Annotated in this window: 43 protein-coding genes; 28 read left to right on the forward strand and 15 right to left on the reverse strand. The window is 64.8% G+C overall.

Annotation, left to right across the window (positions count from 1 at the left end):
* Positions 1-37: 37 nt before the first annotated feature.
* From U0L91_RS10095 to acpP, 6 genes are all read right to left on the reverse strand, one after another.
* Entirely contained in the window at positions 38-1,027 is a 990-nt protein-coding gene (locus U0L91_RS10095; RefSeq protein ID WP_330046617.1) for an aldo/keto reductase, read from the reverse strand.
* 22 nt (positions 1,028-1,049) lie between these two features.
* On the reverse strand, positions 1,050-2,597 hold the full coding sequence (locus U0L91_RS10100) for an extracellular solute-binding protein (RefSeq protein WP_330046619.1): 1,548 nt from the start codon (positions 2,595-2,597) through the stop codon (positions 1,050-1,052).
* On the reverse strand, positions 2,597-3,481 hold the full coding sequence (locus tag U0L91_RS10105; protein WP_330046621.1) for an aldose 1-epimerase family protein: 885 nt from the start codon (positions 3,479-3,481) through the stop codon (positions 2,597-2,599). The genes U0L91_RS10100 and U0L91_RS10105 overlap by 1 nt, the downstream gene beginning before the upstream one ends.
* 72 nt (positions 3,482-3,553) lie before the next feature.
* On the reverse strand, positions 3,554-4,630 hold the full coding sequence (locus U0L91_RS10110) for a hypothetical protein (RefSeq protein WP_330046623.1): 1,077 nt from the start codon (positions 4,628-4,630) through the stop codon (positions 3,554-3,556).
* A gap of 66 nt (positions 4,631-4,696) precedes the next feature.
* Entirely contained in the window at positions 4,697-6,136 is a 1,440-nt protein-coding gene (gene proS / locus U0L91_RS10115; RefSeq protein WP_330046625.1) for a proline--tRNA ligase, read from the reverse strand.
* 33 nt (positions 6,137-6,169) lie between these two features.
* Positions 6,170-6,406 (reverse strand): acyl carrier protein, encoded by a 237-nt coding sequence (gene acpP, locus U0L91_RS10120; RefSeq protein WP_330046627.1) that lies wholly within the window; start codon positions 6,404-6,406, stop codon positions 6,170-6,172.
* A 169-nt stretch (positions 6,407-6,575) separates the two neighbouring features.
* Here acpP and dapF point away from each other — a divergent pair, with 169 nt between their 5' ends.
* From dapF to U0L91_RS10135, 3 genes are all read left to right on the forward strand, one after another.
* Positions 6,576-7,430: a diaminopimelate epimerase gene (gene dapF, locus U0L91_RS10125; RefSeq protein ID WP_330046628.1), complete on the forward strand. Its 855-nt coding sequence runs from the start codon at positions 6,576-6,578 to the stop codon at positions 7,428-7,430.
* 75 nt (positions 7,431-7,505) lie between these two features.
* Entirely contained in the window at positions 7,506-8,705 is a 1,200-nt protein-coding gene (locus U0L91_RS10130; protein WP_330046629.1) for an LL-diaminopimelate aminotransferase, read from the forward strand.
* 15 nt (positions 8,706-8,720) lie between these two features.
* Complete coding sequence (locus U0L91_RS10135; protein ID WP_330046631.1) at positions 8,721-9,131, forward strand: pyridoxamine 5'-phosphate oxidase family protein; 411 nt, start codon at positions 8,721-8,723, stop codon at positions 9,129-9,131.
* Between the two features lie 62 nt (positions 9,132-9,193).
* Here the strand turns inward: U0L91_RS10135 and U0L91_RS10140 are convergent, their stop codons facing one another.
* Positions 9,194-9,877, reverse strand: coding sequence for a 5'-methylthioadenosine/adenosylhomocysteine nucleosidase (locus U0L91_RS10140; protein ID WP_330046633.1), 684 nt, complete (start codon positions 9,875-9,877; stop codon positions 9,194-9,196).
* A 13-nt stretch (positions 9,878-9,890) separates the two neighbouring features.
* Positions 9,891-11,021, reverse strand: coding sequence for a redox-regulated ATPase YchF (ychF, locus tag U0L91_RS10145; RefSeq protein ID WP_330046635.1), 1,131 nt, complete (start codon positions 11,019-11,021; stop codon positions 9,891-9,893).
* Positions 11,022-11,215: 194 nt separating this feature from the next.
* On the opposite strand from ychF, the gene U0L91_RS10150 reads away from it, so the two are divergent.
* Entirely contained in the window at positions 11,216-11,905 is a 690-nt protein-coding gene (locus tag U0L91_RS10150) for a response regulator transcription factor (RefSeq protein ID WP_330046637.1), read from the forward strand.
* The gene (locus U0L91_RS10155; protein WP_330046638.1) at positions 11,902-13,395 is read left to right on the forward strand and encodes a HAMP domain-containing sensor histidine kinase; all 1,494 of its coding nucleotides are present in this window, start codon (positions 11,902-11,904) and stop codon (positions 13,393-13,395) included. The genes U0L91_RS10150 and U0L91_RS10155 overlap by 4 nt, the downstream gene beginning before the upstream one ends.
* A gap of 74 nt (positions 13,396-13,469) precedes the next feature.
* Here U0L91_RS10155 and U0L91_RS10160 read toward each other — a convergent pair whose 3' ends face one another.
* On the reverse strand, positions 13,470-14,318 hold the full coding sequence (locus U0L91_RS10160) for a MurR/RpiR family transcriptional regulator (protein WP_330046639.1): 849 nt from the start codon (positions 14,316-14,318) through the stop codon (positions 13,470-13,472).
* Complete coding sequence (locus tag U0L91_RS10165) at positions 14,315-14,971, reverse strand: GDSL-type esterase/lipase family protein (RefSeq protein WP_330046641.1); 657 nt, start codon at positions 14,969-14,971, stop codon at positions 14,315-14,317. Before U0L91_RS10165 ends, U0L91_RS10160 begins: the two co-directional genes overlap by 4 nt.
* A gap of 557 nt (positions 14,972-15,528) precedes the next feature.
* Between U0L91_RS10165 and U0L91_RS10170 the strand changes: the two genes are divergently transcribed.
* The 7 genes from U0L91_RS10170 to U0L91_RS10200 all read left to right on the forward strand — a co-directional run bounded on the left by U0L91_RS10170 (position 15,529) and on the right by U0L91_RS10200 (position 21,987).
* Complete coding sequence (locus tag U0L91_RS10170; RefSeq protein ID WP_330046643.1) at positions 15,529-16,893, forward strand: extracellular solute-binding protein; 1,365 nt, start codon at positions 15,529-15,531, stop codon at positions 16,891-16,893.
* A 99-nt stretch (positions 16,894-16,992) separates the two neighbouring features.
* Positions 16,993-17,901, forward strand: coding sequence for a carbohydrate ABC transporter permease (locus U0L91_RS10175; RefSeq protein ID WP_330046645.1), 909 nt, complete (start codon positions 16,993-16,995; stop codon positions 17,899-17,901).
* A gap of 12 nt (positions 17,902-17,913) precedes the next feature.
* Positions 17,914-18,846 (forward strand): carbohydrate ABC transporter permease, encoded by a 933-nt coding sequence (locus U0L91_RS10180; protein ID WP_330046647.1) that lies wholly within the window; start codon positions 17,914-17,916, stop codon positions 18,844-18,846.
* A gap of 32 nt (positions 18,847-18,878) precedes the next feature.
* Positions 18,879-19,817, forward strand: coding sequence for a dihydrodipicolinate synthase family protein (locus tag U0L91_RS10185; RefSeq protein WP_330046649.1), 939 nt, complete (start codon positions 18,879-18,881; stop codon positions 19,815-19,817).
* 70 nt (positions 19,818-19,887) lie between these two features.
* Positions 19,888-20,340: a NanQ anomerase/TabA/YiaL family protein gene (locus tag U0L91_RS10190; protein ID WP_330046651.1), complete on the forward strand. Its 453-nt coding sequence runs from the start codon at positions 19,888-19,890 to the stop codon at positions 20,338-20,340.
* A gap of 25 nt (positions 20,341-20,365) precedes the next feature.
* Positions 20,366-21,067 (forward strand): N-acetylmannosamine-6-phosphate 2-epimerase, encoded by a 702-nt coding sequence (locus U0L91_RS10195; protein ID WP_330046653.1) that lies wholly within the window; start codon positions 20,366-20,368, stop codon positions 21,065-21,067.
* Positions 21,064-21,987 carry an ROK family protein gene (locus U0L91_RS10200; RefSeq protein ID WP_330046655.1) on the forward strand — a complete coding sequence of 308 codons (924 nt, stop codon included), beginning with the start codon at positions 21,064-21,066 and terminating at the stop codon, positions 21,985-21,987. The genes U0L91_RS10195 and U0L91_RS10200 overlap by 4 nt, the downstream gene beginning before the upstream one ends.
* 71 nt (positions 21,988-22,058) lie before the next feature.
* Here the strand turns inward: U0L91_RS10200 and U0L91_RS10205 are convergent, their stop codons facing one another.
* Positions 22,059-22,901, reverse strand: coding sequence for an HAD family hydrolase (locus tag U0L91_RS10205; RefSeq protein WP_330046657.1), 843 nt, complete (start codon positions 22,899-22,901; stop codon positions 22,059-22,061).
* A 116-nt stretch (positions 22,902-23,017) separates the two neighbouring features.
* Positions 23,018-23,734: an NAD-dependent protein deacylase gene (locus tag U0L91_RS10210; RefSeq protein WP_330046659.1), complete on the reverse strand. Its 717-nt coding sequence runs from the start codon at positions 23,732-23,734 to the stop codon at positions 23,018-23,020.
* A 96-nt stretch (positions 23,735-23,830) separates the two neighbouring features.
* Between U0L91_RS10210 and U0L91_RS10215 the strand changes: the two genes are divergently transcribed.
* The 11 genes from U0L91_RS10215 (at position 23,831) to U0L91_RS10265 (ending at position 34,485) form a co-directional block, all read left to right on the forward strand.
* Positions 23,831-24,718 carry an NAD(P)H-hydrate dehydratase gene (locus U0L91_RS10215; protein WP_330046661.1) on the forward strand — a complete coding sequence of 296 codons (888 nt, stop codon included), beginning with the start codon at positions 23,831-23,833 and terminating at the stop codon, positions 24,716-24,718.
* 90 nt (positions 24,719-24,808) lie between these two features.
* Positions 24,809-25,408: an ECF transporter S component gene (locus U0L91_RS10220; protein WP_330046662.1), complete on the forward strand. Its 600-nt coding sequence runs from the start codon at positions 24,809-24,811 to the stop codon at positions 25,406-25,408.
* 150 nt (positions 25,409-25,558) lie between these two features.
* Positions 25,559-27,139, forward strand: a complete 1,581-nt coding sequence (gene hisG / locus U0L91_RS10225; RefSeq protein WP_330046664.1) for an ATP phosphoribosyltransferase — start codon at positions 25,559-25,561, stop codon at positions 27,137-27,139.
* Positions 27,136-28,419 (forward strand): histidinol dehydrogenase, encoded by a 1,284-nt coding sequence (gene hisD / locus U0L91_RS10230; RefSeq protein WP_330046666.1) that lies wholly within the window; start codon positions 27,136-27,138, stop codon positions 28,417-28,419. Before hisG ends, hisD begins: the two co-directional genes overlap by 4 nt.
* Before the next feature lie 15 nt (positions 28,420-28,434).
* Complete coding sequence (locus U0L91_RS10235; protein ID WP_330046668.1) at positions 28,435-29,508, forward strand: pyridoxal phosphate-dependent aminotransferase; 1,074 nt, start codon at positions 28,435-28,437, stop codon at positions 29,506-29,508.
* A 14-nt stretch (positions 29,509-29,522) separates the two neighbouring features.
* On the forward strand, positions 29,523-30,134 hold the full coding sequence (gene hisH / locus U0L91_RS10240; RefSeq protein WP_330046670.1) for an imidazole glycerol phosphate synthase subunit HisH: 612 nt from the start codon (positions 29,523-29,525) through the stop codon (positions 30,132-30,134).
* A 13-nt stretch (positions 30,135-30,147) separates the two neighbouring features.
* Entirely contained in the window at positions 30,148-30,882 is a 735-nt protein-coding gene (gene hisA / locus U0L91_RS10245; RefSeq protein WP_330046673.1) for a 1-(5-phosphoribosyl)-5-[(5-phosphoribosylamino)methylideneamino]imidazole-4-carboxamide isomerase, read from the forward strand.
* Entirely contained in the window at positions 30,879-31,637 is a 759-nt protein-coding gene (gene hisF, locus U0L91_RS10250) for an imidazole glycerol phosphate synthase subunit HisF (RefSeq protein ID WP_330046675.1), read from the forward strand. The genes hisA and hisF overlap by 4 nt, the downstream gene beginning before the upstream one ends.
* A 69-nt stretch (positions 31,638-31,706) precedes the next feature.
* Positions 31,707-32,363: a bifunctional phosphoribosyl-AMP cyclohydrolase/phosphoribosyl-ATP diphosphatase HisIE gene (gene hisIE / locus U0L91_RS10255; protein ID WP_330046676.1), complete on the forward strand. Its 657-nt coding sequence runs from the start codon at positions 31,707-31,709 to the stop codon at positions 32,361-32,363.
* Complete coding sequence (locus tag U0L91_RS10260) at positions 32,363-33,190, forward strand: PHP domain-containing protein (RefSeq protein WP_330046677.1); 828 nt, start codon at positions 32,363-32,365, stop codon at positions 33,188-33,190. The genes hisIE and U0L91_RS10260 overlap by 1 nt, the downstream gene beginning before the upstream one ends.
* Before the next feature lie 107 nt (positions 33,191-33,297).
* Positions 33,298-34,485: a DEAD/DEAH box helicase gene (locus tag U0L91_RS10265; RefSeq protein WP_330046679.1), complete on the forward strand. Its 1,188-nt coding sequence runs from the start codon at positions 33,298-33,300 to the stop codon at positions 34,483-34,485.
* Between the two features lie 69 nt (positions 34,486-34,554).
* Here the strand turns inward: U0L91_RS10265 and cysK are convergent, their stop codons facing one another.
* Complete coding sequence (gene cysK, locus U0L91_RS10270; protein WP_330046680.1) at positions 34,555-35,487, reverse strand: cysteine synthase A; 933 nt, start codon at positions 35,485-35,487, stop codon at positions 34,555-34,557.
* 210 nt (positions 35,488-35,697) lie between these two features.
* On the opposite strand from cysK, the gene U0L91_RS10275 reads away from it, so the two are divergent.
* Complete coding sequence (locus tag U0L91_RS10275; RefSeq protein ID WP_330046682.1) at positions 35,698-36,129, forward strand: RrF2 family transcriptional regulator; 432 nt, start codon at positions 35,698-35,700, stop codon at positions 36,127-36,129.
* Positions 36,130-36,175: 46 nt separating this feature from the next.
* Here U0L91_RS10275 and cls read toward each other — a convergent pair whose 3' ends face one another.
* Positions 36,176-37,726, reverse strand: coding sequence for a cardiolipin synthase (gene cls / locus U0L91_RS10280; protein WP_330046683.1), 1,551 nt, complete (start codon positions 37,724-37,726; stop codon positions 36,176-36,178).
* A 112-nt stretch (positions 37,727-37,838) separates the two neighbouring features.
* Here cls and U0L91_RS10285 point away from each other — a divergent pair, with 112 nt between their 5' ends.
* From U0L91_RS10285 to U0L91_RS10295, 3 genes are read left to right on the forward strand one after another with little or no spacing between them, the layout of a single operon-like run.
* Entirely contained in the window at positions 37,839-40,430 is a 2,592-nt protein-coding gene (locus U0L91_RS10285; protein WP_330046685.1) for a peptidoglycan-binding protein, read from the forward strand.
* A 20-nt stretch (positions 40,431-40,450) separates the two neighbouring features.
* Positions 40,451-41,143, forward strand: coding sequence for a peptidoglycan-binding domain-containing protein (locus tag U0L91_RS10290; protein WP_330046687.1), 693 nt, complete (start codon positions 40,451-40,453; stop codon positions 41,141-41,143).
* A 55-nt stretch (positions 41,144-41,198) separates the two neighbouring features.
* Positions 41,199-41,774 carry a nitroreductase family protein gene (locus U0L91_RS10295; protein ID WP_330046689.1) on the forward strand — a complete coding sequence of 192 codons (576 nt, stop codon included), beginning with the start codon at positions 41,199-41,201 and terminating at the stop codon, positions 41,772-41,774.
* Between the two features lie 48 nt (positions 41,775-41,822).
* On the opposite strand, the gene U0L91_RS10300 is transcribed toward U0L91_RS10295, so the two are convergent.
* The gene (locus tag U0L91_RS10300) at positions 41,823-42,227 is read right to left on the reverse strand and encodes a methylglyoxal synthase (RefSeq protein ID WP_330046691.1); all 405 of its coding nucleotides are present in this window, start codon (positions 42,225-42,227) and stop codon (positions 41,823-41,825) included.
* 222 nt (positions 42,228-42,449) lie between these two features.
* Here U0L91_RS10300 and U0L91_RS10305 point away from each other — a divergent pair, with 222 nt between their 5' ends.
* Positions 42,450-43,037 carry an RICIN domain-containing protein gene (locus tag U0L91_RS10305; protein WP_330046693.1) on the forward strand — a complete coding sequence of 196 codons (588 nt, stop codon included), beginning with the start codon at positions 42,450-42,452 and terminating at the stop codon, positions 43,035-43,037.
* Positions 43,038-43,463 lie beyond the last annotated feature (426 nt).

Raw genomic sequence — 43,463 nt, forward strand, 5'->3', positions numbered from 1 at the left:
CACCGGATTCCGGTGCGGCCGACGGCTTTGTTTGTTGTTACAGGCTGTAACGGTCGATGATGGCCAGCTCCTCGTCGGTCAGGGCGGGGCTGTTCAGGACCTTCAGATCATCCAGGATCTGGGCCGGGCGGCTTGCGCCCACCAGCACGCTGGTCACCGCGCCGTCCTTGAGCACCCACCGCAGCGCCATCGTGGCCAGGCTCTCGCCGCGCTGGGCGGCCAGGTCGTTCAGACCGCGGATCTGCGCCAGACGCTCCGGCGTCAGGTTGTCGGCGTGCAGGAAACGGCCGTCGGTGCGGATGCGGCTGTCCTCCGGGATGCCGTTGAGGTAGCGGTTGGTCAGCAGACCCTGGCACAGCGGGCTGAAGGCGATGATGCCCTTGTGCAGCCGGGTCGCGGTCTCCTTCAGGCCGTTCTTCTCGATCGTGCGGTCAAAGATGGAGTACCGGTTCTGGTTGATCACAAAGGGAACCCGCTCTTCCCGCAGCAGGGCCGTGGCCTTCTCAAGCGTCGGGCCGTCGTAGTTGGACAGGCCGACATACAGCGCCTTGCCGCTGCGCACGGCCTGGGCCAGCGCGCCCATCGTCTCTTCCAGCGGGGTGTCGGGGTCCATCCGGTGATGGTAGAAGATGTCCACATACTCCAGACCCAGCCGCTGCAAACTCTGGTCCAGGCTGGCCAGCAGGTATTTCCGGCTGCCCAGGTCGCCGTAGGGGCCGGGCCACATTCCGTAGCCCGCCTTGGTCGAGATGATCAGCTCATCGCGGTAGGCGCTCAGCTCCTCGCGCAGGATGCGGCCCAGGTTGCGCTCGGCCGCGCCCGGCTCGGGACCGTAGTTGTTGGCCAGATCAAAATGGGTGATGCCGTTGTCAAAGGCGGTCAGCACCATCTGCTTCATCGTCTCATAGCAGCCGGTGTCGCCGAAGTTGTGCCAGAATCCCAGCGAGACGGTCGGCAGTTTCAGACCGCTCTGCCCGCAGCGGCGGTATTCCATCGTGTCATAACGTGTGGCAGTGGCTTGATGCATGGTAGTCTCCTTCCCCGGCGGCTCAGTCCGCCGTGTAGACAGCCCCCGCGTCCAGCAGGGACTGCTTCTGTTGTAAAATCTCCTCATATCCCGAATCCAGATACTGCGTGCAGTAGGATTGGTATACCTCGTCAAACCGGTCGGGCGGGCAGGTGGTGCAGTCAATGAAGGCCTGCTGCCACAGCTCAAACAGTTCCCGCCAGTGATCGGCCCGGGCCGGAACCGCCCGGGTAAACAGCGGCACCGTCACCCGGAACGCCGCCTGGTCCTGCTCGTAGCCGTAATGGCGCTGCATCAGGTCCAGCCAGCCGTTGGGCACCAGGGCCGACAGCAGCGCATCCGTCCCGGCGCCGGTGCCGCACAGGACATCCTCCCGCACCAGGCACCAGTATTCCCGGTTCTGGTTGGGGGACAGCTCGTAGCTGCCGCTGTAATTGCTGTCCTGCCAGATCACCCCGTCCCGGTCCACCGTGTAGCTGCGGTCCTGCACGCCGTGCTGCAGCCAGGTCAGGTTCTCGGGCTGGCTCATCCATTCCAGCAGCCCGTAGACCGCCCGCCGCTCGGCGTCGGTGCTCTCGGCGCTGATGCCCATGACCAGCCCGAACGGCTCCGCCTCGCAGGAGGCGGGCAGACAGTCCGCCCCCGCCAGCACCGGCAGCACATCCACCTGGGCGTCCGGTTCCCGCGCAAAGAGCAGCCGGAACACCGACGTGCAGGAGGACAGGTCCAGCGTGCAGGTCCCGCACTCGCCGTTCACAAACGCTTCAATGGCATCGGCGTCCGTCGTGCAGGTAAAGAAGCTCTCGTCCAGCAGCCCGGCGTTGTACTTGTCGTTCAGGTCGCGCAGATACCGCTTTGTCGGCTCCCAGGTCAGCGGCGCAATGCTCTTGTCCAGGTAGAGCGCGATCTCCTCCTCGGAGGTGTCCCCGGTCAGCCAGGGACACATAAAGGTGAAGCCCCGCATCGGCATGCTGCCGCCCAGCGTGCCCAGCCCGGCATCCCGCCAGGCCTCGGCCGCCCGGATCAGCCCGTCATTGTCGGTGGGCAGGTCGGTGCCGGTCTCCTCGCACCAGTCCCGGCGGATCAGCGTCACCCGGCGGCTGCACAGACTGTCGTCCCGCGCAAACAGAAAGACCGTCTGCCCGTCGGCGGAGCCGTAGCGCTCCAGCAGGTCCTGCACGCCGGCATAGTAGGTCGGCGCGTACCGGGCCAGTTCCTCGTAGTCCAGCGGCTGCAGCGCACCCTCGTCCCACAGGCTCAGCGCCTGGTTCAGGTCATAGGTGAACAGCAGGTCCGGCGCCGCGTGGTTGGCGGTCCGGTCCAGAAAATCCGCAAAGTCGGTGTCCTGGCCCACCGCCGTGTACTCCACCCGCACATCGTTGGGCAGACCGTATTTGCGGCCGATCCACCGGGTGTAGTAGTTGTTGGTCAGCGACCAGTCGGGGTCGCCCCGGTTGTACACCGGGATCTGGATGGTCGTATCATCCTCCGCCGCGGCCGGGGCACACCCCGCCGTCAGGAGCATCGCTCCCAGCAGCAGGCCCGCCGCCATCCGTCTGAACAGCCCCATCAGCGGTCAAAGGTGGTGCACAGCGTGGTGGACCAGCTCTCGCCGGGGCCCAGGCTGGCCGCACAGGGACGGTCCTCCCACACCAGGGACCCGTTCTCCTCGCCGGGCAGGCTCTGCCACGGCTCGATGCAGAGAAAACGGTAGGGCTTGTGCAGGGCGGACCAGATCAGCACATAGGGGTACCCCTCGATGCCGCACCGCACGGCCCGGCCGGTGTCCTTCTCGACAATGGCGAGCGTCTTGCTGCGCAGGTTGACCATGCAGTGGCTGTCATGGTCGAACAGCGAATCCGTCACCGGGATGCTCCGGGTGTTGCGCGCCAGATAGTGGAAGTCCGTCCCGTTGAGCAGCCCGTTGGGCAGGCAGCTCACGCAGAGGGGACTCTCCAGCTCGTCAAAGCGGAACTCATAGTCCGTGAAGGTGTGGGCGTCGTCAAAGGGAATCGCAAAGGCCGGGTGATACCCGATGCCGAACCGCAGCACCGGCTCGGAAGGGTTCTCGACGGTCAGGGTGTGGCGGACCGTCCGGCCTTCCAGCCGGAACTCCGAGCGCAGCACAAAGTCGTAGGGCCAGCGGGCGCGGGTGGCCTCGTCGGCGCGCAGCTCAAAGGTCAGCGACCGGTCGGTCTGCGCGGTCAGCGTGTGCTCCATGTCGCGGGCAAAGCCGTGCTGGCCGCCGGCGTACTCCTTGCCCTTGGCGATCATCCGCCCGCCGGTCAGCTTGCCGGTGTAGGGGAACAGGATCGGCGCATGGCGGCCCCAGACGGCCGGATCGCCGCACCACAGCATCTCGGCCCCGTCGGCCAGGCTGCGCACGCTCACCGCCTCGGCGCCGTGGGTGTCCACGGTCAGGCGGAGCGACTCGTTCTCGATATGGTACTGCATACAATCACATCCTTTTCTTCTGTATCTGTCAACAGTATGCCGCGGCGGCATACCGTGCAATCGGCACAGTGCTCAGGCGCCTGCCCGCGGCAGGAACAGCACGGCGAAGAGGTAAACCAGGTAAAGGCCCAGGCAGACGGCGCCCTGCCACCGGCAGAGCCGCCGCCCCAGCAGCGGCGGAAGCAGCAGCACGCAGGTCATGACCAGGCAGAAGGGCAGATCATACAGCCGGAACTGGGCGCCCACCGGCAGCCGCCGGCGGTACATCAGGCTGGACACCGGCAGCACGAAGGTCACGCTGAGAATCGCGCTGTTCAGCGTCTGGATGGGCAGCGCCTGGGGCGGATAGATGCGGCACCGCTCGGCGAAGTTCTTCCACACCGACCCCAGCGGGTGGTGCAGCACCTCGGCGAACATCGGCAGATTGAGTCCCAGACTGATCAGCGTCGCGGCCCACAGCGCCTGGATGGTACCGGTCAGGTTGGCCAGCGCGACGGCGCTGGTCAGCAGCGCCCCGGCCCCGGCGCCCAGCAGCCCCAGGCCCAGCACCGTGCCGCCCAGGTTGCGCAGACTGTTGGCCACGCTCATCGCCGGAAAGGCCGCCGTCCGGGCCACGCCCTCGGTGTCGGTCTGCGGCAGGCCGGGGGCGGGGGAGTCAATCTCGACCAGCTCCACCCCCTCGCCGAAGGCGAAGGCGTGCCGGTAGACGATGCTCTGCATCACGAACACCACGAACAGCGCCATCAGAATCCCGGTGCCGGTGTAGCTCAGCGTGCCCTCCCGCACCGAGAAGAGAATGACGCAGCAGGCCACGGCGAGCAGCAGACATTTGCGGCAGAATTCGCCGCGGTCCACCACCACGTCGCGGCGCAGAAAACACCACGCCAGCACCAGACCCAGCGAGGTCACGGCCCCGGCCAGCGCGGTGCCGACGGCCAGCGCGGTCACCTCCAGCCCCGAGGCCAGGAACGCCAGCATCAGCTGGGGCAGCGCGGCCGACAAGGTGACCACCGTGCCGCTGACCATCCACATCGGCAGGCCGCACAGCGCACAGCACCAGGTGGCGCAGCGCGAAGCGAGCCGGCTGCCGATCCCGGTCAGGATCAGCCCCAGCGCATACAGCCCCAACGTCATTCCGGCAAACAGCATAGTTCCTTCCTAAAACAAAAGGCAGCGCCTCCCTTTTTCAGGACGGCACTGCCTTGTCACATCCGCTCAGTAGGCGATGCCCCAGACCACCATCTTCTTGGCGGGCTTGCCGCACACCGGGCAGACATCCGAAAGATGCTCCTGGGCAAACGGCATGCAGCGGCTGGAAAGCCCGACCTGTTCCTTCATGGCTTCCTCACAGGCCTGGTCACCGCACCACATCGTCTTGATAAAACCGGTATTTTCCGCAACGAGCTTGCGCACCTCGTCCATCGTGGTGGCACTCCAGGTACGGCTCTCGCGGTTGCGCAGCGCGCGGTCATACAGCGCCGCGGCCAGCGCCTCCAGGGCGGCCGGAATCGCGGTGCTCAGATCTTCAAACTTGACAAACTGCTTCTCGCGGTTGTCGCGGCGGACCAGCACACACTGGCCGTTCTCGACATCGCGGGGACCCACTTCCAGACGGATGGGCACGCCCTTCATCTCCCACTGGGCAAACTTCCAGCCGGGCTGCTTGTCGGACTCATCCAGCTTGACGCGGGCATACTTTCCGATCTCGGCGGCCAGCTCGCGGGCCTTCTCCAGCACGCCGGGCTTGTGGGCGGCCACCGGGACGATGACCACCTGGATGGGCGCAATGGCCGGGGGCAGAATCAGACCGTCGTCGTCGCCGTGGGTCATGATGATGGCGCCGATCAGACGGGTCGTGCAGCCCCAGGAGGTCTGGAACGGATACTGCAGCGTGTTGTCGCGCCCCGTGAAGGTCACGTCGTAGGCACGGCTGAACTTGTCGCCGAAGTAGTGGCTGGTGCCGCTCTGCAGCGCCTTGCCGTCCTTCATCATGGCCTCGATCGTGTAGGTGGCCTCGGCGCCGGCAAACTTCTCCTTGTCGGTCTTGCGGCCCTTGATGACCGGGATGCACAGATCATGCTCGCAGAAATCCGCGTAGCAGTTCAGCTGCTGCTCGGTCTCGGCCTCGGCCTCGGCGGCGGTCTCATGGATCGTGTGGCCTTCCTGCCACCAGAATTCGCGGGTGCGCAGGAACGGGCGGGTCGTCTTTTCCCAGCGGACGACGCTGCACCACTGGTTGTACAGCATCGGCAGGTCACGGTAGGAATGCAGCACACGGGCAAAGTGATCGCAGAACATCGTCTCGCTGGTGGGACGCACCGCCAGACGCTCCTCCAGCGGTTCGGAACCGCCGGTGGTGACCCAGGCGACCTCGGGGGCAAAGCCGTTGACCAGCTCGCCCTCCTTCTTGAGCAGGCTCTCGGGGATCAGCATGGGCATGGCCACATTCTCGTGACCGGTGGCCTTGAAGCGGTGATCCAGGTCCTGCTGGATGTTCTCCCAGATGGCGTAGCCGTAGGGACGCAGCACCGTAAAGCCCTTGACGCTGGAATACTCCACCAGCTCCGCCTTGGTGCAGATGTCGGTATACCACTGCGCAAAATCCACTTCCTGCGCCGTGATGGCCTCCACCATTTTTTTCTTGTCTTTCGCCATGGTTTTCCCTCACACTTTCTCTTTCAGCTGCGCTTACAGGCGCTCTTCCACATAGGAGACCACGTCGCCCACCGTGTGGAAGTTTTCGATCTCCTCATCAGGAATCTCCACCCCGAACTCGTCCGAAAGGGTGGTGATCATGTCGATCACGTCCAGGCTGTCGGCACCGAAATCGTTGATGATGTCACTTTCGGGGCTGATTTTCTCGGGCTCCACGTCCAGCTGGTCCGCCAGATAATCGCGGATGCGTTCAAAAACTTCGGATTCCATAGATCGTTCTCCTTGTATCTGCATATTAGAATAAAGTCATCAGTATTTTTATAGCCTATCTGCCCAGCCTTGTCAAGGGCGGAGCAACTTTTTTTGGCCCAGCGCTTGTACGGCCGGGCCAAAAGCGCTATGATAACATCATACTACCTGTCTGAAGGAGGCACCTGCCATGGAACTGCAATTCACCAAAATGCACGGATGCGGCAACGATTATCTGTACCTGGACTGCCGCGAAAGCGGCCTTCCGGCGCAGATCGCCGAGTGGAGCCGCCGGCTGTCCCGCCGGCATTTTTCCGTGGGCGCGGACGGCATCATCTGCATCTGCCCGCCGACGCTCGCCGACGCCGACGCCACGATGCGGATGTTCAATGCCGACGGCAGCGAAGGGCGGATGTGCGGCAACGGCGTGCGCTGTGTGGCGCAGTATCTCTACACCCACGGGGTCCCGCGCGACGAGATCCGCATCGACACCCGGATGGCGGGCCGCAAGACGCTGCGCCGGATGGGCGAGGGCATCTGGCAGGCCGAGATGGGCCGCTTCTCCGCCCAGGCAGACACGCTGCCCGCCGTGGGGCTGGGCGCCGGGCCGCTGATCCGGGTGCCGCTCGTGGCGGCGGGCCGTTCGTGGGAGGTCTCGGGCATCAGTATGGGCAACCCGCACTGCGTCGTGCCCTGGCCGGACGCCGAGACGCTGCCCACCGGGGCCGCGCTGGCGGCGATCGGACCGGAATTTGAGCATCACCCGGCCTTCCCCGAGGGCGTCAACACCGAGTTTGTCTGGCAGGAAGGCCCCACCAGCCTGGTCATGCGGGTCTGGGAGCGCGGCAGCGGCGAGACCCTCGCCTGCGGCACCGGGGCCTGTGCGGCGGCCGCCGCGATGGTGCTGCGGGGCACGGCGCCGCGCGGCACCCCGATCGACGTGCAGCTGCTGGGCGGCACCCTCTCGATCACGGTCGGCGAGGATGACGAGGTCCTCATGACCGGCCCCGCCGAGACCGCCTTCACCGGCACCGTGACGGTGTGAGTGTTGAATCCGGCCGGCGTTTGTGATAAACTGTATAAGATCAGAATGAAGTGAACCAGAGGGGGAAAACCGCCAATGAAACTGAACAAACACTATGCCGAACTCAGCGAGAGCTACCTGTTCAGCACCATCGCGCACAAGGTCTCGGCCTACCAGGCCGCGCACCCCGACCGCGACGTGATCCGTCTGGGCATCGGCGACGTGACGCTGCCGCTGGCCGCCTCGGTCACCGAGGCGATGAAGAAGGCCGTCGAGGAGCAGGGCCGCAAGGAGACCTTCCACGGCTACATTCCCAGCGAGCAGGGCTATGAGTTCCTGCGCAGCGCCATCCGCGGCTACTACGCCGACCGCGGCGAGCGCAGCGTCGATCTCGATATGAGCGAAATCTTCATCTCGGACGGCGCCAAGAGCGACCTGGGCAACCTGCTGGACCTGTTCGATGTGGACAACACCGTGCTGGTGCCCGATCCGGTCTATCCGGTCTATGTGGATGACAACGTCATGGCGGGCCGCAAGATCCTGTATATGGCCGCCAACGCCGACAACAACTTCCTGCCGATGCCGGATGACAGCGTCCATGCCGACATCGTCTATCTGTGCAGCCCCAACAACCCGACCGGCGCGGCCTACACGGCCGGCCAGCTGGCCGAGTGGGTGCGCTGGGCCAAGGCCAACAACGCGCTGATCCTCTACGATGCCGCCTACGAGTGCTTCATCTCGGAGCCCGGCCCGGCCCGCTCCATCTATGAGGTGGAGGGCGCCAAGGAGTGCGCCGTCGAGGTGTGCAGCTTCTCCAAGATTGCGGGCTTCACCGGCACCCGCTGCGGCTACACCATCGTGCCCCAGGCCATCGTCAGCGACGGCCAGAGCCTGAACAAGATGTGGCTGCGCCGCCAGACCACCAAATTCAACGGCGTTGCCTACGTTGTGCAGCGCGGCGCCGAGGCCGTCTTTACCAAGGAAGGCATGCAGGAAATCCAGCACAACCTGGACTACTACCGCCGCAACGCCGCCGTCATCGGCGCGGCGCTGGACAAGGCGGGCGTCTGGTACTGCGGCGGCAAGAACAGCCCCTACATCTGGATGCGCTGCCCCAACGGCATGGGCAGCTGGGAATTCTTTGACTGGCTGCTCGAGACCGCCAACGTCGTCGGCACCCCCGGCGAGGGCTTCGGCCCCTGCGGCGCCGGGTATTTCCGCCTGACCGCGTTCGGCGATGCGGACAAGACCCGCGAGGCCGCCGACCGCATTGTGGCGGCTCTGAAAACGCTGTGACAAGGAGGAATCGTTATGCAGCCCAGTGAAGAGATCATGCAGTTTCTGAAGGACAATCCCATTTTCTACCTGGCCACGGTGGACGGGTATCTGCCGCGGGTGCGGCCTATCGGCTTTGCGATGTGGTACAAGGACCACCTGTGCCTGGGCATCGGCAAGCACAAGGCCGCCTACAAGCAGCTGCTCGACAACACCAACCTGGAAATCTGCGCCTGCAATGACAAGGGCGAGTGGATGCGCATTCAGGGCACCGCCAACTTTGACAACACCCCCGAAGCCCGCGACGCCGCCTTTAAGGTCATGCCGCAGCTCGCCGACCTCTACAACGAGGAGACCGGCAACAAGCTGGGCATCGTCTACCTCGACCATATCTCGGCCAAGCTGTTCTCGATGTCCGGCACCGTCAAGGACATCCTCAACTACTGAGATCCTGACAAAACAAAGGGGCCCCGCAGCCATCCCGGCTGCGGGGCCCCTTTTGTATGCAGTTACAGCGACTCAATCATCGCGGTGACAATCGCGGTGGCCGTGCGGACATACTCCGCAATGCTGAACTTCTTGACCACCAGCACCTCATAGCCGCTCTCGTCGGCATTGTCGCTCATCGTGCGCAGAATCACGCAGGGCACGCCGTTGCGGGCCGCGATCTGGCTGACCGCCGCGCCCTCCATCTCCACGCAGTCGGGGGCGCAGGCCTGCTCGATCTGCCGCTTGGTCGCGGCATCGCCGATGAACAGGTCGCCCGTCGCAATCTTGCCGGCAATGGCCTTGACACCGCAGCGGCTGCAGGCGTCCAGCGCCGCGCGGACCAGCGCCGGGTCCCCGTGGAACTCGGTCTGGAAGGGAGCACTCTGGGCAATCATGTCGTTCTGGGCGTCGTGGTAGACCACCGTCTCGCCCACACAGACATCCCCGATGCCGATCTTGCCGGTCATGTTGCCTGCAATGCCCGAGAAGATGATCCGCTCGGCGCCGTAGCGGGTGATGAGCACCTGCACGGTGGAGGCGGCGTTGGCCTTGCCCATGCCGCCGCAGCAGACGACGACCTCGCGGCCGTTGAGCATCCCGCGGTGATACTCCACCCCGGCGTAGGTCTCCCGGGTCACATCGGACAGCCGTGCACAGAGCTGGTCCACTTCATCGGGCATCGCGCCCATAATACCGATCTTCATCCGTTTTTCCTCCTCAGACGTTGAACAGGAACTCGATCACGTCGCCGTCCTGCACGACATATTCCTTGCCCTCGGTGCGCTGCAGGCCCTTGGCCTTGACGGCCGCATAGTCAAAATTGTTGTCGGCCAGCACATCGTAGCCGATGACCTGGGCGCGTATGAAGCCGCGCTCAAAGTCCGAATGGATCTTGCCGGCGGCCTGGGGCGCCTTGGTGCCGCGCTTGATGGTCCAGGCGCGGCATTCCTTCTTGCCGTCCGTCAGGAAGCTGATGAGGCCCAGCAGCTCGTAGCTGGCCTTGATCAGCTTGTCGAGGCCGGTGGATTCAATGCCCATCTCGTTGAGGAAGGCCAGCTTCTCCTCGGGCGTGGATTCCGCAATGTCCTCCTCGGTCTTGGCGCAGATCGGGATGGCCTGGGCGTTCTCCTCGGCCGCGCGGGCTGCCACCAGCGGATAGTAGGGGTTGGCGTCCAGCCCGCCCAGCAGATCGTCCTCGCCGACGTTGCAGGCGTAGATGACCGGCTTGGCCGACAGCAGCCCCAGCTCGCGGCGGACGGCACGCTGGGCGTCGTCCGACTCGTCAAAGGCAAAGGTGCGGGCCGGCTTGCCGCTCTCCAGATGGGCGGCCAGATCGGCCAGCCAGGCGGCCTCGGCGGCTGCGTTCTTGTTGCCGGTCTTGGCGGCCTTCTGCTGACGGCCCAGACGGTTGTTCACGACATCCAGATCAGCCAGGATCAGTTCCAGGTCGATGGCGTCGATGTCCCGCAGCGGGTCCACGCTCTCCGGCTTGTTGACATCCTCCACAACGTGGATGATGTTGTCATCGTCAAAGCAGCGCACCACATGGACGATGGCATCACATTCCCGGATGTGGCCCAGGAACTTGTTGCCAAGGCCCGCGCCCTGGCTGGCGCCCTTCACAAGACCCGCAATGTCGACAAACTCCACGATGGCGGGCGTCTTTTTGTCGGTCTGCCAGACCTCGGCCAGCTTGTCCAGCCGCGGATCGGGCACCGGCACAATGCCGGAGTTGGGCTCGATGGTGCAGAACGGATAGTTGGCGGCCTGGGCATTCTGGGTGCTGGTCAGCGCATTGAACAAAGTGGACTTGCCCACGTTGGGCAGTCCCACGATCCCTAATTTCATAGTTGATTTCGCTCCTTTGGCGTACTGTTCTGTCCCATTATACACGTCTGCGCGCAAACAAGCAAGAACAATTCGGCCCGGCGCGGGCTGCCCGGCGGGTGCAAATTTTCCTGACGGCGGGCCCGGATGTTCTTTATTTTTCAACATTTATCCCTTATAATAAAACACATCAGCCGATAAGGGAGGAAATCAAGATGGCGAATGAAAAAATTCTCGTCGTGGACGACGATAAAAATATCTGCGAACTGCTGCGCCTGTACCTCGTCAAGGAGGGCTTCGCGGTCACGCTGGCCTATGACGGCAACACCGCGCTCAGCGAATTTGAAAAACTGCACCCCGACATGGTGCTGCTGGATGTCATGATGCCCGGCATGGACGGCTGGGAGGTCTGCCGCAAGATCCGCCAGAACAACCAGACCCCCATCATCATGCTGACCGCCAAGGGCGAAACCTACGACAAGGTGCTGGGCCTGGAACTCGGCGCCGACGACTACATCGTCAAACCCTTCGACGCCAAGGAGGTCACGGCCCGCATCAAGGCGGTGCTGCGCCGCTGCGGCACCAAGGACGAGGACAACAAGGGCGTCTATGACTTTGACAACCTGCATCTTGACATGAACCGCTACGAGCTCAAGGTCAAGGGCAAGGTGGTGGACGCGCCGCCCAAGGAGCTGGAACTGCTGGCCTGCCTGGCCGGGCATCCCAACCGCGTCTACACCCGCGACCAGCTGCTCGACGAGGTCTGGGGCTTTGAATACTACGGCGACTCCCGCACGATTGATGTCCATGTCAAGCGCCTGCGCGAGAAGCTGGAAGGCGCCTCCGACCAGTGGAACCTCAAGACGGTCTGGGGCGTGGGCTATAAGTTCGAGGTCAAGGAATGAGCGCCCCCGTCCGCAAATGCCGCTGCCGCCGGACCATCGGCGGGGAGTTCTTCCAGACCATCGCCTCGGTGCTGCTGGTGGGTCTGGCGCTGATGTGCGGCATCCAGACCGCGATGTCCACCGCCTACTTTGTGCGGGAGCGGCAGGTCTCGCTGACCGCCGTGCTGGACGGCGCCACCGCGATGAGCGAGCGGTTTGCGGCGCAGGGGTCCATCGTGACGCTGCCGCTGCCCGACGAGCAGGCGGCCGAGAACACCCGCAGCGGGTTTGAACTGTTCAACACCTCCTCGGGGGCGGTGATCTTTGTCGCCGACCTGGACGGCAATGTGCTGCTCCACACGAGCAGCGACGCCTTTGAGGGCGGCAAGGTCCCCGAGAAGCTCCGCCGCGAGATGGACGCCGGCGAGGATGTCTTCATCCAGGGCAAGATGGACGGCATCTTCCGCAGCGGATTCTACATAGCGGGCCGCCGCCTCGAGATGGACGGCAACGCCGGATACCTCTTTGCCGCCACCCCGATGAACGCGCTGGCGTCCTATGTGGGGGATATGCTCAGCATGTTCCTCGTGTCGGCGGTGGCCATCCTGATCGTCTGCAGCGTGCTCTGCATGCTGCTGGCCCGGCGGATCACCGTCCCGATCGAGCAGATCAGCCGGGCGGCCCGCCAGCTGGGCAGCGGCGATTTCACGGCCCGGGCGCCGGTCAACGGCTGTGAGGAGCTGGCCGATTTTGCGACCACCTTCAACAACATGGCCGGCCGGCTGCAGAACATCGACAATTCCCGCGGCCAGTTCATGGGCAACATCGCCCACGAGCTGCGCACCCCGATGACCAGCATCAAGGGCTTCATTGACGGTATGCTGGACGGCACCATCCCCGAGAGCGAGTACAAACGCTATCTGGGCATCGTCTCGCAGGAGACCGGCCGCCTGGCCCGCCTCGTGCAGAACATGCTGGACATCACCAAGCTGGAATCCGGCGAGGTCAAGGGCCACCCGAAGGTCTACGACATCTGGGCCACCCTGACCGATGTGGTGCTCTCCGACGAGCGGCGCATCGAGGACGGCAAGATTGACATTCAGGGCATGGACCCGGTCCGCACGATGGTCTACGCTGACCCGGATTTTGTGCACCAGGTCGTGTACAACATCGTGGACAACGCCATCAAGTTCACCCCGCCGGACGGCGTCATCCATTTCGATGTCCACCGCGAAGGCCCGATGGTCGTCGTGGCCATCGAGAATACCGGCGACGGCATCTCCCCCGAGGCGCTGCCCTTTGTCTTTGAGCGGTTCTACAAGGAGGACCGTTCCCGCGGCCTCAACACGCGGGGCAGCGGGCTCGGCCTGCATATCTGCAAGGTGCTCATCACCCTCTCGGGCGGCCAGATCAAGGCCGAGAGCGAGGAGGGCAAGTGGTGCCGCTTCACCTTCACGCTGCCTGCCGCCGAAAACGGCAAGCAGCCCCAGAACGCCAAATCCGCCGTCTGAGTGCGGCGGGCTTTCCCGACAAAAAACCGGTACCGGTGCAGAGCGCACCGGTACCGGCTTTTTTTGTCTGTGATTCAGAGCAGTTTGGGGGCCAGCGCCCGGCTGGTCCGGTCGCGGGCAATGGCGGTCAGCTCCTGGTTGTCCAGCGTGTAGCGCAGCACCAGCACCTCCGCCACATACAGAAAGGCAATCTTGACGGTGATGCTGCCCGAGTCCAGCGGGTTCTCCCGGGCACCGCAGAGCAGCACCACGTCGGCCAGCCCCGCGCCGGGGGCGTCGGCATAGTGGGTCAGCAGAATGACCTTGGCGCCGTTGTTCTTGACCAGCCGCAGCGTCTCCATCAGGTCGCGGGTCGCGCCGGAATAGGAGATGAAGAGCACCACATCCTCCGGCCCCATCAGACTTGCCGTGATGGCCTGCATGTGGCTGTCGCCCGCCAGGTGGAATTTTGTCGAAATGTTGGCAAACCGCGCCCAGATGTCCTGGGCCAGGTACATGCTGCCGCCCTGGCCCATGCAGAACACCTGCCGGGCCCGCTGCAGCAGCGTGGCCGCCTGGTCCAGCGCCGCGGGGTCCAGCGCGCTGCGCGTGCCGTTGATCGCCTCAATCGAGGCGGCCGCCGCATGGCCGGCCAGCGTGGCCGTGTCGGTGCCGGGTTCCAGCTTGTAGCTGGCGGCGGGACTCTGGGTGGCGTTGGCCTGGGCCAGCGCGATCTTCATCTCGTTGTAGCCGTCAAACCCCAGGCTGCGGCAGAACCGGAAGATCGTCGCCTCCGCCACCTGACATTCCCGCGCCAGCGAGGAGATGGACAGATACTGCGCATCCTCGGCGTGGCGGGTCAGGTACTCCGCCACAATCCGGCCGCTTTTGGTCAGACTGTCGTGCTTTTCGCTGAGGATCTGCCAAAAATTCTGTGCGTTCATCGGATCAACTCCTTGACCAGGGCATCCGCCAGCGCCGCGTGCGCCTCTCTGGTCAGATGCATGCCATCCAGCGGGTGGACCTCCACACCCGGGACCCGGCCCGCATCAAAGAATCGCAGACCGGCTTCCCGCGCCATCGGCTCCAGCGCGTCCGCCAGTCCGGCCGCGCGCACGTCGCAGCCGGGCCCCATCTGTTCGGCGAACATCCGTTGGGCGTATTCGGGACGGATCGGCGCGGGGCAGACCAGCAGCACGTCGGGCTGCGTCCGCCAGGCGTCCTGCGTCTGGCAGGCCTTGCGCGCCAGACGCACCAGGCCGCGGGCAATCAGATAGGACCCGCAGCCAAACCGCGCCTTGCTGTCATTGGTGCCCAGCATAATCAAAACGGTATCCAGCGGCGCATGGCTGAGCATCAGCGGCGCAATCAGATCCAGCCCGCACAGCCCCTCGTTCATCGGGTCGTCAAAGACGGCCGTGCGGCCGGGCAGTCCTTCCTCAATCACGGTCCAGCCGTCGCCCAGCGCGGCCTGCATCCGGCAGGCAAACCGCTCGTCGTCGCCGTAGCGGCCGTCCGTCTCGGGGTTGTACCCGTAAGTATTGGAATCCCCGAACACCAGCACCCGCCGTTTGGGGAAATTCGCAAATTTCTGCATCTGCCATACCATCCCGTTTCTCTGTGTTCTGAAATGAAAAACATTTTTTCTGGCCCGGCCGGACGGCCCGCGGCCCCGGAAGAGTTTTTCATATTTTTAGTATAAAAGAAACGCCAGCCCTTGACAAGATGACGCATTCCCTAGAATCCGGGGTCTGTTTTTGTGCAATCTACCGGGCAATCCGCCCCGGAAACGGAAAAACCTGTCATCCCCACCGTCGCGCCGCTCCGGGTCTCCGCCGCCCGATACTGCATGAAAATTACGAAAAACCGAATAAAAATCCGGACGCCCCGCCGCCTGCCCGGATCGGAAAATGAAAAGAACGGAAAAGATGTTTCAGATTCTGAAAGTCCCGCAGCGGGCGCCGCACGGCCGCAATTTTTCGCAATATTTCAACAACTTTTCACTATGGTGCAAGGATTTTGTACAGAATAGCCATAGACTCCCGGAAATTCTTGGTGAAAGTACCGCTAGACAAAATGAAGATGCGATCGGGAGGGACGTGCGAGGCCCTCCCACCTTGTCCGAAGATACACGACCATCAAAGGAGAAACAACATGAAAAAGCAACTCTCTCTGCTTCTTGCGGCCGGCATGGCTGCGGGCCTGCTCGCCGGATGCGGCGGCACGGATTCCTCCAGCGCGGCCTCCGGCGGCACCTCTTCCTCCGAAGCCGCCTCCGCAACGGCGGAGACCACGGCCGGTGCCGCGGGAAGCGATCTGACCGCAGACATCACCCTGTGGACCTATCCGATCGGCAACTGGGGCAACGATGAGGCCGTGCAGGAACTGCTTGCCGACTTCAATGCCGCCTACCCGAACATCAGCGTCTCGGTGGAATATCTGGACTACACCAACGGCGACGACCAGGTCAACACCGCCATCGAGGGCGGCGCCGCCCCCGACCTGGTCATGGAAGGCCCCGAGCGTCTGGTGGCCAACTGGGGCGCCAAGGGCCTGATGGTGGACCTGAGCGACCTGTGGACCGAGGAGCAGAAGGCCGACATCAACCCCAGCGTCGAGGCCGCCTGCAAGGACACCTCCGGCGCCTACTATGAATATCCGCTGTGCATGACCGCCCACTGCATGGCCATCAACAAGACCGTCTTTGAGAAGGCCGACGCCCTGCAGTATCTGGATCTGGAAAACCACACCTGGACCACCGACAACTTCCTCAAGGCCGTGGCCGCCGTCAAGGCGTCCGGCCAGGATACCGTCGGCGCCGTCTTCTGCGGCGGCCAGGGCGGTGACCAGGGCACCCGCGCGCTGGTCAACAACCTCTACGGCGGCACCTTCACCGACGAAGCCCACACCAAGTACACCGTGGACTCGCCCGAGAACATCAAGGCCCTCGAGACGCTCAAGAGCACCGACGGCATCGTGTTTGACCCGGGCATCGTCGGCGCCGACGAGATCACGATGTTCCGCAACGGCACCTTTGCGATGGCGTTCTGCTGGAACATCGGCGAGCAGACCAAGCACGAGACCAACGAGGCCGGCTTCACCAACAACGGTGACGAGATCGCCTTCATGGCCTTCCCGACGGATTCCGGCGATCCCAAACTGTGCGGCGGCATCTGGGGCTTCGGCGTCTTTGACAACGGCGACGAAAACCGCATTGCCGCGTCCAAGGCCTTCATCGACTTCATGTGCAACTCCGACGAGACCGCCAAGGCCGTCAAGGCGTCCACCTACTTCTCGGTCAAGACCTCTCTGAGCGACCTGTACGCCGATGACGCCGTCATGAGCGAGTACCAGAAGCTCATGCCCTACCTGGGCGACTACTACCAGGTCGTGCCCGGCTGGGCCGAAGCCCGTACCGCCTGGTGGAACATGCTGCAGCAGATCAACTCCGGTGCCGATGTCGCCACCGCTGTGACGGAATTCTGCACCACCGCCAACGCTGCGGCCGGGGCTGCCTGATCCTGTCCGATCCGAACCGTAAATAGTTGAGAGGGTGCGCCCTCCCTGATGGCTGAAACCGAGGGAGAGCGCACCTTTTTATCAGAAAGGGTGAGCCTTTTGACCGCAACCAAAGTGAAAGAGCCAAGGCGCAGCCGGGCGCTGGTCCGTCAGGAAACCACCTCCGCCTACCTGTTCCTGCTGCCCAGCCTGGTGTTCTTTGTGGGGTTCGTGATCTACCCCATGTTCATGTGCCTGTACACCAGCTTCTTTGACTCCACCATGAACAAGGCCGATGTCTTCATCGGGCTGAAAAACTACCAGGAACTGTTCACCGACCCCATCTTCCTCGGCGCGCTGAAGAATACCTTCATCATCGTCGTGGTCTCGGTCCCTGTGACCTGTGCGTTCTCGCTGTGGGTGTCCTCGGCCATCGTCAACATGCCCGGCTGGCTGACCAGCCTGTTCCGCTGCGTGTTCTATCTGCCGGTCGTCACCGGATCGGTGGCCGTCACCGTGGTGTGGAAGTGGATGTTCAACAACTACTACGGCATCTTCAACTACCTGGGCACCCGCACCGGCCTGCTGGAAAAGAACATCAACTGGCTCGGCGATGAGCGCTTTGCGCTGGGCTGCATCATCCTGATCCTGCTCACCACCTCGGTGGGCCAGCCCATCGTGCTGTATGTCTCGGCGCTCGGCAACGTGGACCAGAGCCTCGTCGAAGCCGCCGAGGTGGACGGTGCCACCAAGCTGCAGAGCTTCTGGAAAATCAAATGGCCGGCCATCATGCCCACGACGCTGTACATCCTGGTCATCACGACGATCAACTCCTTCCAGTGCTTCGCGCTGATCCAGCTGCTCACCTCGGGCGGCCCCAACCACAGCACCGACACCATCATGTACTACATTTATTACAGCGCCTTCAAGCTGTACCGCTACGGATACGGCGACGCCATGGGCGTTGTGCTGGCCCTGATCATCGCCGCGCTCTCGGCGCTGCAGTTCAAGGTCGCGCAGTCGGAGTAAGGAGGTTTTCCCATGAGACACAAGAAACTGAAGAGCAAGACCCCTTACGACATCGTGACCCTCATCGTCATCGCCGTCGTCGCGCTGCTGTTCGCCTTCCCGCTGTACTGGATCGTCACCGGCTCCTTCAAGACCGGCGCGGCCATCAACGCCACCACCCCCGAATGGTGGCCCAGCCAGTGGGTGCTGGAAAACTACCAGAAGCTGTTCAGCCGCCAGAAAGCCCCGCTCTGGGAACTGAATCTGCCGTTCAGCTCGCTGTTCACCGCAAACGGCAAATCCCTCGTCTTCAGCAGCGGCCCCGTCGTGCCGGGCGCGATCCGCTGGCTGGTCAACACGGTGTTCATGGCCGTGGCCGCCATGATCCTGACCTGCATCACCTCCGCCATGGCCGGCTATGCCCTGGCCAAAAAGCGGTTCGTCGGCCGCAAGCTGCTGTTCACCCTGATCGTCTGTGCGATGGCCCTGCCCAAGCAGGTCATCCTGGTCCCGCTGCTGCGGGAGATGTCCGGCCTGCACCTGTACAACACGCTGTGGGCGGCAATCTTCCCGATTGTGGGCTGGCCCTTCGGCGTCTTTCTGATGAAGCAGTTCAGTGAGGGCATCCCCACCGAGATGATCGAGGCGGCCCGCATTGACGGCGCCAGCGAGGCCCGCACCTTCCTGCGCATCATTGTGCCGATGGTCAAGCCCGGCATCGGCGCCCTGGCCATCTTCACCTTCATCAATTCCTGGAACGACTACTTCATGCAGTTGATCATGCTGTCCAGCACCAACACGCTGACCATCTCGCTGGGCATCGCCAAACTCCAGGCCGAGAACTCCACCGACTTCGGCCTGATCATGGCGGGCGCGGCCCTGGCGGCCATCCCCATCATCGTCGTCTTCCTGATCTTCCAGAAATACTTCACCAAAGGCATCGCGATGGGCGCCGTCAAGGGATAAAACATGCAATTTGAAAAAGGAGTGTCCTTATCATGAAAGATATCACCAGATACCGGGGCGTCATCCCGGCGTTCTACGCCTGCTACGACAAGGCCGGCGGCATCAGCACGGACGGCGTCCGGGCGCTGACCAGGCACCTAATCGCCAAGGGCGTCAAGGGCGTCTATGTCGGCGGGTCCTCCGGCGAGTGCATCTACCAGCACGTCGATGAGCGCAAGGCCGTGCTGGAAGCCGTCATGGAGGAAGCCCGCGGCCGCATCACCGTCATTGCCCATGTGGCCTGCAACAACACGGCGGACTCCGCCGAGCTGGCCGCCCACGCCGAGGCCTGCGGCGTCGATGCCATCGCGGCCATCCCGCCGATCTACTTCCATCTGCCCGAGTACGCCATCGCCGACTACTGGAATACGATGAGCGCGGCGGCGCCCCACACCGATTTCGTGATCTACAACATTCCCCAGCTGGCCGGCACCGCGCTGACGATGAGCCTGCTGCAGACGATGCTGCAGAACCCCAACGTCGCGGCGGTCAAGAACTCCTCGATGCCCACCCAGGACATCCAGATGTTCAAGGATGCCGGCGTGGCGGCGCGCGGCGAGGACGGCTTTGCGGTCTTCAACGGCCCCGACGAGCAGTTTGTCACCGGCCTGATGATGGGCGCGGACGGCGGCATCGGCGGCACCTACGCCGTCATGCCGGAACTGTTCCTCAAGATGTACGAGCTGGTCGCCCGGGGCGACAACGCCGGGGCCCGCACCCTGCAGTACCAGGCGGACCGCATCATCTACAAGATGTGCGAAGCCAGGGGCAACCTCTACGCGGTCCAGAAGGAGATCCTGCGCCGGATGTACGGCCTGGACCTGGGCGGCGTGCGCGCCCCGCTGCCCAACCTCTGCCCGGAGGATGAGGCGGTCGTGGAGCAGGCCCGCCAGATGATTGAGGCAGCGGTCGCCGGCGCGGCATCGCTGTAACACCGGCCGGCGTCCCCGGCACCCGCAGCGGGGACAGGGGAGCGCCGGCCCTTTTTGGGAGGATTTTGCCATGATCACCGATACGCTGGCTCATCTGGGCCGTCTGCGCGGGCTGCATCCCAACCTGGACACCGCGATCGACTGGCTGGAACACCACGACCTCGCCGCCCTGTCCCCCGGGCGCTGCCCGGTGGAAGGGGAGAAGGTCTTTATCAACGTGATGGACGCCGACCTGCGGGATGCCGCGGGCGCCGCCTTTGAGTACCATCGCCGCTACGCCGACCTGCAGATCGACCTGACCGGCAGCGAGCACTGGGGCTGGGCCGCCGACGGCACGCTGCAGGGCAGCTTTGACGCGGCGGGGGACTGCGGCTTTGCCGTCGGCCCCGAACAGGCCGGCGGTGCGCTGGGCGACGGACGGTTTGCGCTGTTCTTCCCCGGCGAGCTGCATAAGCCCAGCTGCCGGACCCCCGGCTGCGACCGGGTGCGCAAGGCCGTCGTCAAGATCGAGATGCTTCCCTGACCCGCCGCGAAAGGAGTGCACAGCAATGACCAACGAAGCAATTTTTGACCAGATCCGGCACGGCCTCATTGTGTCCTGCCAGGCGCTGGAGAACGAACCCCTCTACACCAAGGAGGGCGGCATCATGCCGCTGATGGCCAAGGCCGCCGCGATGAGCGGCGCCGTGGGCATCCGTGCCAACACCGTGCGGGACATCACCCAGATCAAGGCGGTGGTGAATCTGCCGGTCATCGGCATCATCAAGAAGGACTACCCCGGCACGCCGATGTACATCACGGTCACGATGCGCGAGGTGGACGAGCTGGTGGCCTGCGGCGTGGACATCCTGGCCGTGCAGGGCACCTCGGCCCTGCGCCCCGACGGTGAGACCTCGCCGGACTTCATCCGACGCATCAAGGCCCGCTACCCCGGCCAGCTCGTGATGGCGGACATCGCCACCGACGAGGAGGCCATGGCCTGTGCGCAGGCGGGCGCCGATTTTGTGGGCACCACGATGCGCGGCTACACCCCCGAGACCCAGGGCATTGACGAGACGGACTTTGACTTCATCGCCCGCCTGGCCGCCCACTGCCCGGCCAAAGTCATCGCCGAGGGGCATATCCACTACCCCGAGCAGGCCCGCCGCGCCCTGCAGGCCGGCGCCTTTGCCCTGGTCGTGGGCGGTGCAATCACCCGCCCCGCCGAAATCACCGCCCGGTTCACGGCAGCGATTGGAGATTTGAAATGAAAAGCTATTTTGGCATCGACATCGGCGGCACGGCGGTCAAGCTGGGCCTGGTGGACGAGACCGGCACGGTCTTTGCCCGGGACGAGCGCAGCGTCAGCTTTGACGGCTACCGGACCCCCATCCTGGACACCGTCACGGCGGCGGCGCGGGATTTCCTGGACCGCTGGCACACCGAGGCCGGAAGCCTGTCCGGCATCGGCGTCTCCGCCACCGGCCAGATCGACAGCGTCCGCGGGCTGGTGGCCGGCACCTGCGGCAGCCTGCCCGGCTGGGTCGGCGCGCCGATCCGCGAGACGCTGGAACATGCCTTCTCGTTGCCCGTCACGGTGGCCAACGACGCCAACTGCATGTGCCTGGGCGAGGTCTGGGCCGGCGGGGCGCGCGGCTACACCGACGTGATCGGCGTCACGCTGGGCACCGGCGTGGGCGGCGGCGTGCTGACCGGCGGCCACCTGCTCGAGGGGGCCCGCGGCCTCGGCGGGGAGCTCGGGCATTTCCGGCTCCACGCGCTGGACGGCGCGCCCTGCACCTGCGGGGCCCGGGGCTGCTGGGAACAGACGGCCTCCACCACCGCGCTGGTGCGCCGGGCCAGGGAACTGGACCCCGCGCTGACCGACGGCCGGGCCGTCTTTGCGGCGGCCGCCGCGGGCCGGCCGGAGGTGCTGGACCTGCTTGCCGCCTGGCGTACCGAGATCGCCGAGGGGCTGGCCGGGCTGGTCCATATCTTCAACCCCCAGCTCATCCTGATCGGCGGCGGCGTCAGCGCCCAGCAGGAGCTGCTCATCGAGCCGCTGGCCCGGCAGGTCCGGGACTCGGTCATGCCGGCCTTCGCCAAGGGGCTGGAACTGCGGTCGGCCGCTCTGCAGAACGACGCCGGCCTTGTGGGCGCCGTCTACTATTTCCGCGCGCACCGCGAATAAGGACAAAAGGACCGTGCGGTCCGCCCCATCGGGGGCAGGGACCGCACGGTCCTTGTTTGATTCTTGCGGGATCAGCCGTGCAGCACGCTGCGCAGCTGGGCCAGCAGCGTGGCCTGATAATCGGGATTGAAGGTGCCGTGCAGCAGCTTGGGCAGTGCCTCCTCCTGCAGACGGCGCCAGCTCTCGGCCTCACGGCCGGGCAGGATGGGCACAAAGGAAACCCCGTTGGCCGCGGCGGCCTGGGCGTCGCCCATCGCGTCGCCGACCATCAGCACCTTGCGGCTCTCATAGCCGCAGGCCAGCATCGAGGCAATGGAGTTGGCCTTGCTGCCCACCTCCTGGCCGAAAATCACATCGGCGTGTTTGGCCAGACCGTAGCGGGTCCACTCGCTCTCGATGGCGCTCTCGTTGGCAGCCGAGACCACCGCCACATCGGCGATGGCGTGGAGCTGCCGCAGACTGTCCTCCACCCCCGGGAACGGCCGGAAGGTCGGTTCCAGCGTCTGGATGCGGCGGTTGCAGGCGTTGTTCCACTCCTGCAGCTTGCGCAGCGCCAGACTGCCCGAGCGCAGCACCTCCTGCTGCAGACTGGCCGTGGACAGTTCGGAAGCCGTCGAGACCCAGGCCGAGATCTCCTCGCTGCCCGGGACATCAATGCCGCGGTTTTTCAGCCGGTCAAAGATCAGCACGACGCTTTCAAACCGGGAGATGCCCCGGGTGATGCTGTTCAGGTTGATCTCTTCCCACGCGGCCGAAAGAAAGGCGGCGTGGCTTTCCAGCCCGAACACCCGGATCAGCTCCGGGCAGAACACCGTGCAGTGCTTGATGCGCACCGTGTCCATCACACATCCGTCGGAATCCAGACAGACCAGAAAATCCCGCTTGCGGGAAAAATCACTCAAAGCACTCGACATCACTTAGACCCCCTCCCGGAAACGTCGCTTTGCGTTTCCGTTTCCCTTATCATACCAGAAACTACCAAAAAAGCGCAAGGGGTTTTGTGAAAAATCCATAAAAGCCATGTAAATTTTTATGCCATCGCTTCCCCGATCGGGCCGTGGATCACCAGCGTTGCCATCGAGTCGGCGGGGGTGGGGTCCTTGTTGATGACGACCAGATCATCCCCCCGGAAATACCGGATCAGCCCCGCGGCCGGATAGACGGCCAGGCTGGTGCCGCCCACGATCAGCATGTCGGCGCCGCGGATGGCCCGGACGGCGCCCTCCAGCGTGGCCTCGTCCAGCCCCTCCTCGTAGAGCACGACATCCGGCTTGACGATGCCGCCGCACGCGGTGCAGCGGGGCACCCCGTCCCCGACGCCGGCGGCGTCCTCGATGAACTGGACCGGGTAGGACTTGCCGCACCGGGTGCAGTGGTTGCGCAGCGTCGAGCCGTGCAGCTCGTACACCCGGCGGCTGCCGGCGGCCTGGTGCAGCCCGTCGATGTTCTGGGTCACCACGGCGGTCAGCTTGCCCTGCTGTTCCAGCGCGGCCAGACGCCGGTGCGCGGCGTTGGGCTGCGCGCCGTGAACGATCAGCTTGCTGCGGTAAAAGTCAAAGAATTCCGCCGTGTGGGTCTCGTAAAAGGTGTGAGACAGCATGACCTCGGGCGGGTACTTGAATTTCTGATGGTACAGTCCGTCCACCGAACGGAAATCCGGAATGCCGCTCTCCGTCGAAACGCCCGCGCCGCCAAAAAAGACGATGCGGCTGTACCGGTCCACCAGTTTCTGCAATCGTTGTTCCATGACAGATGCCCCTTTCGTTTTCACGCCGGATCCGGTATAATAAAAACATACCTTTACTATACCGCGTTTTCCTGCAAAAATAAAGGGGGGTTCTCCATGCGTAAAATTACCCGCAGAGAAGTTCTGCTCCACCTGCCCCGCCGTCCGCGGGACGCCAACAAGGGCAGTTTCGGCAGTGTGGCGGCGGTGGCGGGCAGCCTGGCCTACCGCGGCGCCGCGGCACTCTGTGTCGAGGGGGCGCTGCGCTGCGGCGCGGGGCTGGTCTATCTGGCCAGCGTCGAGCCGGTCATCCAGATCGCCCTGACCCGCACGCCGGAATGCTGCGCGCTGCCCTGCCGCACCGACCCGGACGGCGGCATCCTGGCGGCGGACGCCGCGGCGGTGCGCCAGCGCTTTGCCGACCGCCCCGCCGTGCTGCTGGCCGGCCCCGGCCTGGGCAGCAGCGCCGGGCGGGTCCTCAACGCACTGCTGGGGGTGGGGGCTCCCTGGAAGGCCGCCGTGCTGGACGCCGACGCCCTCAACGCGCTGGCGGCAGGGGAACTGGGCAGCTTCCCGCTGCTGCCCGCCGCCACCGTCATCACGCCCCATCCCGGCGAGGCCGCCCGCCTGCTGGGCAGCACCGTCGAGCGGGTGCAGGCCGACCGCGAATCCGCCGCCATCGCCCTGGCCGAGCGGTACGGCTGCGTCGCGGTGCTCAAGGGCGCCGGGACGGTCATCGCCTCGGCGGAATCCGGGCGCGAAACGCTGCTCAACACGACGGGCAACGCCGGCCTGGCCCGGGGCGGCAGCGGCGATGTCCTGACCGGTATGCTGGCCGCCATGCTGGCGCAGGGCCTGTCCCCGATGGATGCGGCGGTCTGCGCGGTCTGGCTCCACGGCGCCGCCGCCGACCTGTGCGCCGAGCGCACCAGCCCGATGACCATGCTGCCCCACGATCTTCTGACCGATCTTGCCCAGCTTGTGCGGGATTTCCCTTGCATTTGAGACGCAGCGGGGGTATACTGTTGGGTGCGGAATTGTTCCGCAAATAGCGCTGTACCTTGAAGAGAGGACGGCAGCAGGAGGAAATTGAATATGAAAACATCCAAGGCAAAGACCCGGTATCTGACGGAGCTGGCGCTTCTGGTGGCGCTGGTGCTTGTCATGTCCTACACCCCGCTGGGGTATCTCCCGGTGGGGCCGCTGCAGCTCAGCCTGCTCTCCATCCCGGTGGCCATCGGCGCGATGACCATCGGTCCGGTGGCGGGCGGCGTCCTGGGCGCCGTGTTCGGGCTGACCAGCTTTTTCAGCGCCCTGCGCGGCGGCTCGCTGATGGGGGAGGCCATGATCGCGGCCAGTCTGTTCGGCACCTTCGTGACCTGCGTTGTGGCCCGCATCCTGATGGGCCTGTGCACCGGCTGGATCTTCCGGCTCGTCTGCCGCGTGCTGCCCCGCAGCCGCAAACTCTGCTGCGCCGTGGGCGGCCTGAGCGCCCCGGTGCTCAACACGGTCTTTTTCATGGGTTCGCTGGTCCTGTTCTTCTACCAGACGGATTACATCCAGAGCATGGCGCCGGCCAATCCGTTCGTCCTCATTGTCGGCATGGTCGGCATCCAGGGCGTCATCGAGGCCGTCCTGGGCTGTGCCGTCTCGACCGTCGTGACGGTGCCGCTGCTCAAATACCTCGGCAAATAACTGCGTTTCTTCCCGCACACCGGCCCGTGTGCGGGATTTTTTTTCGGGATTTCGGGCGGATGTCTTTACATCTTTAGTGTCTAAAAGTATAATGTTCTTATCTGTTCCCCGCGCCGACGGGGCAAGACCGTATCTGTAAAGGGGTGCGTTATGCAACTGGAGCTTTCCGATTTTTCCGCCGTGGAGCGCAGCACGCTGCGTCTGCGGGTTTTGTACGAGAAGGCGGGCTACCGCAAGTTCCGCTGTTCCCGGTTTGAGGAGTATTCGCTGTATCAGCAGAACGAGCGGTTTCTCGCGGATGCGCAGGTCATCACCTTCACCGACCTGGACGGCCATCTGCGGGCGATCCGCCCCGATGTGACGCTGTCCATTGCCAAGAACGCGCAGCCGGCGCCCGGCGAGTGCAAGAAATATTACTACACCGAGCAGATCTGCCGTCCCAGCCGGGAGAGCCACACCTTTGCCGAGATCAGCCAGATGGGCCTGGAGTGCATCGGTGCGGTGGGCCCGGCCGAGCAGGCCGAGGTGCTGCGGCTGGCGCTGCAGAGCCTGGCGGTGCTGGAGGTCCCGGTCGTGCTGGAACTGAGCCATATGGGTTTTGTGACGGCGCTGCTGGATGCCGTCGGGGTGGACCCCGCGGTGCGGCCCCGGCTGCTTGAACTGCTGCGGGACAAAAACGCCCACGAACTGTGTGCCGAGGCCCGGCGGGCCGGCCTGAGTGCCGAGGCCGTGCGGGAGCTGGGCGCGATCCTGACGCTCCACGGTCCGCTGGCCGCCACTTTGCAGGCGGCGCGGACCCACTGCTGCTGTGCCGGCCAGCGCGCCGCCCTCGATGAGCTGGAAGCGCTGTGCGGCGCGCTGGGCCCGGAAGGGGAGGGCATCCAGCTGGACCTGAGCCTGGCCGGCGATATGGAATACTACAACGGCCTGGTGTTCAGCGGCTATGTGGACGGCGTGCCCCGCGCCGTCCTCAAGGGCGGCCGGTACGACCTGCTGGCCCGCCGCTTCACCCCCGGCGCCTGCGCCCTGGGCTTTGCGATGTACCTCGATGAGCTGGAACGCCTCAACGCCCCGATGACCGACGCCGCCCCCGCCGACAGCCGCACCTGGATCAACATTGCGCTGCCCAAGGGCCGCCTGGGCGACAAGGCCTACGGCCTGCTGGCCGCGGCGGGCTACGGCGCCGACGAGGACTACAACGCCACCCGCAAACTGGTGGTGGAAAACGCCCGGGCCGGTGTGCGGTATTTCCTGGTCAAGCCGAGTGACGTGGCCATCTATGTGGAGCATGGCGCCGCCGACCTCGGCATCGCCGGCAAGGACATCCTCGAGGAGTCCGGCGCCGACGTCTACGAGCTGCTGGACACCGGCATGGGCCGCTGCCGGATGTGCGTCGCGGGTCCCAAGGGCTTTGCCGACGACGAGAGCCGCGCCCTGCGGGTGGCGACCAAGTTCGTCAACATTGCCCGCGCCCACTACGAGAGCCGCGGCCGCGATATTGACATCATCAAGCTCAACGGTTCCATCGAGCTGGCGCCCATCCTCGGCCTGTCCGACGTGATTGTGGATATTGTCGAGACCGGCACCACGCTGCGGGAGAACAATCTGGAAGTCATCGAGGAGTTCATGCCCATCTCGGCACGGCTCATTGCCAACAAGGCCAGCTACCGGTTCAAGTACCGGCAGATGACCGCTCTGATTGATAAAATGAAGGAGGCGCTTGCAAAATGATCCGCATTTATGAGTTTGACGCGCTGCGTCCCGAGGAGATTCTCAACCGCGACATCCGCGCCGAGGCCGATGTGGAGGCCGTGGTGGACGGCATCATTGCCGATGTGCGCGCCCGCGGCGACGATGCCCTGCGGGACTATGCCCTCAAGTTTGACCATGCGCATCTGGACAGCATCCAGGTCAGCCAGGCCGAGATCGACGAGGCCTTTGCCGCCACCGATCCGGACTTCCTGCAGACGCTGCGGATGGCGGCCGACAATATCCGCCGCTTCCATGAGCGCCAGGTCCACAAGAATTTTGTCATCAACGACGAGCCCGGCATCGTGCTGGGCCAGAAATACACCCCCATCGAGAAGGCCGGCGTCTATGTGCCGGGCGGCACGGCGGCCTATCCGAGCACCGTGCTGATGGATGTGATCCCCGCCAAGGTCGCCGGCGTGCGGGAGATCGTCATGACCACCCCGGCCGGCCCGGACGGCAAGGTCAACCCCTCCATCCTGGCGGCGGCGGTCATTGCCGGCATTGACCGCATCTTCAAGACGGGCGGCGCCCAGGCCATTGCGGCGCTGGCCTACGGCACCCAGACCGTGCCGGCCGTCGACAAGATCGTCGGCCCCGGCAACATCTATGTGGCCACGGCCAAGCGCAAGGTGTTCGGCAAGGTGGGCATCGACATGATCGCCGGCCCGTCGGAAATCCTCGTGCTGGCGGACGGCGCCAGCAACCCCGCCTGGGTGGCGGCCGACCTGCTCAGCCAGGCCGAGCATGACCGCCTGGCCAGCCCGGTGCTGGTCACGGACAGCCGCGCCCTGGCCGAGGCCGTCCGCGATGAGCTGGAAAAGCAGATCCCGCTGCTGCCCCGCGCCGCCATCGCCCGCGAGAGCGTCGATACCAACGGCAAGATCATCGTGACGGACGACATGGCCCGCGCCGTCGAGGCCGCCAACATCATCGCACCGGAGCACCTGGAAATCTGCGTGGACGATCCCTTCTCGCTGCTCAACAGCATCCGCAACGCCGGCAGCATCTTCCTGGGCCGCAACGTGCCCGAAGCGCTCGGCGACTACTTTGCCGGCCCCAACCACACGCTGCCCACCTCGGGCACGGCGCGGTTCTCCAGCCCGCTGGGTGTGGACGACTTTGTCAAGAAGTCCAGCTTCCTGTACTATACCCGCGACGCCCTGGGCCAGGTCCAGGGACGCATCGCCGACTTTGCCGAGCACGAGGGTCTGCACGCCCACGCCCGCAGCGTGACGGTGCGCTTTGACGACGAGACCTGAGGGAGGGCAGACGCGATGAGCCGATTCTTCACCCCCACGCTGGCCTCGCTGGAACCCTACACCCCCGGCGAACAGCCCAAACTTCCCAACCTCGTCAAGCTCAACGCCAACGAGAACCCCTATCCGCCCGCGCCCGGCGTCGCCGAGGCCGTGGCGGCGGTCATCCCGGGGCTGCGCCTCTACTCTGACCTGACGGCCCGCACCCTCTGCGAGGCCATCGCCGCCCACTGGGGCGTCGCGCCGGAGTGCATCCTCTGCGGCAACGGCAGCGACGAGAACCTGCTGCTGGCCCTGCGTGCCTTCTGTGACGAGACGCACCCCGCCGCCTTTGCGGATATTACATACAGCTTTTACGCCGTGCTGTGCGACCTGATGCACATTCCCACCCACATCCTGCCGCTGCGCCAGGACTTCACCATCGACCTGACGGCCTACCATGGCCTGGGCGAGACCATCGTCATCGCCAACCCCAACGCCCCGACCAGCCTGCTGGCCCCGGTCCAAGGCATCGAGGAAGTGCTGCGCACCAACCCCGACAACGTGGTCATTGTGGACGAGACCTATGTCGAGTTCGCCCCGGACGGCTCCTCCTGCGTGAGCCTGCTCGACCGGTACGACAACCTCGTCATCACCCACACCTTCTCCAAGACCCACAACCTGGCGGGGGCGCGGCTGGGCTACTGCATCGCGTCGCCGGCGCTCATCGCCGACATGAACCGCGTCAAGTTCAGCTACAGCCCCTACAACGTCAATGCGATGACCCAGGCCGCCGGCACCGCCGCCATCCGGGACGAAGCGTACTTCCGCGATGTGCGCGGCCGGCTGCTCGCCACCCGGGACGACACGACCCGCCGCCTGCGGGAGCGCGGCTTCACGGTGGAGGATTCCGCCACCAACTTCCTCTTTGTGACCACCGACCGGATGCCCTGCCGCGACATCTTCACCCGCCTGCGGGAGCGCGGCATCCTGATCCGCTACTTTGACGCGCCGCGGCTGTCCGACCATCTGCGCATCACGATCGGCACGCCGGACCAGATGGAGCGCTTCTTCGCGGCGCTGGACGAGATCCTCGGCCATCCCGCACAGTAAGGGAGGTAACCACCATGATTGCGATTCTGGATTACGGGGTAGGCAACCTGTTCAGCCTCTCCTCCAGTCTGAAAAGCCTGGGTTTGCAGACCGTCGTCACCCGTGACGCCGACGAGCTGCGCGCCGCCGACCGGCTGATCCTGCCCGGCGTGGGCGCCTTTGCCGACGCCATGGACCGGCTGCGCGCCACCGGCCTGGTGCCGGTGCTCCGCGAGGAGGCCGGCCGCAAACCGCTGCTGGGCATCTGCCTGGGCATGCAGCTGCTCTTTGAAAAAAGCCTCGAATACGGCGAGCACGAGGGCCTGGGCCTCATCCCCGGCACGGTCCGCCCGCTGGCCGACGACCTGACCGACCCCACCCTCAAGGTGCCGCACATCGGCTGGAACCGGCTGGATCTGCTGCGGCCCGAGGACCCGCTGTTCCGCTACACCAAGCCCGGCGAGTATGTCTACTACGTCCACAGCTACTACGCCTGCGGCTGTGCCGACTACACGCTGGCCACCAGCGATTACAGCATCCCGGTCACCGGTGCGGTGCGCAACGGGCTGGTGTACGGCACCCAGTTCCACCCCGAAAAATCCGGCGATACCGGTCTGCGGATGCTGCGGGCCTTCGCCGAGCTGTAAAGGAGGTCATCCCATGAATCTGTTCCCTGCCATCGACCTGCGCGGCGGCCGGGCTGTCCGGCTGACCCAGGGCGACTATGACCGGATGACCGTCTACAACGACGACCCGGTGGCCCAGGCCCGCGCCTTCCGGGCGGCGGGCGCGCGGTACCTCCATGTGGTGGATCTGGACGGCGCGCGGGAGGACTCCACCGCCAACCTCGACACCATCGCCGCCATCGCGGCCGGTACCGATATGTACATCGAGGTGGGCGGCGGCATCCGGGACGAAGCGCGCATCCGGCGCTACCTGGACCTCGGGGTGGACCGCTGCATCCTCGGCACCGTGGCCGTGCGGGACTTCGCGTTTGCGGCCCGGATGGCCCGCACCTACGGCGACCGCATCGCCGTCGGCGTCGATATGCGGGACGGCCGGGTGGCCGTCAACGGCTGGCTGGAAGTCACCCCCGAACCCGGCGTGGCATTCTGCCGCCGCTGCGCCGAGGCCGGCGTGCGGGCCGTCATCGCCACCGATATTTCCCGGGACGGCACGCTGCAGGGCACCAACCTGGCACTCTACCGCGAACTGCTGACCATCCCGGATCTGCAGATCACGGCATCGGGCGGCATTGCGGCCCTGTCCGAGCTGGAAGCCCTGCGCGAGATGGGCTGCCATGCCGCCATTCTCGGCAAAAGTCTCTACACCGGCGCCATCGACCTGGCCGAGGCCGTGGCCCGGTTCCAGGACGGGGAGGAGGTCCACGCATGATTACCAAACGCATCATTCCCTGCCTCGACGTCAAGAACGGCCGGGTGGTCAAGGGCGTCAATTTCCGGGGCCTGCAGGATATGGCCGACCCCGTCGAGATGGCCCGGCTGTACAACCGTGCCGGCGCCGATGAGCTGGTGTTTTACGACATCACGGCCAGCGTCGAGGGCCGCGCCATCTTCACCGATATCCTGCGCCGTGTGGCCCAGGAGGTCTTTATCCCGCTCACGGTGGGCGGCGGCATCTCCTCGCTCGAGGACTTTGACCGGGTGCTCAAGTGCGGCGCCGACAAGGTCAGCGTCAACTCGGGGGCGATCCGTCACCCCGACCTGATCGGCGCGGCGGCCCAGCGGTACGGCAACCAGTGCGTCGTGCTCTCCGCCGACATCAAGCGGGTGGACGGCCGGTTCTGCCTCTTCACGGGGGGCGGCCAGGTCAACACCGGCATCGACGCGCTGGACTGGCTGGAACGCGGCGTCCGCGCCGGTGCCGGCGAGCTGGTCGTCAACTCCATCGACACGGACGGCGTGCGCGGCGGCTTTGACCTCGAACTGCTGGACGCCGTCGCGGCGCGCTGCCCGGTGCCCATCATCGCCTCGGGCGGGGCGGGCTGCATGGAGGACTTCCGCGAACTCTTCCTCAACCATCCCGCCGTCGACGCCGGTCTGGCGGCCGGCATCTTCCATTCCCGCGCGGTGGAGATCGGCGAACTCAAGCAGTTCCTGCGCCGCAGCGGCATCGAAGTCCGGCTGTGATTTGCCTCTTGCCAAACGCCGCAAAACACGGTACACTATACTTAATACTTTAGATTGAGGAGCCGTATTATGGAACTCACCGAAAATTCCAAATCGCTGAAATTTGACCGGGACGGCCTGATCCCCGCCATCGTGCAGGACCACTATACCAAGGAGGTCCTGACCCTGGCCTACATGAACGCCGAGACGCTGGCGCTGACCATCGCCGAGGGCCGCACGGTCTTCTGGTCCCGCAGCCGGCAGGAGATCTGGCGCAAGGGCGAAACCTCCGGCAATGTGCAGCGGGTGGTCTCCATCACGGCGGACTGCGACAGCGACGCCCTCGTGGTCGAGGTCATCAAGGAAGGCCCCGCCTGCCATACCGGCGCCGAGAGCTGCTTCTTCCGCCCGGTCTACCTGTCCGATGAACTCAAGCAGTTCAGCTGGCAGGCGCTGTACACCCTGATCGAGGGCCGCAAGACCAACCCCAAGGAAGGCAGCTACACGAGCTACCTGTTCGACAAGGGCCTGGAGAAGATCCTCAAGAAAGTCGGCGAGGAATCCACCGAAGTCATCATTGCCGGCGGCAAGCGCGACAAGGAGGAGACCATCTTCGAGATCAGCGACCTGGCCTACCATGTCCTGGTGCTGATGATCGAGCTGGGCATCTCGGTGGAGGATGTCACCCGCGAACTGGAAAAGCGCCATGTGATCGACCATAAAATCAAGCAGGAGAGGATGCAGTAATGGCAAAGGAATATCTGCTCAGTTCGGTACACGTTCACACGAAGCTGTGCGACGGCAAGAACACGCCCGAAGAACTGGCGGTCATCGCCTGGAAGCAGGGCCTCAGAACGCTGGGCTTTTCGGGCCACAGCCACACCCCGCACGATATCGAATACTGCATGACCAACGCCCGCACCCAGCTGTACCGGGCGCAGGTGGCCAAGCTGCGGGAACGCTATGCCGGCAAGATGGACATTCTGTGCGGCCTCGAGTGGGACCTGCTCAGCGATGACGACCCCTCCGCCTACGACTACTGGATCGGCAGCGCCCACTATGTCCACGGCCCCAAGACCGGCCGCTACTACGAGATTGACTGGCGGGAGGCCGACCTGGCCGCCTGTATCCAGGACGACTTTGACGGGGACGGCCTGGCCGTCACCGAGGCCTACTATGCGAACGTCGCGGCGGTGGCGGCCAAAAAGCCGACCATCCTGGGCCACTTTGACCTGATCAAGCGGGTCAACGGCGGCAACCGCTTCTTTGACGAGAACGACGACCGCTACCTGGCCGCCGCCCGCGGTGCGCTGCAGGCCGCCGCGGACAACCACTGTGTGCTGGAAGTCAACACCGGCGCGGTCTGCCGCGGCTTCCGTCAGGACTTCTACCCCTCGCCGCTGCTCCTGCGCGACTGGCTGGCGATGGGCGGCGAGGTGGTCATCACCTCCGACGCACACGACGCCAAGGCCCTGACCGCCGGCTTTGAGCAGGCGGCCGCACAGCTGCGGGAACTGGGCTACACCCATGTGCAGGTGCTGGGCCGCGAAGGCTTCACACCCTGCGAACTGTAATCACCGCCGACCATACAACAGCGCCGGGCATGGTTGCCATGCCCGGCGTTTTCGGTTATAATGGAAAAAACTACGGCATTGGAAAACCAAGGAAAGGCAGCATCGCCATGAAATTTACCGAGCTCTCCATCCGGCCCGAGATCATCCGGGCCACCCAGGATATGGGCTATACCGAGATGACCGAAATCCAGCAGAAAGCCATTCCGCTCATGCTCGAAGGCCATGACATGATCGCCAAGGCGCCGACCGGCACCGGCAAGACGGTGGCCTTCGGCATTCCCATCCTCGAACAGACCGCCGACGCCCCCGCCGCCGCGCCCCGGGCCGTCGTGCTCAGCCCCACGCGGGAACTGGCGCAGCAGATCGCCCAGGACCTGCGCAACCTGGCCAAGTATCTGCCCGCGGTGCGGGTGGTCTGCGTCTACGGCGGCGCCGGGCTGGACAAGCAGCAGAAACAGCTGAAGGCCGGCTGCCAGATCGTCGTGGCCACGCCGGGCCGCCTGATGGACCATTACCGCCATCATGCGATTGATCTTTCCGCCGTACAGACCATCGTGCTCGACGAGGCCGACGAGATGCTCAACATGGGCTTCTACAAGGATGTGCGCCATATCATCGACCTGATGAAGGCCCGCAAATCCCTCTCGATGTTCTCGGCGACGATCAGCCGCGAGGTGCTGGACATCGGCTGGCTGTACCAGAACAACGCCGCCGAGGTGGACGTGCAGCCCGTCGAGGATTCCAGCCCCAAGATCGACCAGTACAAGCTGCTGACCACCGGCCGCGACAAGCTCGCCGACCTGGCCCAGATCATCATCAGCAAGGACTACAAGCGGGTCATGGTCTTCTGCAACACCAAGTACAACACCGGCATGCTGGCCAACCAGCTGGCCCGGCTCCACTTCAATGTGGACTGCCTCCACGGCGACCTGTCCCAGTCGGAGCGCAACCGCATCATGCAGCGGTTCAAGGCCGGCGAGATCGCCGTCCTCGTGGCGACGGATGTCGCGGCCCGCGGCATCGACGTGTCCGACGTGGACGCCGTCATCAACTACGACGTGCCCGAGGAGAACGAGCACTACACCCACCGCATCGGCCGCACCGGCCGTGCCCGCCGCGAGGGCGCCAGCTACCTCTTCTACACCAAGGAGGAGCAGAAGCGGGTGGATACGCTGCTCCGCCTGACCCGCAACACCGACGACTGCCGCGCCGTCCACTTTGACTTCAACCACGAGAACCTCATTGTGGAGGAAAAGCCCACCGGCGACAAATTCCAGATCAAATGCTATTTCTGATTCCCCGCAACAGAAAAACCGGCGCTTCCCCGACCGTCAAGGCCGGCAGGAAGCGCCGGTTTTTTTGTATCAGTCCGCAAACATCGGGGTGCTCAGGTACCGGTCACCGGTGTCGGGCAGCAGGACCACGATGGTCTTGCCGCGGTTTTCCGGCCGGCGGGCCACCTCGATGGCCGCCCAGAGCGCCGCACCGGACGAGATGCCCACCAGGATGCCCTCGGTCCGGCCGATCCGCCGTCCCATCGCAAAGGCTTCTTCGTTGCCTACCGGCAGCACCTCGTCATACACCTTGGTGTCCAGCACGTCGGGCACAAACCCGGCGCCCAGCCCCTGCAGCTTGTGGGGACCGGCCGCGCCGCCGCTCAGCACCGCGCTGGTGGCAGGCTCCACCGCCACAATCTGTACCCCGGGCTTGCGCTCCTTCAGGTAATGGCCCACGCCGGTCACCGTGCCGCCGGTGCCCACGCCGGCCACAAAGATGTCCACATCGCCGTCGGTGTCCTGCCAGATCTCGGGCCCGGTCGTTTCGTAGTGGGCGCGCGGGTTGGCCGGGTTGACGAACTGCCCCGCCACAAAGGCGTTGGGCAGCTGGGCGGCCAGCTCGTTGGCCTTCTCGATGGCGCCGCTCATCCCCTTGGCACCGTCGGTCAGCACCAGCTCGGCGCCGTAGGCCTTCATCAGAAGACGCCGCTCGACGCTCATCGTCTCGGGCATCACGATGATCAGCCGGTAGCCGCGGGCCGCGGCCACGCTGGCCAGCCCGATGCCGGTGTTGCCGGAGGTCGGCTCAATGATGGTGGAGTCCTTGGTCAGGATGCCCTTCGCCTCGGCGTCGTCCAGCATCGCCCGGGCCACCCGGTCCTTGACCGAGCCGGCCGGGTTCAGGTATTCCAGCTTCGCCAGCAGCCGGGCCTGCAGCCCCTCGGCGGCTTCCAGATGGGTCAGTTCCAACAGCGGGGTGTTGCCGATCAGCTGGTCGGCAGACGTATAAATCTTACTCATAGCAAATGAATCCTTTCTGTACAAATTCCGAACAAGAAACCGTTTTTTGAAAACGGAAGGACATAACAACGATTTATCGAAGAAAAACAGCCGGTTTGTTTTGTAAAACCGGGCCCGCCGATGCCTTTTCCGCTCTTTGGAGGCAACAATACTACTTGATTTTCTCCATATACCTGTAGTACACTAGGAGAAGAACGGAGGCTCACGCGGATGATGGTGTCAACAAAAGGGCGATATGCGCTGCGCGTCATGATAGACCTGGCCGAGCATCGCGCCCGGGGATATGTGCCGCTCAAGGAGATTGCGGCCAGACAGGAGATCAGCGAAAAATATCTCGAAAGTATCCTCAAAACGCTGGTGCACAACCATTTTCTGCAGGGCGTGCGCGGCAAGGGGGGCGGGTATCGTCTGACCCGTCCGCCCGAGCAGTACACGGTGGGCAGCATCCTGCGCCTGACCGAAGGCAGCCTGTCGACGGTGGCCTGCCTCGAACCCGGGGCCCGGGCCTGCCCGCGGATGGCCGAATGTCCGACCTATCCGCTGTGGAGCCGGCTGGACCGGATGGTGGGCAGCTACCTCGACGGCGTGACGCTTGCGGACCTCGTGCCCAAGCCGGGGGCCGGCAACGATTATGTGATCTGATCTGCGGACAGCGGGAAGTGCCGGATGGTGCTTCCCGCTGTTTTTGTCACATCAGCGGTCCGAACAGCCGCAGCACCCCGTTGATCCCGTGCACAAAGCGATCACGCCGCCCGGCATACTGGTCGGTGACCTCGGTGCACTGGGCGAACAGCTCCTCAAAATCCCGGCGCACCGCCGCGACGGCCGGACATCGGCAGAACCAGCAGCCGTTTTCAAAGTGCAGGTAAAGGCTGCGGTAATCCAGGTTGATGGTGCCGCAGGCCGCGGCCTCGTCGTCCATCAGCATCTGTTTGGCGTGCACAAAGCCCGGCGTGTACTCAAACACCCGCACCCCGGCGGTCGCCAGGTCGGCGTAGAAGCTCCGGGTCACCCGGTAGACCACCTTCTTGTCGGGAATGCCCGGCGTCACAATCCGCACATCCACGCCGCGGCGGGCGGCCAGCACCAGGGCGCGCTGCATCTCGTCGTCGATGATCAGGTAGGGGGTCGTCAGGTACAGCCGCTTGCGGGCCGCGCCGATCATGTTCAGATAGACATCCTCCCCGGTCGGCAGCCCGTCCAGCGGGCTGTCCGCATAAGGGATCACAAAGCCGGCCGCCTCCTGCGGGACCGCCGCCGGCACCAGGAAGGGCCGCGGGTCCTCCGGCGTTTTCTGGGTGGCGGTCCACATTTCCAGAAAGATGACCGTCAGGCTGCGCACGGCGCCGCCTTCCAGCCGCACGCCGCTGTCCTTCCAGCGGCCGTAGGGACTCGTCAGATTGAAATACTCGTCGGCCAGGTTGTACCCGCCCGTAAACCCGACCTGCCCGTCCACGACGGTGATCTTGCGGTGGTCGCGGTTGTTCATAAAGACGTTCAGCACCGGCACCAACGGATTGAACACCCGACATCGGATGCCCTCGCTCTCCAGCCGGCGCACAAAAGGCTTGCTCAGGAATCCCAGGCTGCCCATGTCGTCGTAAAAGACCCGCACATCCACGCCCGCGGCGGCCTTGGCGGCCAGGATTTCCTCCAGCCCGCGCCACGCCGTCGAATCCTCGATCGCGTGGTATTCCATGAAGATGAACCGCCGGGCGCTGCGCAGCGCCTCCTTCTGGGCTTCCAGCGCCTCGCAGGTGTCGCCGTAGTAGGTCACCCGGGTGTCGGCATAGACGGGGAAGCCGGCGCTCTGCCGCAGGTAGCGCGCCTGGTTGGCCAGTAGCGGGTCCTGCTGTTCCATGGCCCGGGCCGCGTCGGGGTCCTGGGGCAGAAACTCCACGATGTGCTGGTCGATCTGCCCGAACTTGCGCCGCATCAGAAGGTTGGCGCTCTCCTGCCCGAACATCAGGAACAGACACAGCCCCAGCACCGGGAACAGCAGGATCAGCACGATCCAGGAAATCTTGTAGGCGGCGTTCATCCGTTCGCTGCAGATGTGCAGCACGACCAGCAGACTGAGCAGACCGGTGAACAGCGAGATGAAGGCATAGTACCGGTTGAGCCGCATCACCAGCCAGACGATCCAGCCGACCTGCAGCAGTACGCTGACGGCGACCAGAACCCCCCGGCTCACGCTGTTTTTGATGGTCTGACGCTTTTCTTCGGTCCTGACAGGCATCCGAGTCCCTCCCTCTCTTCGACAGATACCTTTACTGTATCACGCGCGGGCGGTTTTGTAAAGCCGCACGCCCCGCCCGGCCGCGGCATAGGCTGTCGAAGGAGGTGGTAGTATGCCCAACGGAACGTTACAGATTTATCTCTCGGTCGCCCAGGGAGCCGCACCGCTGGCCGGAGCCTCGGTGGAGGTCCTCTCGGAAAGCGGAGATCCGCTCTACCTTCTGGTGACCGACGCCGACGGCGCAGCCGGTCCGGTCTCGCTCCAGACACCCGCCAAAGAGTACAGCCTGGAAGAGGACAACACCACGGTGCGCCCCTACGCGGTCTGCACGGTGCGGGCCTCGCTGGAAGGCTGGCAGACGACGGTGCTCAACGGCGTGCAGATCTTTGAAGGCCAGCAGTCGGTGGCGCGGATCAACCTGATGCCGCTGACCCGCGGCTATTCCGGCCAGACCAACGAGATCGACATTCCCGAACATCCGCTCTTTGCGGGCAACGGCGGCAGCGGCCCCGCCCCGGAGGAAACCGGAATCAACCCCGCCGTCCTCAGCGAGGTCGTGATTCCCCAGAAAATCACCGTCCATCTGGGCCGCCCCACGGCCAGCGCTTCCAACGTGACGGTGAGCTTCCAGAGTTATATCGCCAACGTGGCCTCCTGCGAGGTCTATCCCACCTGGCCGGAACAGGCCCTGCGGGCCAACATCCTGGCGCAGATCAGCCTTGCGCTCAACCGCATCTATACCGAATGGTATCCCAGCCGGGGATACTCCTTCAACATCACGGGGTCGCCGGCGGTGGACCAGGCCTATGAACAGGGCCGCACGGTCTTTGCGATCATGGAAAAGCTCACCGCCGAACTGTTCAGCACCTATGTCCGCCGCACGGGGGACGCCGAGCCCTATTTCACCGAGTACTGCGACGGCAAGAACGTCACCTGTGCCGGCATGAAACAGTGGGGCACGGTGGACCGCGCCAAGGAGGGCATGTCGGCCTTGCAGATCCTGCGCTACTACTACGGCAGCCGGGTCCAGCTCGTCACCAGCTCCAACATTGCGGCCATCCCCCAGAGCTACCCCGGCAGCCCGCTGCGCCGGGGCTCCACCGGCACGGCGGTCCGGGTGATCCAGAAACAGCTTTCCCGCATTGCCAAGGATTATCCCAGCTTCGGCAAGCCGGCCGTCACCGGGACCTTTGACGAGGCCACCGAAACGAGTGTCCGCAATTTCCAGAAACAGTTCTCCCTCACGGTGGACGGCGTGGTCGGCCGCTCCACCTGGTACAAGATCAGCTATATCTATGTCAGCGTCAAGGACCTTGCCGAGCTGACCAGCGAGGGCGAGGATTTCACCGGCACCCAGAGCGCCGGCGTCTGGCCCGGCGTCGTGCTGCGCCGGGGCAGCACCGGCGTCGAGGTCGAGCAGGTCCAGTTCTGGCTGTCCGGGCTGGCGCAGTTCGACACCGCCATCCCCAGCATCTCGGTGGACGGCGTCTTTGGCTCCGGCACCGAGAAGGCGGTCAAGGCCTTCCAGAAATCCGCCGGACTGACCCAGGACGGCGTGGTGGGGCAGGCCACCTGGAATGCCCTCTATGCCCGGTGGGTGGATGTCCAGAGCGATGCGGGCGGCACGGCCTATCCGGGCACGGCGCTGCGCCGGGGCAGCAAGGGCATCGAGGTGCGGCTGGTCCAGTTCTGGCTGCGTCTGGCCGCCGACAAGTATTCCACCATCCCCGCGGTGACGGTGGACGGCAACTTCGGCGCGGGCACCGAGACCGCGGTCAAGGCCTTCCAGAAGCTGTTCGGCCTGACCCAGGACGGCGTGGTGGGCCGTGCCACCTGGGCCAAGCTCAACGAGGTGGGCCTGGCCGTGGCCAACGACCTGGTGGATGCCGGCGTCAAACCCGGCGAGTTCGTCCGCACCCTGCGCGAGGGCAGTTCCGGCACGCCGGTGCGGGCGCTGCAATATTATCTGCGGCTGCTCTCCGCCTACTATGACGATGTGCCCTCCGTCACGGTGGACGGCATCTTCGGCGCGGCGACCCGGCGGGCCGTCGAAGCCTGGCAGAAGCACGCCGGCCTGACGGTGGACGGCATTGTGGGGTCCAAGACCTGGCAGAGCATCTACAACGCCGCCCAGGCCATCCCCCGCAGCGGCCCGGTGGCCCGCAATGCCCGCATTGACCCGCCCCAGCGCACCCTGCGCCCCGGCGATACCGGCCCGCTGGTGACCACCCTGTCCCAGACGCTGGCCTTCCTGGGCAGCTGGATGCCCGAAATTCTGCCCTGTACCGTCACCGACATCTTCACCCCGGCCCTCGAAGCCACGGTCCGCAGCGCCCAGACGGCGCTGGACCTCACGGCCACCGGCATCGTGACGGCGGGGGACTGGGCGGCCTTCTATCAGGCGGCCCTGGATTTCGCCGAGGTCAACCCGGCGGCGCCCGCCCCCGAACCGGAGGACATCTGGCCCGGCGCGGTGCTGGCGCAGGGCAGTGCCGGCCCGGCGGTGCTGCAGGTCCAGCGGTGGCTCAACGCCGTCAACGCCGCCTGCTGCGGCACCCAGACCGTCGAGGAGACCGGCAGCCTGGATGCCGCCACCGCCGCCGCGCTGGAAGCCTACCAGCGCCGGGTCGGTCTGGCACCGCTCGGCATTGTGGACGACGCAACCTGGAACAGTCTGAAGGCGGTCGCTGCGGCTTCGGCCTGAACGAAAGGAGGGAAACCGACATGGCAAAGCTCTTCATGTACGACAGCTACAACAACAAACTGCTGGTCTACAACAACATCAGCGTCAGCGATCCGATGCCGTACAGCTACGGCGGGACGCTGACCGTGCGGGAATTCCGCGGCTCCTCCGGCGCCAACGTGCTGTGGAGCACCACGGCCGCCATGGAGGCCTGGAACCTGACCCGCCGCAAATACGGCGCGGGCATCCCGGTGGGCTACGCCTTCAAGCGCATCTGGGAGGGCGGCCACGGCACGCTCAGCCAGCACTATGCCGGCGTGGCGTTCGATGTCGGCCAGTCCGGCACGGCGGCCTCCCGGCGGGCCATCTACAATGCCGCCGTGGCCACCGGCGCCTGGGGCTATGTCGAGCCGCTCTCGATGACGCCCACCTGGGTGCATTTTGACCGCCGGTACGGCAAACCCGCCTGTTCGGGCACCACGTCGGGGTATCCGACCTGCCGGCGCGGCGACCGCAACACCTATGTGCTGATCCTGCAGGACGCCCTCAACGCGCTGGGCTATTCCACCGGCACGCTGGACGGCATCTTCGGCACCAAGACCTACAACGCCCTCGTGGCGGCCCAGCGCAGTTTCGGCCTGACGGCGGACGGCATCTGCGGATGCAATACCTGGAAAAAGATCTCCTCCGCCGCGCTGGGCATCGGCCGGACCAAAACGGTCATTGATTCCTGACCGCGGCCACGATATAATAAATGCAAAAGACAACCAACAGCAAGGAGGTCCCCCGATGGAAGACATGATGGAATTTTTGCGCACCCGCAGAACCTACCGCCGGTTTGCCCAGCGCCCGGTTGATCCCGCGATTGTCCGGGAAATTCTCGAGGCCGCCCGCATTGCCAGCTGCGGCGCCAACCGCCAGACGCTGCGCTATGCGGTCATCCAGAGCCCCGAGGCCGTGGCGCGTATGCAGCCGCTCGTGCATTGGGCGGCCTACCTGCCGCCCGAGCAGGGCACGCCCGGCCCCGATCAGACGCCGGTGCTCTTCATTGCGGTCTGCCAGGACGAAAGCCTGCCCGGGTGCAACGATACCGACGAGGGCCTGGCCCTGGGCAGCATGACGGCAGCCGCCTGGGCCCACGGGGTGGGCAGCTGCATCATGCGCGCCATTGACCGCCCGGCCATCTCGGAGCTGATCGGGCTGCGCGAGCCGCTCAAGCTGCGCACGGTGGTGGCGTTCGGGTATCCGCTCCACAAGAGCCGCATCGTCGAGATGAAGGACGATGTCAAGTATTATCTCGATGAGGAGGGCAACTACTGCGTGCCCAAGCGCCGGATGGAGGACATCCTGATCAAAACGCTGTAAAAAACGCGGCGGAGTCGTTGGAGGCTCCGCCGCGTTTGTATAGATTGGTTATTTCCGGCCGCGCTGCAGTTCAATCCAGGCCAGGTCGCCGCGTTCCAGGCCGTGGATCAGCACCTCGGCGGTGGCAATGTTGGTGGCCACCGGGATGGTGTGCATATCGCACAGCCGCAGCAGGGTCACGGCATTGGGCTCGTCGGGCCGGGCGTTGACAGGGTCACGGAAGAACAGCAGCATATCAATCTCGCCGCAGGCAATCATCGAGGAGATCTGCTCCGCGCCGCCCCGCGCGCCGGGATAGAGGCACCGGACCGGAAGCCCGCATGCGTCATGAACCACTTTGCCGGTCACGCCGGTGGCAACCAGTTCGTTCTGTGACAGAATCCGCACATAGGCGGTGCAGAACTGGGCCAGAAGTTCTTTGCGGGAATCGTGGGCGATCAATGCGATCCTCAAGGTAAGTGCCTCCAAACGAATAAAATATAAGACTATCATAAAATAATCTGACGAAAAATGCAAGACCTCTTTGTGGAAAATGCCCCCATTTGCCGTAGATATGAACATCCTTACTAAAAAACGTGGAATAATTTTGGGCAAACGGTTGGCATTGAATATGGTATAATGAGGAAAATCCAAGCGTATCGTGAGGATACGCACGCCAAAGGAGGAAGCCAAACCATGAAGAAATCCGCACAGCCCGTGATCCGTGAGGGCGCCTGCTATACCATCGCCGCTGCCAACGGCCGCGTACTGGAGGTGGCGGACTTCAACACCGAAAACGGCGCTTCCGTGCGCCTTTGGAGCTACGAAGGCCAGCCCTGGCAGCAGTGGCTGTTCGAGGAGGCTGCCGACGGGCAGTACCGCATCAAGAACCGCTTTACCGGCAAGGTCATGGACCTGGCCATGAGCGGTGTGGTCAACGGGACCTGGATTCACCAGTGGTCCACCACGTCCGGCAAGGGACAGCGTTGGCAGATCATCCCGGCCGAGAACGGCAAGGTCAAGATCCGCAACATCCTGGCGGACAAGGTCATTGACCTGGTGGGCATGCGGGTGGACAACGGAACCCAGGCGCAGATCTGGCAGGACGTTTTCGGCGAAAATCAGCTCTGGACCATCCGTCCCGTGCCGGACAAGCTGCTGCAGCGCGACATGCCCAAGCCGGAACCCCGCAAGGAAGCTGTCAAGTCCACGCGCACCCAGACCGGAACCGCGTCCCGCGCCAAAAAGACATCGGGCAAGGGTGCCCGCCGCGCCGCCAAGTGATTGCTCCGCCGTTCCGACGCACGGCAGATTCATCGGATCAAAGGCCGTCCCCGCAGTGGGGGCGGCCTTTTTGTGTCCGGCGGGAGTGCTGGGGAATGGTGTGGGGGTGGGGCGTTCGTTTCTGCGGTTTCCGCTGCCCGCGGTTCTCTGCGATGCCCCTGCAAGCGGCCCCGGCTTTCCCGCGAGCCGCCCGCCCCGCCTTTCCCGCGAGCAGCCGCCCGCCCCTCACCGCGTGACCTGGCCCCGCCGCCCGGGCCCCGACTTTCCGCGAGCAGCCGTCCGCCCTTCGCCGCGTTACCACATCCCGCTGCCCCTGACCCCTTCGCCGCCCACCCCGCAAAGCCTGCCGCCCGGTTTCTTCTATTGGCCTTGTCGCGCCTTTTCCCGGCCCGTCACCCCGCCGGATGCCGCCCGCCCCGCCCGGCC

Source organism: Gemmiger sp. (assembly GCF_036306485.1).
Taxonomy (GTDB): Bacteria; Bacillota; Clostridia; order Oscillospirales; family Ruminococcaceae; genus Gemmiger.

Bases quoted from the DNA above. Each gene is read 5' to 3' on its own strand.
- U0L91_RS10185 (WP_330046649.1), top strand. From the start codon at position 18,879: ATGAAAGATATCACCAGATACCGGGGCGTCATCCCGGCGTTCTACGCC.
- cysK (WP_330046680.1), bottom strand. From the start codon at position 35,487: ATGAGTAAGATTTATACGTCTGCCGACCAGCTGATCGGCAACACCCCG.
- hisD (WP_330046666.1), top strand. From the start codon at position 27,136: ATGATCCGCATTTATGAGTTTGACGCGCTGCGTCCCGAGGAGATTCTC.
- U0L91_RS10215 (WP_330046661.1), top strand. From the start codon at position 23,831: ATGCGTAAAATTACCCGCAGAGAAGTTCTGCTCCACCTGCCCCGCCGT.
- U0L91_RS10160 (WP_330046639.1), bottom strand. From the start codon at position 14,318: ATGAACGCACAGAATTTTTGGCAGATCCTCAGCGAAAAGCACGACAGT.
- U0L91_RS10195 (WP_330046653.1), top strand. From the start codon at position 20,366: ATGACCAACGAAGCAATTTTTGACCAGATCCGGCACGGCCTCATTGTG.
- U0L91_RS10170 (WP_330046643.1), top strand. From the start codon at position 15,529: ATGAAAAAGCAACTCTCTCTGCTTCTTGCGGCCGGCATGGCTGCGGGC.
- U0L91_RS10100 (WP_330046619.1), bottom strand. From the start codon at position 2,597: ATGGGGCTGTTCAGACGGATGGCGGCGGGCCTGCTGCTGGGAGCGATG.
- hisA (WP_330046673.1), top strand. From the start codon at position 30,148: ATGAATCTGTTCCCTGCCATCGACCTGCGCGGCGGCCGGGCTGTCCGG.
- U0L91_RS10110 (WP_330046623.1), bottom strand. From the start codon at position 4,630: ATGCTGTTTGCCGGAATGACGTTGGGGCTGTATGCGCTGGGGCTGATC.
- acpP (WP_330046627.1), bottom strand. From the start codon at position 6,406: ATGGAATCCGAAGTTTTTGAACGCATCCGCGATTATCTGGCGGACCAG.
- U0L91_RS10180 (WP_330046647.1), top strand. From the start codon at position 17,914: ATGAGACACAAGAAACTGAAGAGCAAGACCCCTTACGACATCGTGACC.
- U0L91_RS10210 (WP_330046659.1), bottom strand. From the start codon at position 23,734: ATGGAACAACGATTGCAGAAACTGGTGGACCGGTACAGCCGCATCGTC.
- U0L91_RS10305 (WP_330046693.1), top strand. From the start codon at position 42,450: ATGAAGAAATCCGCACAGCCCGTGATCCGTGAGGGCGCCTGCTATACC.
- U0L91_RS10205 (WP_330046657.1), bottom strand. From the start codon at position 22,901: ATGTCGAGTGCTTTGAGTGATTTTTCCCGCAAGCGGGATTTTCTGGTC.
- U0L91_RS10155 (WP_330046638.1), top strand. From the start codon at position 11,902: ATGAGCGCCCCCGTCCGCAAATGCCGCTGCCGCCGGACCATCGGCGGG.
- U0L91_RS10295 (WP_330046689.1), top strand. From the start codon at position 41,199: ATGGAAGACATGATGGAATTTTTGCGCACCCGCAGAACCTACCGCCGG.
- U0L91_RS10220 (WP_330046662.1), top strand. From the start codon at position 24,809: ATGAAAACATCCAAGGCAAAGACCCGGTATCTGACGGAGCTGGCGCTT.
- hisH (WP_330046670.1), top strand. From the start codon at position 29,523: ATGATTGCGATTCTGGATTACGGGGTAGGCAACCTGTTCAGCCTCTCC.
- dapF (WP_330046628.1), top strand. From the start codon at position 6,576: ATGGAACTGCAATTCACCAAAATGCACGGATGCGGCAACGATTATCTG.
- proS (WP_330046625.1), bottom strand. From the start codon at position 6,136: ATGGCGAAAGACAAGAAAAAAATGGTGGAGGCCATCACGGCGCAGGAA.
- U0L91_RS10150 (WP_330046637.1), top strand. From the start codon at position 11,216: ATGGCGAATGAAAAAATTCTCGTCGTGGACGACGATAAAAATATCTGC.
- U0L91_RS10135 (WP_330046631.1), top strand. From the start codon at position 8,721: ATGCAGCCCAGTGAAGAGATCATGCAGTTTCTGAAGGACAATCCCATT.
- hisF (WP_330046675.1), top strand. From the start codon at position 30,879: ATGATTACCAAACGCATCATTCCCTGCCTCGACGTCAAGAACGGCCGG.
- ychF (WP_330046635.1), bottom strand. From the start codon at position 11,021: ATGAAATTAGGGATCGTGGGACTGCCCAACGTGGGCAAGTCCACTTTG.
- U0L91_RS10095 (WP_330046617.1), bottom strand. From the start codon at position 1,027: ATGCATCAAGCCACTGCCACACGTTATGACACGATGGAATACCGCCGC.
- U0L91_RS10285 (WP_330046685.1), top strand. From the start codon at position 37,839: ATGCCCAACGGAACGTTACAGATTTATCTCTCGGTCGCCCAGGGAGCC.
- U0L91_RS10265 (WP_330046679.1), top strand. From the start codon at position 33,298: ATGAAATTTACCGAGCTCTCCATCCGGCCCGAGATCATCCGGGCCACC.
- U0L91_RS10290 (WP_330046687.1), top strand. From the start codon at position 40,451: ATGGCAAAGCTCTTCATGTACGACAGCTACAACAACAAACTGCTGGTC.
- U0L91_RS10105 (WP_330046621.1), bottom strand. From the start codon at position 3,481: ATGCAGTACCATATCGAGAACGAGTCGCTCCGCCTGACCGTGGACACC.
- hisIE (WP_330046676.1), top strand. From the start codon at position 31,707: ATGGAACTCACCGAAAATTCCAAATCGCTGAAATTTGACCGGGACGGC.
- U0L91_RS10190 (WP_330046651.1), top strand. From the start codon at position 19,888: ATGATCACCGATACGCTGGCTCATCTGGGCCGTCTGCGCGGGCTGCAT.
- U0L91_RS10130 (WP_330046629.1), top strand. From the start codon at position 7,506: ATGAAACTGAACAAACACTATGCCGAACTCAGCGAGAGCTACCTGTTC.
- U0L91_RS10165 (WP_330046641.1), bottom strand. From the start codon at position 14,971: ATGCAGAAATTTGCGAATTTCCCCAAACGGCGGGTGCTGGTGTTCGGG.
- U0L91_RS10275 (WP_330046682.1), top strand. From the start codon at position 35,698: ATGATGGTGTCAACAAAAGGGCGATATGCGCTGCGCGTCATGATAGAC.
- U0L91_RS10260 (WP_330046677.1), top strand. From the start codon at position 32,363: ATGGCAAAGGAATATCTGCTCAGTTCGGTACACGTTCACACGAAGCTG.
- U0L91_RS10140 (WP_330046633.1), bottom strand. From the start codon at position 9,877: ATGAAGATCGGTATTATGGGCGCGATGCCCGATGAAGTGGACCAGCTC.
- cls (WP_330046683.1), bottom strand. From the start codon at position 37,726: ATGCCTGTCAGGACCGAAGAAAAGCGTCAGACCATCAAAAACAGCGTG.
- U0L91_RS10235 (WP_330046668.1), top strand. From the start codon at position 28,435: ATGAGCCGATTCTTCACCCCCACGCTGGCCTCGCTGGAACCCTACACC.
- U0L91_RS10200 (WP_330046655.1), top strand. From the start codon at position 21,064: ATGAAAAGCTATTTTGGCATCGACATCGGCGGCACGGCGGTCAAGCTG.
- hisG (WP_330046664.1), top strand. From the start codon at position 25,559: ATGCAACTGGAGCTTTCCGATTTTTCCGCCGTGGAGCGCAGCACGCTG.